The sequence below is a fragment of the Okeania sp. SIO2B3 genome (assembly GCF_010672525.1).
Taxonomy (GTDB): Bacteria; Cyanobacteriota; Cyanobacteriia; order Cyanobacteriales; family Microcoleaceae; genus Okeania.
The window spans coordinates 1-48,754 of the sequence record NZ_JAAHGH010000049.1 but is presented as its reverse complement, the minus strand read 5'-3'; the positions used below and the strand labels follow the sequence as shown (position 1 = coordinate 48,754).

Here is a 48,754-nt window from a genome sequence, read left to right as displayed (position 1 = left end):
AATTAATAGACGAAGGTGGAAAGTCAATTTCATCTTTTGCGCTCAGACAGTTGCCAACACGCAGGTACGTTTTCTTTACAAAACTTTACAACGTTGCACCTGGTGACACGAACCTTCGATCTACGCCGTTCTGTAAGGATTGTAGCTATTGGAATATAAAAATGCTTGGAATTATTGCTCTGTCTAAGTTAGAGTGATTTTTTTCCTTTATTTAGCGACAACTCTATTAGAAATAGTTGATGAAAGGTATAGCACACTTTTCTAGCCAAAGGCTTTTAAGTCTTGCCAGAAAAGGGTTATAAAGTTAGTTGGCACTAAAGTAGCTTCTCTAGTTTTAAGCCTAAAACTAAGGAAGCTTATATGAACTTGCCAACTCGTATTTTAGTCCTTGTAGCGATATAACCTTGCTACCTGACAACACAGGGCAAACGCATCTTATTTTGAAGTTCTGACAGGGCAAGCGTGTTAGGCTTATAATTATTTATACTCATTGCATCTCTAAAGCTTAACAGTAGAAACTTCCAGAATTTAGATGCGTTTTCCCTGCCTGAGAACAGTCCCTATTGAACAATTAATCAAGATTGATTGCCGAGAACCTAATTAGTAATGCTGCGTAAGCCACGATTAATGAGATACTTAAACAAAAATAGGAGAAAAACAATGAATACTCTTTTAAAATTAGGATTAACAAGCATTAGTCTCACTTTTACTATGTTTCTACCTAACTTAAATGAAACATTAGCAGCCACAATTTATTCTGCTAATATTGATTTTGAAGGAGGAGGTAGAGCAACAGGTCAATTCTCCTTCAGTGAGTTAGGATATAAAAATATTTCAATTCTTATTGAAGATACTGGAATTCCTGATTACGATGGACAAATTTTTAGCACTTTATCTCCAGATTTACCCTCTGATGAAAATCAACTTTCAATCGTATCAATAGATGAAAATGATGGAAATGATATAATAAGACTTTTTTTTGAACAATCATTATCAACTAACCCTGAATTTGCAGAACCTATAGGTTTATCTACTTCATCATTTATTGCTAATTGTGATCCTAATACAATGTGTCTGGTTATAACTCCTCCTGAAATACCTGTTATAGATGCAGGACATGCAGGTTTTCCTATTGAACCTGTAAAAACACCAGAGTCAACAGCAGTTTTAGCATTATTAATGTTTGGAGGAGTAGGTCTATTAAAGCCGAGAAAAAATTTTAACTAATTACCCATTTAGGAGCCATGTAAGAATAAGTTGTACAAATTTTATCTAGGATAAATTGTGAAATATAACTTCCATTAAAAAAACTGTTCAAGTTATTTTTACACGACTACTTATGTTTAAACTTATAGTAATGTGCGCTGGCATATTTAGACATTATTTTTTGTACACCTGTTCTAGACTACATTTTGAACTGAACATTGTAAATACCTGAGTGCTCATTCCTATAGAGAAAACATTTTAAAGTTAACTCTGGTTAAAATTGCTTTTTTAATAAAAATCAAGCATAACCACGATCTCATCAACTCCAACTAGGCAAAATTAGCCAAGTGCAACTAAATTTTCAGAAGTTCGCAAAGCCTGCTCTCCTAAAGATTTAGTCTTAGTAGGAGTAAATAAAAAATTCTTACAATGAGTGATAACTACAGGCTGAATATCTTGATTCCTATAGGTTTTAGCCATTATCTCCCCTGTTTTTTTGTGATGATTATTTTACATAGTCATGGAATGAAAGAATAAGGGTTTCAGAGATTTTTATGACTCATTAACACTTCCGTTGCACTAACGTTATATTAATCCTTTGTTTAAATAACCAAAATTAATGCTAGATTTTCATAGTTTATTTAGAGCTAAAAATGTAAACAATATGTTATATAATAAATCCTTTTTTATAGGTTTTGGTCTAATTTTCTATAATTTTATTGCGTCATCTGCGTGTGCATACACACTCAATCACAATACGACTATCTCAGGTACTTTAAATGGATTTAGTTTCTCAGGTACTGATATTGCTACAACTAGCACTGATACTGGTATAGGAGCTAGAACAATAAATTTTGATTCTATAGTTCCGCCTGATATTTCAAATTCAAATTGGACTTCAATTCTTTTCACTAGAAAGAGTAATCAATCTCCTTTTCCTAGGCCTTCTAGGGTACGATTTGATTGTCCACATAATATTTTTGAAATCACTGGTGGTAATTATTCTCATAATAGAGTTTGGAATTTTAATGATACCAACAATTCTATTCTTAATATAGATGTTTTAGCATCTTCTCCTAGTATTCTTTTACAAGAAGGGCATACTATATTTACAGGTAGTGTTCCAACTGGAGCTGAGGCTATTGCTAATATATTGTTTTATGAACAACTTTTAATTCCTAATGGAGATGACAGTATTCTAGAAAAAGGTACTCTTATTTTAGACAATGGAATTTCAGCTACTTTTGAAGGTACATATAATTATGTTGGTTCTGGTATATCTTTTACTTTGTCCAATCAAATTACTGATTTTGAGCAATTCCAATCAAGTGCAAATGTTTTAGAACTGAATTATATTTCTACAAGTTCTAAATTAGTTCCTGAACCATCTACAAATTTTGCAACTTTTATTTTACTAAGTTTAGGATTAATCTCAGCGACAAAGCATCAACTAAAAAAAAAGACCAGTAAACTTTAAAAGCAGTAAAAAGTCGTATCATATCCGGTAGTATCGCTATTATATAGCTAAAGTAGTCAATAGGTAACAGGCTGGAAGACTTAAAAGCAAGAAAAACTTAAATTTCCTGTAGATATCCACGTTAGCTTTTACACAAACGATGCAAACGGACATGATATTACTTATCGTCGTTCTTCTAAAAATACTTTTTGAATGTGGACTAAATAATACAAGATGGAAAATCTATTAACTACAAGTTTTAAGAAAACCAGCATCTTATTATCAACTATAATTATGACTATTATTTACGAATGTGGCATGAGTATTAAGCCAGTTTATAGTTGTATACCCGTACCTGATATTGTTGGATTTAATCCACCTTCAGGAATATGGCTAAAGCCAATCGGAAACAACATTAATGTTACCAATGGATTAATAGCAATTGCTGTAGATTCTCCAGATCCATTACCTCTTCCTGATGTTAGCAGTCAATGTGCTACAGGAATTTCTTTTCCACAAAGTTTTCCTTCTTCATTACAAATTATTAATGCAAGAGTAGGAAGAGGAAATAGCGACAATATTATTAATACTTTTGTTGAGCTGGAAGACAATGGAGAAAAAGTTTTCAATTTTGAAGTAGATAACAACATTAAAGAAAGTTTAGTTAATGGGACTTTAAATCCAGATGGGATGACCAGTCCAATTTCTTCAAATCCTGTTAATTGGTTTACTTTTAGTGATCTAAGTGTGTCTGAGGCTAGTTTTGCTAACTCTCCTTTAACACCAGAACTTCCTAACTATTTTATCATCTATGATTTAGTAGTTAATACTTCTGATTTTTCCAGCTTAGTTGGCCTAGGTATTCAAATAGCATCAGGTACAATAGATGATGTTGTTCATCCAATGAAATATAGTGGATTAGGTATTATTCCAGCAGAATCCATACCTGAATCATCTACAAATTTTGCAACCTTGGTTTTACTAGGTTTGGGATTACATTTTTACTATAACCTAAAAAAACATATTTAGTTATCAAATGATGCCGGGCATTATAAATACAATATGACCTTTCGGACAAATCGCAATTTTTTGGTTCCAATCAATTTGAACATTAGAACTGTCAAATTTCGGATGATTTTTAGCTTGCTAAGACGGGTCATATCAAATCCGGTTAAATACCCTCACAATCAATAGCTTAAAACCCTGATTATTACCTTATTGGATCTATGTGCAATTAGGCGGATTTGATATCACTCCGAACCGGAACAATGATTTCAACTCTATGCTCTTCTTAAGAAGAAAGGGGTTTAAGTAGCAACTGTACAGAAAACCACGCTAAGGCTGAAATACTTACTATAAATGAGTTGGTAGTGCATCAGTTTTTGTTAGGTTTTGTATATGAATGGGTGTACCAGTTAAACTGTAGTTTATTTGGTACAGAAATTTAGAACCATAAATCAAGAATTTCAGACTTCTTTTCTCAGAGAGGTTTAATTGGTGCAGTAATCGCAAATACCTTAACGGGGTTTCAATTGCTACTCAACTCCCAGAAACTAGTAGTTGTGCGGTGATATAACCGAGATCCATAGCTGTTGGGCTAAAACTAGAGAAGCTGCATTTTAGTGCCAACTAATTCTATAATTCTTTTGTGCCAAGACTTTTAAGCTCTTACCTAAAAAAGTATGCTACACCTTTCATTAACTATTTTTAATAAGTAGTGAAGCCTGAAATCGCGTAAATTCGTTATCTAGTTTGTGATTGTAGAGAACTTGGCACTAAATATCAGCTTCCCTAGTTTTACGCCTATTTAAATAAATTTTTCTTTCTTCGTATTTGGTGGAGAAATTGAACCAGACCCATCCTATGATTTTCAAATGGGATAAATAATGTCAGAAACGAAGATAATTCCAGATTTAATTCGCTCTTTAAACCTTAATCAAAGTAGTGAGTGTAAATATTACGCTAACTACTTTTTTTGTCCAAAGTCCAAACCTAAAGAAGACAGCCTTTTTAATAAGTTAGTTTGATTCATAATTTATTTTCTCAATAAAACTACAAGATTCAAACTAATAGTCTCACAGTAATTCCACAGTGATTGTTCATTTTTCTGTTCACTTATCTGTTCACTTTTTTATTAAATTGTTCACTTTCTGTTCATTTTTCTATTCAAAATGTTCAGTTTAGAAAATAGAATATAATTAGTTGCCATCCCAAACACCAACCTTTTGTTCCCTAGCTAAATCCTCAGCCAATTTCAAAGCATCAGCATTAGGACAGGTATAGTAATCTTGGCTAAGTTTAGCTAGACCATTAAACAGTAACAATCCACTGGAAGATTCCTCATCATCTCCCATACCTACCCAAACATCGCCATACCAAACTCCTTCTTTATCCTTACCTGCAAATATCGTAGGGACAGTTTCAGGAGATTGTTCAACTTGCTCCTCTAAATAAGACTTAGCTTCTGAAGTCAAATCAGTTACACCGCATAGTTGAAGAGTACGTTGTCGAAATCCTTTTTTGATAGTTAAGCGATCGCCACTTTGGATAGATTCTATACCCCAATACTCAGTCTCAGGTATCCCACTATCTCGAAAAGCTGTGATAGTTTTACTGCTGCGGTTACATCCTACCAGGCTGAATATCATCATCACTCCAACCGCAGTCGGGACAAGTACAATTTTTTGAGAGAATTTGTTCTGTAAATACATAATTACATCTTGGGCAAACTCCAGTGAATAGGGGATGAGTATCTAATAGATAGAGCTTTTCCTCTTCAGTAAAACGTTGATGAGGCTGACTTATTCTCTCACCATCATAATATGAATCTTCAAATACTAATTCACCATTAACGTAACAAGTTCCTGGTGGAGACCAGTTTTCTTCAGGGTCAGGATGGTAAGGATTATTTATACTGCCATTGATTTCAACAGGCTCTCCAACAGCAAGAAAATCTCTAAAATTTTTCCCTTCTAATTCGGGGTCTGTTTTGAAGTCTGGGCAATTTTTATCATTAGGGCCTTTGGGGTGTAAGGCACAAACTATCAAATCATGCCAGGCATTATAAATACAATATTCACATTCTTTTATATTGACATTCTTCATATTAAGATAGTAGTTTTTCTTCCTAAATATATTAAATGAAACAGCTTAATCTCTTTAACTATAGTTCTGATTCTATCAATAAACAACCTACTCTAGAGATGAGTAAGGATAATTTAAAAAACTGGAAAAATCAAATATTTAAGCATCAACAACAAGTGATTACTGAGCAATCATCACAAGTACAACAACTATCTTTATTTGAAGTAGATATCTCTTCAAATCGTTTCGATGCAGACAAAATTAATCCCTTTTCTCTTAAACTATACAATTGTGAATTTTATGACCAGAAACCTCAACAGCACGATGATTCTAATTGTATATATTTTATAATTGATAACAATCTACCTTTACTACTATATATTGGGGAATCTCAACATTCCCCTAGAAAACGTTGGAAGGGAGTCCATGATTGTAAAAATTACATTTTTAATTATATTGAACTGCACAGAAAATATCAGATGCAAGTTGCTGTTGTATCGGCTTTTTATTTTGATGTTCCTGTTGAGAGAAAATTACGACAACAATTAGAATCTAAATTAATTGAAAAGTGGCGATCGCCTTTCAATAGAGAATCATGGAAATTTTGGGGACAGCCTTTTGGCAAACTATAGGAATTTCAACTTGATAATTAATAGGTCAAAGTTCAGATATTAAACCATATATCCCAACAAAACTGTTGTGATAGCCGAATGCCACCCCTGACTGCTAATCAATGTGCAAGAAAATGCACGTCCATCCACAATAAAAAGTGGCGTTGTGATAACTCATGCACATTTTCCCACTTCCCCAAAAACTAGGAGATGATAAAAATATAGAGTAAAACTTACGCAACTACACTAATTATAGTGGATTTATCAAGATAAATGCCAATTTATACGCTATATATAGCGTTAATGCGTATTCAACTAAACTAAGGAATTTTCTCAAATGACTGTATCAACAATGACTGTATCAACAATGCCAGTATTAAAAGAAGGAGATAGTGGAGATAGTGTTCGGTTTCTTGAACAATTATTATCTTCAATCTATTGGTTTGGTCTGCAACAAGGTAGACCAGCTCTTATTACCGATAATGTAATATTTGATGCCCAATATGATAATCAAACCAAACAAATAGTAACTGAGTTTCAAAAAAATTATAACGCTACTTTTCCTTTTCCATCGCCTGATATTGCAGTAGATGGAGTGGTAGGTCCTGAAACATGGAAAGCATTAGGTGATGCTATCTTCAAATATACTTATTAAAACTATCACTCTGACAGAAGGTATAAGAAGTCCTCATCTAAAAGTGTTTCATTTTAGATGGGGGAGCCTCAACTATAACGAAGTTTAGTTGAGGTACTTCACTCCTTGCTTAGAGCATACTATTCGACCGTGGCAACCAGAGGAGCTGGATAACGCCGAAGTTGCCAGGAGCGAAGCAGGAATAGAACAGATTATCAGCAAGAAAATCATAGATTTATATAGATAATCGTAGGTTTTTAAGAACAATAGATTCAGCTGGAGGGTAAAACCTCATGAACATGAAATGGAAAAAATTAATATTAATCTTGTTTATTTGGCTCGCCACTGAATTCTTTCTGAATTTCACAGGATTGGATGAGGTAGCTAATTACAGTGAATATATTCTACAAATCAATCATCAACATATTGAAGCGCTCGACTCATCAATCATTTGATATCTGCATTTGAACATTTTAGTAACTTTTGGTATTGAGTATGTCAGGCATTTTTCTCAATCTTTTTTGATTAAGCTACTTTTGTTTGTCAGCTTCCATTAGAACTTACAGATTTACAGAAAAACTTATTTAAAGATTTCTGTGAAAAGGCGTAAATGTGAAAAGTATATACGGATTCTTACAGCAGCTCAAGTGGTCTTAGCATACGTTTCCGTAACGAAACTACGGATTGCCCTAGTCAGACTTTTCATATAATTCATTCCAAGGCCCTAGTATTCCTGAGACTTGATTTCCATCCCATATTACCGTAGCAGTAGTATGACCGTCATCAAAGTACGGACAATCTTTACCAACTTTAAGTATTTCTCTATTTTTTGTTGTCTGAAGTGTCCAGGTTCTACCAGCTCGATTTCTCCACTGAAGCGTGGTATCATCAATTCGACTAATAGTTACATAATGCCAATCGTTTTTTCCTCCAGAGTCATACTGATGATTTTCATAGTTGCCCACAATTGAATCAACAATTGAATTTCCTTTTTCATCTCCATCAAATACTTTTTCTATTAATTGGTCTGCTGTTGTTTCCCAGCTAAATTGGACGTTAACTTTGCAGCCTGATAATACTAATAAGGCCAAACTTACATTTAATAAAATCAGACTTTTTATTCTCACGATAGAAAAATTATTCTTCATTTAGATTAGATTGACTATAAATTTACTGTTTGGTAGTTAACCACTCCTCATATTGTTCTTTCGTATCAAAAGAATCTTTTGATATTTGTCGTCCTGGCATGAGTTTAAGTTCTGAATTAATAGGATTATATCTACAATAACAAATCACTATTTGGTCAAATTTTGTGACGGGGATTTCAGGAGTATAAACCTCTACTCTTGTTACTTCCCAATTGCTTTGCCGATAGTGAGTGCTGTGGGCATGAATTTCGGGATTATAATCTTCTTTGACTTGCACATAATCAAGTGGTCTGTATCCTGGCTCTGGAATAGGTTTATCGCTATAATCCCATACTTCTTGCAGCATTCCAGTCAATGCTTGAGTATGTTGCAGCATTCTATCTTCCCAAAAAGGTTCATCTTCATCAGCTTGAAATATAATATATTTAGCCATTATTCCTCCTCTGTATAATGTTTAGGAAATTCAGTCTTACCCTTGAAAACACAGTCAACCTTTAAAATTGAATCATTTTCATTCTTCTCAATACGGTTCAATTCCCACCCATATTTCTTTGCCATTTCAGCACACTTTTTCGGGTGAGTTGCGCTGTGACGAGATACATTCTCATCTTCATCATACCTTGGTTTGTTGGACATATTTTACTTGATTTTAGATGCATTGACGATAGTTAGTCAACTTCAAATTATCGGTAATGATGCGGTCGCGCTTTACAACTACATCATCACCTACTTGGTAAACCCTATAATCATTAGTTTGAGCGATCGACTATGATAATCTCTAATTAGTCCACCTTATTTTCTGTTGGCATTCCCAATAGTAAGTCTCCCTCCTGGAATTGTCCTACTTCTTCATATTCGGGGTGATGTCCGTGTCGATATAAACTGTATTCATTCTGCCAATATTCAGCTTTTGCTTTGCTTTCCTCTAACCTATATTCAGAGATATCTAGACAATTCTGCAATTCTGCAATTTCATCCTTTAGTTTGACTTCACCTTGGGTTAACAATTTCTCAATAATATCAAAAACCCATACTTCAAAGTCAGGATTTAGCTATGCAGCCAGTTTGAGAGCTACCTTGCGGTGTATCCAGGTACCTTGCTCTTTTTGATTGTTACCGCCCTGAATTACCTGAACCAGCTCATCATCTGAATAATTATATTTTCTTTTTAGAGCTGACAAATAATCTTTTGTTTGTTGTGTTCTGAAAAAAATATTCACCCGTTTATTATACTTTTTCCACATAGCTGTAGCATCCCACATTCCATATTTATTTATTACGATTTTTTCGCCTTCAAACAAATTAATTATTTCACTCATTTTGTACTTCTTTAAAAACCCGCTACGCTTTGAAGAGTTACGGTAAAAATATTGATATATATACGTCTCACCGTTACGCTTTTTGGTAATTATGACATATTATCCTTCAATTATATCCCTCTGAATTGTGTTTTTTTTGTCTCATTCTACATGAAAAATAGGAATATTTCGTATTATAAGTTACCCGATTTTTTTTTGATCTTTACTAATAATTGATAGATTTTTATAACTCCATAAATCATTGATTTATATCAAAGCTATATATCAATCTATTTAAGGAACGCTAATTAGCGTTTCATAAATTTATATCAAAATTAGGTTAGAACAAATAGGTAGGTTGAAATTAAAAACTTACCTATTTATCCTAAAATTTTTACTAGAAAATACCCAGTACAAATTACTGAATTACTGAAATAATAGTTGGCATTTAAAAAGCTTGTAAGCTATAAAAACGCGGAACAACGCGAAGAGTCTTCGCGTTAGCGATCGCTTATTAGCCTAGCCTAGTATTGTAATGTCACGGTGCTTGAAAGCTTTCCTGACACAATAATCTTTTACTGCTGCCTCAACTTCTGGATGGTTACTCGGGTACATATTAGCAGGCACTTGTTTTTGAGAAGTTGTGCTGTAGCGGTTATTTTTGCCTATTAAAAGATATTCACATTTCTTTTTTACTGCCGTCCCTAAGCTACCTTCATAGTTGGAAGGAACAGAAAAACCCAGGCGGATTGCCACGTCAACTGCACCCTCATACTGTTCGACTACAGCAGCTTTGGTCGTAGTTGATGCTAGCAACTGTTGTTGCTCTGCTAACACTAGGTTACCAAGCCGTGATTTCAATAGTTGTGCCAATTGTAAATCACCAGAATCAGAAAACATTTGGATTGCTTGACTATGCACTTCTATCGTCCTGTCTGTTACTTCAGGTAGTTTAGGTGAAGCCTGGGCATTTTGCTGATTCTTGTTCGTACTCCATTCTACAAACCATCGGTTTACTTGTATCCGAAATGAAATTGAGACCCACTTAGCAACATCCACAGCTACTTCAGGATGACCCCATGTTGATTGCTCTCCACGGGCGTTAGTATAGACAATTAGCGCCTCACTTCCGTCGGTTGACGATATAGGAATTCCTATATCGCTGGATAGTACTTCTAGATAGGTTTTGACGGATTTCATTTGATTCCAGTTGGCTAATTTTTTACCACCAGCAGCACACAACTTAGTTAGGTTGATATAGCCATTATTTCTCTGTTGAGGTACTATATGGCCATTAAGTTCGTGGTTAATTATTGAAATTTGTATCGGCATAGTTTATAATTTGGATAAGTGGCCATCATTACTGTTACTTTGGCGAGTTCTGTAATGATGGCCGTCGTCATTACTAGAGAAAGCGATCGCAACGCTTCTCTAGTTATTTTTTAATATAGCAGATAAAGAATGCTTCCACAGATTAAAGTAGCTAAAATTTTATCAAATATGACTTTAAGTTACACAGAATCAATTTTTTACACAATAATGCACGGTCAAAAAAAATCTTCTAACCTATTGATTACAGTATATTTGAGTTGATTTGTTCAAAAAAAGATTAGTTTTATTATCTAGAGTTATTGTGTCTTTCCGGTAGCAAATGCTATCGAAAAACTTGATAAACAAAGGATATTGGAAAACAAAAATATAGACATCATCAAGAGTCTAGCGGTTTTTTACTTACACAAGTTTATCAAAAATCCACTGCTGATTTGCCTTTTCAACCTGCTGTTGATGTAAGCTCCTAGACTTTTTCCGATAGCAAATGCTATCGGAAAACTTGACAAACAAAGGATATTAGAAAACAAAAATATAGACACTATCAAGAGTATAGCGGTTCACAAGTTACACAGGTTTAGATTATCAAAATCCACTGCTGAGTTGCCCTTTTTACCTACGGTTGAGGTAAGCTCCTAAATATTTTCCGATAGCATACTCTATCGGAAAATCTCATGGTAAGATTTTTTTATTGATACACATATATGCAACCCAGCTTCCGAGCTGTAAATCCAATAAAGATTTTGATATATAAGAGCTGATTTATAAAGTAAATCTTAAATTAGCTAGTCGCTTGACCATGAGTTGGATTAATGAGCCATAAATCATTGCTTCACTTAGGAGCCGTGTAAAAATAACTTGAACAAATTACTCCCAAAGCTAAATAATAAAATTATCACGTTTATTGTTGGGTAATATGTCTGATAACTCTGTAGTCAAAACTATTCAAGACAAGTATGAATTGTTGTGGCCTTACTTAAACGAAAAAACACGACGTATATGGGCAGCCATTGAAGCTCAAAGCCTGGGTTGGGGAGGTATTACCTTGGTGGCCAAAGCAGCTGGACTATCCCGCACCACAATTCATGGGGGTATGGATAATCTCTGTAAATCAGATGGAACAACAAGATCGGACTACAGCGATCGAATTCGTGAATTTGGTGGTGGCCGTAAACTACTAGAAGAAAAAGACCCAACTCTGTTAACAGATTTGGAATTACTGATTGAACCCGCAACTTTAGGAGACCCAGAATCTCCTCTGAAATGGACCTCAAAAAGTGTAGCTAAATTAAGCAGGATTGAATCAAGAGGGACACAGAATCAGCCCTAAAAGTGTTTATAATTTACTGGAGTCTCTTGGTTACAGCCTACAATCAAATCGCAAGACTCGCGCTCGCAAGTCTCACCCAGATCGGGATGCTCAGTTTTTACATATTACTCAACAAGTTAAATATTTCCAATCTGAAAATCAACCAGTCATTTCGGTTGATACCAAGAAAAAAGAATTAATTGGAGATTTTAAGAACTCTGGTAGTGAATGCTGTGTTAATGGACAACCAGTAGAAGTACGAATGCACGACTTTGCTGACCCAAAATTAGGTAAAGCAATTCCCTATGGAATTTATGACAAAACTATTAATACTGGATGGGTCAATGTTGGTATCGACCATGACACAGCCTGCTTTGCAGTGGAGTCGATTCGCCATTGGTGGTACTCAATGGGTGAAGAACTTTATCCAGATAGTCAAAAGATAATGATTACAGCCGACTGTGGTGGTAGTAATAGTTATCGCTCCCGACTGTGGAAGTTAAAACTACAAGAACTTGCCGACGAGATTAATCGGACTATTCATGTGTCTCATTTTCCTCCCGGTACAAGTAAATGGAACAAAATTGAACATCGCTTGTTTTGCCAGATAACCCAAAACTGGCGTGGCAGACCTTTAACTAGCTTGCAAGTCGTGATTAATCTAATTAACAATACTACTACCACACAAGGATTAAATGTAGTTGCCCACCTAGACAAAAATTTTTACGAAACAGGAATTAAAGTAAGTCGCGAAGAATTTAATGCCATTAGAATTGAACCAGACTCTTTTCATGGTGAATGGAATTATGTGATTAAGCCGAGAACAATAACTTAAATTGTTCAAGTTATTTTTACACGGCTACTTACATCTGAATAGACTTCATAATCCTTACTTAAGCGCCTAAATCTATTTAGCCACCCAAAAGTGCGTTCCACAATCCATCGTTTAGGCAATTGCTCAAAACTCTCTGAGGTTCGTTTGATCACTTCCACTCTGACGCCATCGCCACAAACCTGCCTAACAGCATTGGCAAAGTTTTTACCAGAATAACCCTGATCTACCCAGATTACCTCGCTCTTTCGATAGCTTGTCCTTGGCCTCATTGAGTACAACTACTGCTCCTAAACGTTCTGAGGCATTTGCCTCACTCACCAGAACTCCAATTAATAATCCTTGAGAATCTACGACTATATGGCGCTTACGGCCTTTAACTTTCTTGCCACCATCGAAACCGTAGACAGATCCCTTTTTTCTGTCGTTTTGACTGATTGAGAATCAGCGATCGCAACTGTGGAGTTTTTATCCCTGTCTAGTTGTGTTCTTAATTTTTGGCGAACTTGGTCGTGAAGAAGTTGCCATAAACCACGATGCTGCCATTTCTGGAAGTACCTGTATACAGTTGTGTAGGGTGGTAAGTCATGGGGCATCATTTCCCATTGGCATCCTGTTCTTTGTACATAAAATATACCATTGAGAATTTCTCGGAAATCCACTTGAACAGGATGCCCAAAGCCTTTAGGTTTAGGTAGCAGAGGCTTGAGTATCTCCCATTGTGAATCACTCAGGTCGCTTGGGTATGGTTGACGTTTAGGGTTAGCGATCGCAGGCAGACGACTCATTGGTTATAATATGGCTCAACTATACTCAACAATAACACCTCATTTGACTAGGATAAACTTTCTTTAGATTCTCTTTATGAATCAGCTCTAAAACTTTCACAAATTAATATCTTGTCTCATCTAAAATCTATCTGTAACAACCAAATTTGAACACAATCCAGGCAAAACTTTTAGCGTTAGCGCCCCAACCGCCCCGCCTCACCAACAACTTTTGTTTTCTGCATTAATTTAACTAGGGGCGTGTTGGGGAAAAGTTTTAGCGGAGCGGCCTGGATTGTGTGTTCGCCGACTATAGAGGTTAATCAGAGCGCGTTAATAAATAACCTCTGACTCAATTTACTCAATTTCTGGAGAAGGCTCTACAATTTTTATTTCTTTCCAAAAAGCAGGAGGATAGTTGTATCTCTCGTCTCCACAATCCCAAACATATACATTGTAGTTATCTTTATCTTTGTAGACATAATAGGTGCCTATTTTATAAGTCCACCCTCCTTTTTTTCGATAAGCCAGCAGTAACAAATTACTACTCCTTTTATTATCTCTCCAAGGTCCTGTGGGGATATCATTAATTTCTGATTCGTCGTGCCATCTAGTTTCAATTTTACACATGGTTTCAAAGGATAAATTTATAAATTATGATGAGCTGCAATCGCGCCCATTTGATGGACAGCTAGCACGCTGAGTAGTTCGCGACCGCTTTGAGTTTAGAACAAATAGACTTCAATTAATTTTCTAACAAATCTAGAAAATCTACATATTTTTTGATAAATTTTGTCTGAACAAATGCTTGCTCCTTACTAATTTTGGTTATTTTTATTTTTTGATGATCGATACAAAATTTTACCTCATAACAATAATTATCAGTGTTAAACACATAAGTATGCCCTTTTTCTTCGGAGTAAATATCATCGAGGTAATGTGTGAATTCCCAGTCAAATTCATTCAAATATTGCCTAATTTGATTTTTGATTTTAATGAATTCTAAGTAATCAGTTATTGTGTTCATATTAATCAGCTATTATCATAAAGACTATTCGCGGGACAGCGCGAATAGCTGAAGGCTCTTGACTACCAGACGAAACCCCTAACGGACAGATGGATCTCCTAATCTGTGCATAATTAATTTCAATACTGCGACCTGAGCTGCATCAGGGCTAGCTTCAGGATTATCTTCATCCAAAGCTGTTGCCAAGTCCACAACTTTCGTGGATAAATTAGTATCTTCAATACAGCAGGCTAGATTATCCAGAATTTGATAAGCTGAAACCAACAATTCTTCAAAGTTCATCTGGGGAATCCATTCATCAAGTCGATCGAGTGTTTGTTGGTCTTGGTCTGAAGGCTTTTTACTTACAAAATAATTGACCGATTTCATTCTTCTTGCTCCTATTTGTGTAGAATTTGACATAGGTCAGATTTCTACGACTGCTTCTAACCAGTCGGTTATGTAGGTTTGAAAAATTCGTCTTGGTATGGTGATAATTGCATCGGGTGTCAGTATTGATATCTCATCACCTACCCCCACTGCTGCCTCTATGTACTCCGGGTAAACTATTCTACCTAGTTCCATAGAAGCAGCGATAGACTTCCAGTCCGCTTACGCGATCGCTACCTCTATGCTCGTCATTCCAAGCACCTAGAATTCGTCGAAATCATCGGGTGATGCAGAAGCCTTGAACTCTTCTACTTCCTGCCAGATTTGCTCTGGTGTCTTCACAGGAGTTGACCAGTCATAGCATCCCAAGTCTTCCTCATACTGTGGGAGTTTATATGCAGTTGTTTCTACCTCAGTGCAAATGTTGTAAGGAGCTTGACTATAGTCTGTATACAACCAGGCTTCATCAGTCCCGTCATATAGCCAGTTATCGTTAGTTTGAGATGTTTGTACTGGTGGTGCGACTAGCTTCAGTTGAGGTGGGGCTGGCCTTGTTGTCTGTATTTGTGTTAACATTGTAGTTCTCCTAATAAGGGGGCGGGACATCATTTCAACTTTGGTCGGTTAGGGTGATGTCCCTTTTGAGTTTTTGCAGAGGCTTTTCTTTTCCTCTATACTTAGATTATATCCTAGTTAACCTGGATATACAACTCTCTACAGATGAATATTATTATGGGTTAACTCGGATAACAATAAGCATAACTTATCTATCCTGGTTAACTGGGATATTTTGCCCGTACAATAAGAGAATACGGTATAGAGGAAAATAATCTTTTGTATGCCAAATCGTAATCCTAAACCTAAAGACTCAGCCTTCCATAAAAATAAAAATGTAGCTCAAACCAACAGACCCCTAAAACCTCTTGCAAAAAAGGTAATAGGTATAAAATTAGAGGTAGATATAGATACATATTTGCGATCACTTCCCGTAAAAGAAAGAACAATTCTCATTAGGGAAGCAATAACCAGTGCAGTGGTAGAGGATATGAAGAGAAAAAGGATACCTATTGCTGAGACGGTAAACAATTTACCAGAGGAGATTTAACCTACCTCTACTGCTCTTGGGTCGCTCTTTTTTTTGCACATCAAAGCTAGAACGTCCACATTTAGCTTGAGCGATCGCTCTGGGATGTCAATCCTTGACTTAACATTTCTTGATAAACATTTAGTTGGCCCATTTATAAATACTCGAAGTACTGCTAAGGGGCATTCCTCAATTCTCTCTTCATGTTTTGAACAACTCTAGATAACGATAGGAAGCTTGCCCACTCTAAGACTTAGACACTGGCCATAGTTTCGCGGGTTCTTTGTTTCTGAACATTTTGAATGAAAAAGTGAACAGAAAGTGAGCAGTTTTATAGAAAACTGAACAGAAAAGTGAACAATTGCATCGAAAAATGAGCAGATAGGTGAGCAGAAAAATGAGCGATCGCCGTGGAATTACTGTGAGATTATTTTAAGCACAGGGCTTACGCAAAGAAACCTGATTTCTACAAGAAATCGTTGGTTTGAACAATAGACATCAAAAAAGTTATCAAAAAGCTAAATAAAATGTAGAATAGCAAAATTTGTAAAAAAAAGAGATACAAATTATATGTTTAAATATATACTTTTTATGAAAACATCGATTTTAAAATTAACCACTGCTTCTATATTATCTGCTTATTCTTTAGTATTTTCTTCTATAGCTGAGGCATCTGATATAAATGTAGTAATAGAAAGACTCCCTAATATAGGAATACAAAAAATTACAATTAATAGTAATAAACCAAATCAAAACGTATTTTTTAATGGTCAAGATGCTGGACAAACTGATGGTGCAGGAATGTTTATGTGCCAAGGTTCAGATCCATTTTGTCCACTACCCGCTGATAGTATAAAAGGTTTGATGATAGGTGATGGGCCAAATAAAAAAAGATTTAAAGATTTTAGAAGTAGTGGAAGAATGTTTTCTATGGATAAAGAAGATGCATGGTCTAATTCAAATGGTGAAGGTGATATAGAAGGATCACCAGGTAATGAAACTGGTGGAATTTTTTCATTTAGCTTAGAAAATTTAGACTTTTATAATAAAAGCTTAATACTCAAAAATGATGCAGTGATAAATTTAGAAACAGTAAATTTTTCAGTTTCAGGTGAATTAATACCAATAACATCAGATTTTTTTGAAGTAGCAATAGAAAATTATGAGTTGGATGTAGTTGATTTTAACATACCATCTTTAGGATTATTTAATGTTGATAAGTTTACTCTTGATAAATCAATAGCATCTGTTCCGGGAACTTTTTCTGTAACATCAACTACTGGAGAATTATATACTTCCATAAATGTCAACTGGCTTAATACACAAGGAAAAATAGTAGCTAAAGGATATGAATTATTTGAGATAGGTTTAAATGAGAGTTCTTCGGGTGTAACTGATATAACAATTAGTTCACAAGACGGTTTTATTAAAACCACACCAGAACCTACAGCTATTTTAGGATTATTAGTATTTTCTGGTGTAGGATTGCTAAACTCGAAAAAAAACTAAACAATTTTTTTTTACTCCTGTTTTAAAAAGCCTGAATCAACGAGAAAATCGGCTTTTTCAAGTTAAGAAAGTCGTAAATATTTCAAAGTAGGGCGATCAGTAGTAATAGAACGAATTTGTACGCTAAGGCTGAAACTCTTACTGTAATTGAATTTTAGTCCCCAAAATTTTAGGTAAATTTTAGGTAAATTTTACAATCCATCAACTTCTGAGGTGCAGTGTTTACGAGTTAATCAGGGCTTTAAGGATTCTCACAACAGCTCGAATGGTCTTAGTGTACGTTTTCGTACCGTTACTACCGATCGCGCTATATTAACATAATTGAATGAGCATCGAACCAATTCAATTTTTCGCCGATTCATCGGGTCGCCAAATCTGCATATTATGACGTGAGGCTTATCGGTGATTCAGCTAACTTTACTGAGTCCATAGAAGCAGCGATAGACTTCCAGTCCGCTTACGCGATCGCTACCTCTATGCTCGTCATGGCGAGTACCTAGAATTCGTCGTAATCATCGGGTGATGCAGATGCTTTAAACTTTTCTACCTCTTGCCAGATTTGCTCTGGTGTCTTCGCAGGAGTTGAGTAATCATAACAACCCCAATCCTCCTCATAGTCTGGAAGCTTATATGCAGTAGTTTCTGCCTCAGTGCAAGTACAAATGTTGTAAGGAGCTTGACTATAGTCGGTATATAACCAAGCATCATCTGTACCTGCATAAAGCCAGTTGTTGTTGGGAGAAGCTGAAGGAACTGTAGAAGTAATTGTAGCTGTTGTGGGGATTTGTTGTGCTAACATAATTAATGTCTCCTAGTAGTTTAGGGGTGGGACATCACACAAGCTTTGGACGGTCTGAGTGGTGTCCCTTTTGGTTTTGTAGAGGCTCTTTCCTTTCCTCCACATTTATATAATACTCGGTGTCATACACCGAAGTCAACCCTTTTATGATTAGTGTTCCCTATAGATAGGCTTGCTTCCAACTAAACTTGCTTATACCGTGTATGACACGGTACACTAAATAAATAATGGGTTAAAGAGGAAAGTCTTATGAGCAAAAGGAAAACTGGTTTTGATGTTGTGGACAGAGGAGAAGAAGGGTTGTTTAAAAGTCCGTATTCAGAACCCAGGAATATCCGAGGCTCGTTTAGGCTGAATCAGAGTCTGGATGATTGGATGAAAGCAGAAACCTGCAGAACAGGGGAGAGCAAAAACGATCTCATTATATTAGCTTTGGAAATGTTGAAGCGATCGCGAACCACTCAGAGTGATTAGCCATGTAGCACTTATTTACTGGGAAGCTTTTTTTGCACATCAAAGCTAGAACGTCCACATTTAGTTTGAGCGATCGCTCTGGGATATCAATCCTTGACTTAACATTTCTCAATAAACATTTAGTTGGCCCATTTATAAATACCAAAAGTACTGCTAAGAGACATTCCTCGGTTCTCTCTTCATGTTTTGAACAACTCTAGATAACGATAGGAAGCTTACCCACTCTAAGATTTAGATGCTGGCCATAGTCTCGTAGATTCTTTGTTTCTGAACGTTCTGAATAAAAAAGTGAACAGAAAGTGAGCAGTTTTATAGAAAAGTGAACAGAAAAATGAACAGTTTAATAGAAAAATGAGCAGATAGGTGAGCAGAAAAATGAGCGATCGCTGTGGAATTACTGTGAGATTATCAACAGGTAGAATTTCAAATTGACTTAAACTGGTTTTTTATGAATATTTTAAAAAGTAAAGTACTTCTGTCTACTATTGCGACTCCTTTAGCATTTTTTTCTGTATTGACATTCACTAACAAAGCACTTGCAGATATTAAACTTACGACTGGCGAGCCTGAAAAAGCAGGCTTGATTAGAGCTAGAGTAACTTTTGGAGATGGTTCAATTACCGAAGTTGAAGTTAATGTTCCTGAAGGGACAACTTCTGTTGGAAAAGCTATTTTATTACAAAATGCTTTTCTAAATCCTCCTAATATTCCGAATCCGAATGGCCCTGGTCAGATAAAACAACGTGGTATTCAAACTCAAAGAATGGGAAATATGTTAACTTTTCCAGGAAATATTGATGTTTTTGAAAAAATTAGAGATACAACTGGTGAAACTACCAGACTTGAAGCTGTCAACAGACAAAAAGCTAAAGAAGGGCAAATTGATGGATCTTTTATAGAAATAGCATCTTCACTGTCGGGTTTAGATTCTAGTGGAAATGAATCTGAGTTTGTAGCTTCATTAGGTTTTGAAACACCTTCAGAAAATGTTTCTGTAAGCTCACAATTTTTATTCAGCGATTTGGGAGGTAATGATATTGATGATTGGTTATCAACTATTTTTATAGATATTCAACAACAGTTACCTACTATTTATCAGTCTGATCTTTCTTTAGACTTAATTAATGATGAAATTTCATTTGTTTTTCCAGAAAATATATTACTAGGATCTGGTTTTATAGCAAACGGAAGTAACGATCTTAATGTCTCTAGTTCTTTAGATATAGAAGTAGAGAAAATCCCCGAACCTACCTTCACTCTCAGCTTCCTTGCCTTGGGTACTCTAGGAGCAGCCTCAACCCTCAAGCGTAAACTGAAGTCATCCAAATCCTCAGAGAAAGAGCTAGAAAAAGTCTCATAAAAAAGTGAACAATTGCATCGAAAAATGAGCAGAAAAATGAGCGATTACCGTGGAATTATTGTGCGATTATTAATTTGAACCTTATTGGGAGGATAAATTATGAATCTAACTTACCCATCTGGACTTTAGAAAAAAATAAGTTAAAAATAAGGTCAAAACCTAATACAGCTTTTTTTGCATTAAATCAGTCGTTTTTTTTCGATTTATCTAGAATTCAGCTATTGTAAACCACCTAAATCCAAATATAAAAGGCTATCAAAAGTTTTCTAAGCCTTTAATAAAACACCACAATACTCCTTACTTCTTCATCAATTGGAGAGATTTGTCATTGCTTTATTTTCATGTTTAAGAATAAAGTTATCAAACACTTAGTATTACACTCCTAAAAGTATTTAATCATGCTAAAAAAGAAAAACTTTTCACTATTCATAATAATATCAAGCCTTAATATTTTTTCTCTTCCATCTTTAGCTCAATCTTGTGACACAGAACTACTTAGTGCTATAGATGGAACTTTTACTGCTACTTGCAAAGTGACTAATAATACAGGAAAAAATATTAATGATGTTCATATAACAGTTCTAGGAACTGGTGGCAATATAACTGATCCTTTTTTATTTGATCCTCCTGGTACTATAAAAAGTGGACAAGAAAATCCTATTCCTCCAGAAGAAAATCCTAATAACTTACCTACTGACATTGTGATAGACCTCAATGAGAATTTAAATAATGGTGGTATGGTTACATTTGAATTTATAGTAAAATCTAACCAAATTAAATTAGATACAACTATATTTACAAAAGATGGAGAACCTATAGAACCTCCACGTAAAAAAAGTGATCCTTTATCTCATTGGAGTGGAGATCAAAGTAATGATGCTCAAATATCATTTGATAATGAAAGTCAAACTTTATCTTTTGGAAACATGACTGTAACTCCAACTCTAAAACTTAATGATGGTTCTGACAGCATAGCTGATCCATTAGAAGGAGCTACAATAACGATTGGTACTTCAACTTTATTGGATGTTGATATAGAACAAGGATGGTTTTTGTCTAACAGTACAATTGAATATTTAGTTGGTGAAGTTCCCGTACTAACAGCAGATTTAGTAAATGGTTTTTTGTTTAGAGAAGGAGGAGAACCACAATTTGATAGTGAGTTTCAGTATGATCTTACTAATATTAGTGTGAATAACTTTATCGACTCCCCTTATCTCGATGGCTTGCAAACTTATACAGAGAACGGAAACTCAAGCTTTCTTTCTTTCAATAGTAATATTCTCGATTTATCTAATAATCTTACTATCTCAGCTATTTCAACAGGTGAAGTATCAGTTGATGGAAAAAAAATTCCTGAACCGACCTCAGTTCTATCTCTCCTAGCTATTGGTACGCTCGGTGCAGCATCAACCCTCAAACGCAAACTGAAGTCCTCCAAATCCGCAGAGAAAGATCTAGAAAAAGTCTCCTAAACTAATTCAGTGCAAAAATATCCCTCTTTTGTCACTCTCCGGTTTTTTCTATTATTTGAACTTTCTAGAAAGAAACTATAACAAGAAATACAAAGTTTGATCGTCTAATTTTGCTATCAACTACTTTAATAAAATTAGACTTGAAGTTCATTATCTAAATAATTTATGAGTTCCTTAAAACTTTACTCTAGTTTTACAGCTTGTTTACTAACACCTTCTTTTATAATTGCTGGTGTTGTTTTGCCTGTATCTGCACAAGATTCTCCTGTTAGTAATGGCTATTTTCTTAACGGCGGGATTTTTGAGACTATTAATTTTCTAGATGCAGATGAAACAATGATAAATGGAATTAACGATTCTGGAGAAATTATTGGACTTTGGGGTAATGATCCAACGTTTTTAGAAAACAGTTTTTTTCGGGATGCTGACGGTAATTTCTCAGAAATAAATTTTCCTACTGCTACAGCTACCAGAGTTGAGGATATTAATAATTTAGGACAAATTGTTGGAAGCTATTTAGATACTACAGGCTTATTTCACGGGTTTTTGTTAGATAACGGAATCTTTACTACAATTGATTTTCCTGGAGCTAGTGGAACTATTCTTACAGGTATAAATGATTTACAAGAGGTTGTTGGAATTTTTCCTGATGCTGATAGAAGTGTTAATAGTTTTTTCCGAAATAGTGCAGGGGACTTTACTAATATTGATTTTCCAGGTTCACAGGACACATTTGCAGGAGGAATTAATAATATAGGTAATATTGTTGGAGATTATTCTGATTCTACTGGACTATTTCATGGCTTTATTCTTGAAGAAGATAACTTTACTTCTATCAATTTTCCAACTATTGGAGAGACATTTATCAATGATATTAATGAGTTTGGCGATATTGTTGGAACTTTTGTTCCAGAGAGACCATCTAGTTTGAGTGCAAAGGGTTTTTTACTAACTGATGATATTTTTACAACGATTGATTTTCCTGGAGCTATATCTACATTTGCTAGAGGAATTAACAATTCAGGTGAGATTGTTGGAGCATATAAAAGAAGTCCTGAGCCGTCGATTATTTTAGGTATCTTGACAACCATAGGATTAGGCGTTTTCTTACTGAAGCCCTCCAAATCCGCAGAGAAAGAGCTAGAAAAAGTCTCATAAAACCAATTCGGGCAGGTCTTGCTGGCGGTGGAATACAAATCCCACCACCATTTTGCGAGTGTAAGTTTTAAAAACTAGAGCAAGTTTCTTGCTGTTCAACTTCAACAACATTAATATATTTGAGGGTGTTTTTTAGAGTTGCATTTATGTGAAACCGCTCTTATTGATTGGTTTTCGCGGACGACGCTCCCCTACGGGAGAACGCGGGTCTCCAACCAACGTTGAGATGAAAATTTAGTAGAGCGACAAAAATATTGTCCATCTTGAAAACCGAATGGATTTTCCTGGCTTTTTAAAGATTATGTAAAGACGAATCCCTCGTGTTTATGAAAATATACAATAAGTAAAACTTATTGCTTAAACGTTGCTACGTTATTACATGGTTGTAAAATATTTAATACTTAATAAAATGCAATATTATTCAGTCAATAATTTTATGACTATTGATAATTAAGATATTAAATTTAAAATCACTAAAAGTGTTATATATCGAGAATTGTGTTTATTTTACACTTAGTAATTTATAGAAAAATTTGTTTTTTTTAATAGAGTATTTATAACTATAAAAATCAATAATATTGTTACAAATATTAACTATGTAAATTTTTAGTAAAGATATTAAATTTACTATTGTTTTATTTTAGGAGTATGACTATTATTTACTCCATGCCATAAGTTTAGTATTATTCTTACTAACTAAGAATTATTGTTTTTGGGGATTTTTTTAAGACTAAAAGGCAGTAAGACGATGCAGCTATAATAATTTAGCTGAAAAATAAATAATAATTAAGTAATTCCAGCTTTTTATTTATAATACCTAAAATTTAATTCCTATTTTTTCCATCACCAGTCCCTAGCTAAAACATCTGCTAATTGACAACTCCAAACAACATTATTGACGAATATGATAGAAGAAAGCTACCCACTATCACCAATGCAAAATGGTATGCTGTTTCATAGTCTATATGAGCATTCATCTGGAGTTTACATTGAGCAAGTCATTTGTAGTTTGGATGAAAATCTTAATGTTTCAAATCTGATACAAAGTTGGCAACTGGTTGTCGAGCGCCACTCTATATTAAGAACTGGTTTTGACTGGGATGATTCACATAATCTTCAGCAGTCGGTATATAAGGAAGTTAAACTGCCAATAGAACAGCAGAATTGGCAAAATCTGTCTCTATCGGAGCAGTCAAGTCAGTTAAACTCTTATCTTCAAGGCGATCGCCAAAAAGGTTTTAAAATTGCAGAAGCTCCACTGATGCGTTTTGCACTTTTTCAGTTGCCTGAGAGAGATTACAAGCTAGTTTGGACGTTCCATCATGCTTTGTTGGATGGTCGTTCTATTGTTATTATTCTCAAAGAAGTTTTTTCTCTTTATGAAGCGTTTTGCCAAAATCAAGAACTTAAATTAGAACTAGCTCATCCTTATGGCAATTATATTAATTGGCTTGGGCAACAGTCATTAATAGAAGCAGAAAAATTCTGGAAGCAACAATTACAGGGTTTTGAATCACCGACTCAGTTGTTAATCGCTACTAAATCAAAAACTGAAAGTATATCATCTTATAACACCCAAAAAATTCGATTATCCCAAGAATGTACCTCAGCTTTGCAGGATTTAGCTCAGAAAAACCAGTTGACTCTCAATACCTTAGTTCAAGCAGCATGGGCTTTATTACTAAATCGTTATAGCGGGCAAGAGGATGTAGTTTTTGGAGCAACTAGAGCCTGTAGACGTTCAGCCCTCAAAGATATGGATTCTATGGTAGGACTTTTTATCAATACCCTACCAGTGCGGGTTCAGGTTGATTTTGATAAACCATTGTTGCAATGGCTGAAGGAATTGCGGGCACAATGGATTGCTCTGCGGGATTATGAACATACTCCTTTAGTAAAGATTCAGGAATGGAGTGAAGTTCCCAAAGGATTGTCTTTGTTTGAAAGCCTTTTAGTTTTTGAGAATTATGAATTGAATACTGCTCTGCGTAGGCATGGAAAAAATTGGGAATCCAGAGAATTTGAGCTTCTCGAACAGCCTAACTATCCTCTGACTCTAGCTGTGTATGCTGAATCAGAGTTAATTCTTAAAATTGATTATGACTCTAGTCAATTTAATGATGAGACGATTGCCCGCATTCTAGGACATTTAGATACTTTACTTAATGGTTTCATCGTTAATTCTCAACAATGTTTGAGTGAATTACCATTTTTAACAGCAGCAGAAAAACATCAGTTTTTAGTAGAGTGGAATGATACTCAGGCAGAATTTCCCAAAAATAAATGTATTCATCAGTTATTTGAGGAACAGGTGAAACGAACTCCCGAACGTGTGGCAGTCGTATTTGAAGGTCAACAGTTGACCTACCAAGAGTTGAATACTAGAGCAAATAAATTAGCACATTACTTGCAGAAATTAGGAGTAGGACCGGAAGTTTTAGTAGGGATTTGTATAGAGCGATCGCCGGAGATGCTAGTAAGTCTCTTAGGTATTCTCAAAGCTAGTGGAGCTTATGTACCGTTAGACCCAAACTATCCCACTGAGCGTCTAGCCCACTTACTGTCTGATTCAGGGATGCCAGTGTTGTTGACTCAGGAGAAGTTGGTAGCTAGGTTGCCTAAACATAAGCCTCGTCCAATCTGTTTAGATGCCGACTGGGAGGCAATTATTCAAGAGAGTAAAGAAAATCCGAAGAGTAACGTAAAAGGCAATAATTTGTCCTATGTTATCTACACTTCAGGTACAACAGGGCAGCCTAAAGGAGTAATGATTGAGCATAGCTCGGTGATTAATCTAGCAATGGCTCTTAATCAAATAATTTATACAGAACATAAAAAAGACCAACTTAAAGTTAGTTTAAATGGTTCTTTAGCTTTTGATACCTCTGTCAAACAAATCATTCAGCTCCTATCGGGTCACACCCTCGAAATTATCCCAGAGGATTTACGTTTTGATGGAACTGCTCTGTTATCTTATTTACAGCGTCGCCAGATAGATGTATTTGACTGCACACCATCTCAACTAGGATTGCTTATTTCCGCAGGTTTATTAGATAGTAATCTTGGCCCTGAGTGCATACTGGTTGGTGGCGAACCTATCAATCCATCAATGTGGTCAAGTTTGAACCAAGCTAAACATATCCAATTTTTCAATGTTTATGGCCCTACAGAATGTACTGTAGATAGTACGATTTGTGACATCAGAACATCTAATATCAAGTCAGTCATCGGACGACCAATTGCCAACATACAAGTTTACATCCTTAACTCTCAACTTCAACCTGTACCCATTGGAGTTGAAGGTGAGTTGCATATTGGGGGTACAGGTTTAGCACGAGGTTATCTAAATTGCCCAGAATTAACGGCTGAGAGATTTATCCCAAATTCGTTTAGCGATGAACAAAATGCCAAACTCTACAAAACAGGCGACTTAGCCCGCTATTTACCGGATGGAAACATAGAGTTTATTGGTCGGATTGACAATCAGGTAAAGATTCGTGGCTTTCGCATTGAACTCGGTGAAATCGAAACTATATTGGCACAACATCCAGCAGTAAGAGAGTGTGTGGTCATTATCAGGGAAGATAATGTTGAGAGTAAAAATTTAGTTGCTTATGTAGTTCTGAATCAAAGACACACCATTGCGATTGATGATTTGCGTCGCTTTCTTAAACAGAAGTTACCAAATTACATGATACCGTCAGGCTTTATGGTGCTAGACACACTGCCGTTAACTACCAATGGGAAAGTAGATCGAAGTGCCTTACCAACAATAAACTGGGCAGAAATTGACGATTCAGAGAATTTTGTTGCTCCTCGTACTCCAGTGGAGGAACTACTGGCAGGTATTTGGGCAGAGGTTTTGGGATTAGGGCAAGTCGGTATTAATGATGATTTCTTCGATATTGGTGGGCATTCCTTAAAAGCAACTCAGGTTATTTCTCGGGTGCGTGATGTGTTCTCCCTTGAACTGCCTATACGCTGTTTGTTTGAATTTTCGACAGTAGCGGATTTTACTAAGCACATAGAAAACATCCGCTCTCAGGAATCAAATATTTCTCCGACAATTACTCTTCAACCTATTCCTAGAAAAGAAAGACTTACTTTATCTTTTGCTCAACAAAGATTGTGGTTTCTCAATCAATTAGAGGAACAAAATACCACTTACAATATTTTATCTGGCTTCTATTTAACCGGAACACTGAATGAAGCTGTTTTACAACAATCAATCAATGAAATCGTGGAACGCCATGAGATTCTACGGACTACTTTTTCTGTGATCGATGGAGTGGCTATTCCAATAATTCATAATCAGGTAAATATTTCTATTTCTTCGGTAAATTTAGAAACTTTGCCTGAAATTGCACAAACAACTGAGATACAACGATTAGTTAGAGATGAGAGTCAAAATAGTTTTGACTTGACTCAGTTTCCTCTACTACGTCTGACGCTGTTGCGGTTGGGAAGGGAGTCTTATTTTCTGCTGTTAACAATCCATCATATTGTCTCTGATGGTTGGTCTATGGGCATTTTATTCCGAGAACTTTCCCTCCTTTATAAAGCTTTTTCATGTGGAGAATCTGCTTCTCTCCCCCATTTACCTATCCAATATGCTGATTTTGCGCACTGGCAGAGGCAGTGGTTACAAGACGAAGTGTTAGAAAGTCAGCTTAATTATTGGCAGCAGCAATTAGCTGATGTTCCTCCTCTGTTAGACTTGCCTACTGACCATCCTCGTCCTCCTGTTCAATCTTTCCGAGGTAGTAGCCAGACATTTCAATTAAATGGGGAGCTAACACAGCAACTTAAAAAACTCGGTCGCCAATCAGGAACAACTCTATTTATGACACTCTTAGCAGTGTTTATGACACTTCTAAGTCGCTACACTCATCAAGAAGATATTGTTGTGGGTACACCCATGGCTAACCGTAATCGTCAAGAAATTGAGTCTTTGATTGGCTTTTTCGTTAATATTTTAGTGTTACGAGTTGACCTTTCTGGTAATCCTAGCTTCCGAGAATTACTCAAACGGACGCAGCAGATTACTTTGGATGCTTATTGCTATCAGGATTTGCCGTTTGAGAAGTTAGTGGAGGAACTACAACCTGAACGAAATCTGAGTTACCATCCTCTGTTTCAGGTGATGTTTGTTTTACAGAATGCTGAGTCTGAAGATTGGGAGTTTCCAGGTTTAACTTTGACTCCTTTAGAGATAGAGAGTGTCACCGCTAAGTTTGATTTAACTTTAGCAATAGAAGAGAAGGAATCAGAGCTGAGAGGGGTCTTAGAATATAACAGCGATTTGTTTGATGAGACGACTATATCTCGGATGGTCGGACATTTTCAAACGCTGTTAGCGGGGATTGTCGCGAACCCAGATATACGAGTTTCTGAATTACCCCTACTGACACAAGCAGAGCTAAATCAATTGTTGGTGGAATGGAATGATACTGCTTTAGATTATCCAAAGCATAAGTGCATTCATCAATTGTTTGAAGAACAGGTGGAGAAAACACCGGATGCAATAGCTCTGGTTTTTGCTGACCAGCGATTGACTTATCGGGAATTGAATAGTAAAGCCAATCAGTTGGCCTATTATTTACAAAAGTTGGGTGTCAAACCAGAGACTTTGGTGGGAATTTGTGTAGAGCGATCGCCTTTAATGGTAATTGGACTTCTGGGAATTCTCAAAACAGGTGGGGCTTATCTGCCTTTAGACCCAAATTATCCCCAAGAGCGTTTGGCTTTTATGCTGGAAGATACTCAGGTATCCTTACTACTTACTCAACAGAAACTTATTGAGGGACTTCCCCAGTATTCCGCACAAGTAGTTGATTTAGACAATTATGACCTTTGGGTAGAAGAAGGTGTTGATAATTTAACAAGTAATATTCAGTTTGACAACTTAGCTTATGTCCTCTACACTTCAGGTTCGACAGGTAAGCCCAAAGGGGTTGCAGTTGGACATCGCAGTGTAGTTGCTCTTTTGAGTTGGGCAACAGAGGTGTTTACCACAGCACAGCTTGCTGGAGTTCTAGCATCAACGTCTTTTTGCTTCGATATTTCGGTTTTTGAGTTATTTGTACCTTTAAGCTGTGGTGGCAAGATTATTCTGGCGGAAAATATCCTGCATCTGCCTACTTTGCCTGCTGTTGAGGATGTGACGTTAATCAATACGGTTCCTTCGGCTATCGCTGAATTAGTAAGAGCTAAGGAAATTCCTGAAAACGTTCGCACAATTAACTTAGCTGGAGAAGCTTTACCTCAACGCCTGGTACAACTTATCTATCAACAGGATAGTATTGAGAAACTGTTTAATCTTTATGGTCCTTCTGAAGACACTGTTTATTCGACTTATGCGTTAGTGGAGCGGGATTGGGAAAAAGCTCCTCCCATTGGTCGTCCAATTCCTAATACACAAGTCTATATATTAGATGCCTATCAGCAACCTGTTCCTATCGGTGTAACAGGTGAGCTACATCTTGGAGGGGCTGGTTTAGCAAGGGGCTATCTAAATCGCTCTGATTTTACAATAGAGAAATTTATCCCCAATCCCTTTAGTGATGAATCAAATACAAAGCTATACAAAACAGGAGATTTGGTTCGTTATTTATCTGACGGCAATATTGAGTTTATTGGTCGGATTGACAATCAGGTTAAGATTCGGGGCTTTCGGATTGAACTAGGTGAAGTTGAAGCGGTTTTATCTCAACACCCGGATGTTCAGAAAACAGTGGTTATTGCCAGAGAGGATAGCCCCAGAGATAAACGTCTTGTTGCCTATATCATTCCCGTTGAACAAACTGTCGAGATTAGTGAGCTACGTTGCTTTCTTAAGCAAAAGTTGCCTGAATACATGATACCTTCAGTTTTTGTTAAGTTGGAAGCTATCCCCCTCACCCCTAATGGAAAAGTAGATAGAAAAGCATTACCAATTCCTGATTCCTCCCACCTCAGTCTCGAAACCAGTTTTGTTCCTCCTCGTACACCAACAGAGGAAGTATTAGCGAGTATTTGGAGCAATCTTCTGGAATTAGAACAAGTTGGCATTTACGATAACTTCTTTGAATTAGGGGGACATTCCCTTTTAGCAACCCAAGTTATCTCACGATTACGGGAGGCATTTTCAGTTGAGTTACCAGTACGTTGCTTATTTGAAGCACCTACCATCGCTGAGTTAGGTGAGTCGATTGAGGCTAGTCACAGTCAAAACCAAAGTCTGCTTACTCCAACGATTGTCCCAGTACCAAGAGAGGGCAAAATACCCCTTTCTTTTGCCCAACAGCGACTGTGGTTTATTGACCAGTTGGAAGGAGCGAGTGGAATTTATAATATTCCCCTAGCCCTACGCCTCATTGGTAAGCTGAATAGAGGGGCTTTAGAGAGAGCTATCCAAGAAATTATCAACCGTCATGAGGTGCTACGCACGACTTTCGACAGAGTTAATGGTTCTCCGGTTCAGGTAATTGGCGCAACCTGGACTGGAAAATTGTCAGTAGTTGACTTGCGAGGATTAGCAGAGGAGGAGCAGACTGGTGAAGTAAGACACTTAGGGAAAGAAGAAGCACTGCGACCGTTCGATTTAGTTAAGGGTCCGTTGCTGCGCGTTACCCTACTACAGTTAGGTGAGCAGTCTCATGTTCTGCTGCTCGCTATGCACCATATTGTCTCTGATGGTTGGTCGCTAGGAATTTTCCTGCAAGAGTTTTCCAGCCTTTATACAGCTTTCTCCCAAGGAGATGCTTCTCCTCTACCAAACCTGTCTATTCAATATGCCGATTTTGCTGATTGGCAGCGACAATGGTTACAAGGAGAGGTGCTGGAAAGTCAACTTAACTACTGGAAGCAACAACTGCAAGGGATTCCACCTTTGTTAGAACTGCCAACTGACCACCCTCGCCCTCCAGTACAGACTTTTCAAGGATGTAGCGAGTCTTTTGAGCTAAGTGCTGAACTAACTCAGCAGTTGAAAACCCTAACTCAGAAGTCAGAAGTAACTCTGTTTATGTCTTTATTAACTGCTTTTGTGGTCTTATTATACCGTTACAATGGGCAAGAAGATATTGTGGTTGGTTCTCCCCTTGCCAATCGCAATCGTCTGGAAACAGAGTCTTTGATTGGATTTTTCGTGAATACTTTAGTATTCCGCGCTAGTCTGGCGGGAGAGCCTACATTTCAAGAGCTGTTAGAACAGGTACGGCAGGTTGCTTTGTCGGCTTATGCTCACCAGGATGTGCCGTTTGAGCAAGTTGTAGAAGTTTTGCAACCGGAACGGTCTCTGAGCCACAGCCCTCTGTTTCAGGTAATGTTTGTACTACAGAATGCACCCAAGGAAAAGTTAGAGTTACCTGATTTGACCCTGATTCCTTTCGAGATAGAGAATACAGTAGCTAAGTTTGATTTAACCCTATTGATGGAAGAAACGGAGCAAGGGCTAAAAGGAGTATGGCAATACAACACAGACTTATTTGATGCAGCAACGATAGGTCGGATGAGTGGGCATTTTCAGACTTTACTGGAGGGGATTGTCACGAACCCTCAACAGCGAGTTTCGGATTTGCCCTTATTGACAGCACAAGAGCGACATCAGTTACTGGTGGAGTGGAATGATACTGAAGCCGAGTTTCCTCAAGATAAGTGTATACATCAGTTATTTGAGGAACAAGTGAAGAAAACTCCTGATGCAGTTGCTGTGGTGTTTGAAGAGCAACAGTTGACCTATAAGGAATTGAATTGTCGCGCTAATCAGTTAGCACACTATTTGCAAAAGCTGGGAGTGGGAGCAGAGGTACTGGTGGGGATTTGTGTGGAGCGATCGCCCTTGATGATTGTAGGCTTGTTAGGGATTCTCAAGGCAGGTGGGGCTTATGTGCCTTTAGATCCAAATTATCCCCAAGAGCGTCTGAAATTTATGCTCGAAGATGCTCAGGTATCGTTACTACTTACTCAACAGAAGCTTGTGGAGACATTGCCCGTACATAAGGCACAATTAGTTCGTTTAGATTCAGATTGGAAGGTTATTTCTCAAGAGAGCAATAACAACTTATGTAGCTGTGTCAAGTTAGAGAATTTAGTCTATGTTATTTATACTTCTGGCTCTACAGGAATGCCCAAGGGAGTGCTGATTCCTCATAGAGGATTATCAAATTTAGTTTTCTGGCATCAGCTTACTTTTGAACTTACTCCATTAGACAGAGCCACTCAAATAGCATCAACAGCATTTGATGCTTCAGTCTGGGAAATTTGGCCTTACTTGGCAAGTGGGGCAAGTCTTTTTATCATTAGCCCTGAAATTATTGGTTTAGCAGAAAAGCTTAAAAACTGGTTAATATCCCAAAAAATCACAATTTGTTTTTTGCCAACGCCTTTAGTAGAGCTTTTGTTATCTCTGGAATGGACTGAAAAGACTGATTTGCGGATTATCTTAACAGGAGGGGATAAGCTTCATGATTACCCATCAATATCTTTACCTTTCAGGTTGATTAATAACTATGGCCCCACGGAAAATACGGTTGTAACAACTTCTGGGGTTGTTGCTAAAACAGAAAATCAACAACATCTTCCTTCTATTGGTCATCCTATTAACAATACCAAAATCTATATTTTAAATTCTCAACTTCAACCTGTACCTATTGGTATTGCTGGTGAGTTGCATATTGGAGGTGCAGGTTTAACCCGAGGCTACCTGAATCGTCCTGAATTAACGACTGATAAATTTATCTCTAATCCCTTTAGCGACGAACCTAATGCAAAATTATACAAGACTGGGGATAAGGTTCGTTATTTACCTGATGGCAACATTGAGTTTCTCGGTCGGATTGATAATCAGGTTAAGATTCGTGGTTTTCGCATTGAACTGGGTGAAGTTGAAGCGGTTTTGTCTCAACACCAGGATGTTCAGAAAACAGTGGTTATTGCTAGAGAAGATAGCCTCGGAAATAAATGTCTTGTCGCCTATATCATTTCCGTTGAACAAGCTATTAATATCAGTAAACTACGTCGCTTTCTCAAGGAAAAATTACCAAATTATATGATGCCTTCAGCTTTTGTCATATTGGAGGCTATGCCCCTTACCCCGAATGGGAAAGTAGATAGAAGAGCATTACCGAGTCCCGATTCCTCGAACTTCAGCTCCGAAGCCATTTTTGTTGCTCCTCGTACACCTACAGAGGAAATATTGGCGACAATTTGGAGCAATCTTTTAGGGGTAGAGCAAGTTGGCATTCACGATAACTTCTTTGAATTGGGAGGGCATTCCCTTTTAGCTACTCAGCTACTGTTTCAAATTAGTGAAGCTTTTCATTATGAACTATCTTTGCGTAGTATCTTAGAAAGACCAACTATTAAGAAACTTGCAGATCATATTGAGAGGTTGGAGCAGGTTTTACAAAACTTCCCTATTTCTAGCCCTACTTTGCGGAGGAATAATTTTTCTCTCTCACTCAGCCAACAACGCCGATGGTCCCGTTGTATATCTAATCCTAACAGATTTGTTATTAATCCTTTTACAGTCATACGTTTAATAGGATCACTCGATGTAGTTGCTTTGGAGCAAGCATTTAACGAAGTGGTGCGTCGGCATGAAGCTTTACGAACTAACTTTACTGCTATAGCAGGACAACCAACTCAGAGTGTTCAATCAGAACTAATTCTATTTATACCAGTTTTTGATATAAGTCATCTTTCAGAAAACGCTCAAGAAGAATACGTCAATAAGCATACTATTAGAGAAATTCATAAGCCATTCGACATATCGCAATTTCCCCTCATGCGACTACAACTTTTTCGCATTCGTAAACAAGAAAATATTCTTCTATTTATAATTGATCACATGATATTTGATGGTTGGTCATTCGATATTTTTCTCAAGGAAATATCAATACTCTATAATGCTTTCTCCGTTCGTCAAACCTCTCCCTTGCCAAAACTTTCTACTCAATACTCAGATTTTGTTCTTTGGGAACAAAAACAGCTAGAAACTGAATATTTTAAGGAGCTTATTTCCAAAAGAAAAAAACATCTTTTAAAAGCCTCACCGCTATTTCAAGCATCTAAGATAAAGACAGAAATTCCTAATAGTAGATATGAAGTATTTACTTTATCTAATTCACTATATAAAGAACTAAAATTTCTTAGTCAGGCTCAAGGAGTTACACTATTTATTCTTTTTATGTCAGTTTTTCAACTCTTATTGTATAAATACACAGATAAAAAAGATATTGTTGTGGCATCTTCTTTTTCAAATCGTGTTAGGAAAGAATTTAGGGGAGTAATAGGTTATTTTTCTAATAGTCAATTAATACGAATCCGGTTCAGTAGCAATTTGACCTTCAAAGAGTTATTAGATAAAGTCTACAAGGCAGTTGTTGAGGCTCATTATTTTCAGTTTTTGCCTGGTTCGATTATGTCTTTACAACCGATCAGTTGGGACAATAACACATACTCTCTATTATCTCAGGTATTTTTTCAGCTTAACTATCAAAGTTCACAACCATTATCGATTACAAATGTAAAATCTAACTATATACCAATTGATGTTCGTTTTACAAACCGTACTTTGGGATTAGTCATTAATTTATGTCAGGGAAATGTATCTGGGTTTTTTAAATATAGAACTGACTTATTTGGTACTAACTTTATAAAGCAAATCACGAAAGATTTTATTCTCTTATTGCAAAGAATTACCCAGAATTATGAAATTAAATATTGATACTCTCTCAGAAAGTGACTAGCTACTGGCTACAACTTATACCATTTCACTTCAAGTATGTCACAGTTTGGACTAACTGTAGCAGTGCATTCTGGCATATTTACACATTATTATTTTTTGTAAACCTGTTCGCTTACTGCACTACCCTGTCACATAGCAACTGGGGTTTAGACTAATTAAGGCAGGCCGGAAACTTGCCGACGGAGAATAGTGAAATAGGCCAATAAGACTGAAACTATTTCGCATTGCAGCATTACAAACACTTTTTAGTCAATTAAGTAGGTCGGTGTTGAAAATTATCGTTATAAAAAGGCAAGAACAGGATAGCAGAAGGCAGAAGGGAAAAGAGTTTTTGGGAATTTACTTTTCGTTACATACTTCTGTTTTTTTCCACCATTCTACTTATCCATAGCCTGTGCTATAGGTTAATCGTGCCCTGGAAAGACTTTTTGAATAGTTTTTGAATAGTTTGAATAATGTCAGGTTCATCCTTGCCTCGCCAAAAAAGAAAAATGATCAACAGCATTGAAAACATCAGCACCCCTTATATTCTCCAAGGGGTCTGAGTTTCAAGTCTTCATTGCTTCTGAGCAAATTATCTGAAGACCCCAAAATTTAGTCTAAACTCCAGTAGCAAGAATAAGGCGATAAAATGAAAAAAAGAGACAAGAATCACCGTTCGATGTTATAATTAAATGTGTAGAGTACTTCGGACAATTTTTCAGCCACACCATCTAGCCCTAATTGCTAACAGTATAATCAGGGTTTCAGGGATAACAAGCGAAAACTGTCCGGACTATTAACTTATATTGTGCATAACGGAGACTTTTATGAAAGATCAAGAAATTATTCAAGAGTGTGTGGGAAAGGTTGAAGCCCCTCAAGAAGTGGCTCAAGAAGTGGCTCAAGAAGTAGCTCAAGAAATGCCTCAAGACAGTTTTGAAGTTGTCAATTTTGATAATTTTCCACCAGAAGTTATTAGTCCCGCAGCATTACAGGAAGATTAGCCTGCTCATTGACATGAGGTGTGTAAACTAATGTACTTAGCCTTGGTTATAGAACTATAGACATCTCAGGAAATCAAAATATAGCAGCCGCCATGACTCTTAGAACATTTTATTATTACCAAATACCCTGTAATAACTTAAGGCATAATTAGAGTGTCCTAAGCAATCTGGCGCTGCTATAAAAACCTCACATTGCCTAGCGGGTTACTTGCAACAACTATAGCCATCTGAAGCAGTCATGATTTTGATGCGTATTGGTAATTCCACAAACAATAAGAGTTCACCTGAGTTCGATATCACAAAACATCTGTAACATAAAACCATTAAGGCTTATAGGCAAAATCTGCTAAGACATTGATTATCAATTAACTCTAGTAGTTGAGAAATCCCTGCGGTGCTTTAAGCACGCAAAGCGAACGCAGACTTTTCAAGTTCTTTATTGATAATAGAGTTGTTGGGAATTAAGTAAAAAAAATGGCTCAAACCTTTATTAATCATAAGAGTTGTTGGGAAATAAAAGTTGAACAATGCTCAAAAGCTTACCATATAAGGCTTTTACGATTTAAGGCATAAAGAATGCTATAAACTTTGACTGATAAGGGTTTTAGCCATTTTTTTAGCTTAATTACCAACAACTCTATAGTTTATAGTGCTTTTTTCTTCCGGATATCCTGAAAAGCTTATTCTATAAGATTTTGAGCATTGTTTAATTTTTATTTCTTAACAACTCTAATATTGTCAATAATCAAAATAATTCGTTCAACTATAAATTTCCCTAAGCAAAGTTAGATAAAGATTTCAACCATTGTAGGGTGTTAATTTTTTCAAGAATGTCTATGGATAAAATTATTAGTAAAGTCCCCTTAGACTGGCAAACGGTCATTCCAAATTCAAAACTTAATTTTGAAATTAACAAGTCAGTAAGAGAAGTTGTTAAAACGAGTGTACTAATGCATCTAGATTGTCTGCAACATACAAATATTGACTGCAGCCACATAACTAGGGTTATTAAAGGGTTAGATGTGGAATTCCGCTGGCATCCTCTTATTTTTCTTGAGGCATATGAACTTCGTGAGGCCATGAAAACAAAAACAGTAACAGTTATCAAAGCTAGATTGGCGACAATGTACCAAAATTTTTCTGGGTTATACTTGCTATATCCTTGTAAATACACTATTACATCCATAGAAACTGAATCATGGGAATATCCTTACATAAAACATTTGCGTTCTTATGACCAAAAGAATATTCGTGGTGAAAGTGCAGATATCCTACCTATTGAGAATAATCAACTCACTGTACATCAAGAAAATATTCGTTCAGCAATTACATTAATTCAAGATGCGGAGCCTGAATTTTTCGCTGAATTCAAGGAGTTTGTTACCCATATTAAACTATTTAGAGGAAAAGTTCTTCGAGGTGATACTTCACCTCGAACCTTTGGAGCTATATGGCTAAGAGTACCCCACGAGCTAGAAGATCAAGTTGGATATTGGATTGAACATATTGTGCATGAGTTTTCACATTTGAGACTTGAAGCTTTGTTCTTTCATGACAAAATAGTCTTAAATCCATCTTCTCAGAAAGAATTTCGTGCCCCAATTCGCGACGATCTAAGACCAATGCGTGGAATATTTCATGCAACTTTTGTATTGAAGCGAATGGTTAGTATTTTTAAGAAGCTTTCTATGATGGGTATGGATATTCGCTTCCGAGATCGCTTGCAACTTTGCAAGCTACAACTAGAAATTGGATTGGATACTGTCTATTCTGAAAAGGCAAAATTAACTACAGTCGGTGAACGTATTAGAGACAGTTTCAATGATCTACTGTAAATATGGAGAAAGATTATTTAATAAAGGGACATTTTGATGGGATTCCAATTATTTCTACTTTCTATTCCCATCCTTTAGATCGGAATACATACTATGTTGATAGTTCAACTGTACTAATAGATCGACAAGGTATTCGTCATTTATTTTTTGGTCACAGTGGAAAAAAATGTTTTGATGAAGCTATATTGATCTCCAGAATTGAAATTCTCGAACGAGTTATGGCTAGTCCATTAGCAAATCTTTCAATGAAACCGCTCTTGTTCAGTAATTATTTAGATCCAACGGTTACACGCATAATGTTAGCAAAAGATTATTTGATACGCAACGGCAATCCATTAATTGGTACTACGGGACTTGGCGCACACTCAAAATCAAATCTAGCCGAACAACATGCTATTCTGGAGATGCTTGAAAGACATATACTTTGTGAAATTTGGTATAAGGACAGAAAGATCAGAAAAATTGGAAGTCGTGAAAATCTTCCTCTTGAATATTTCATAGACTATTATACAACTCTTCAAGCATCACCTTTCATTTTGGCAGTCTTGCAAAATAAAAATTTGCCAATTTTTTTATGTGGTTCTTCACTCAAGGAAAACCAATCTGATGCTCTTATGTCATCCAGAATTGAGGCGCTAATGTTGGCAGGAAACTTCCTGTGCAAAAGTAGCAGTGACACTAGCAACAATATTTTAAGCTTGAAACGAATGAGAAATCTTTGCACTTCTGCTGTTTTGAATAAACTTCGCTACTTTTTAATAAAAGTTTCTAACCTTCCGCCAACCAAAATCAACTATCAAAAATACGATATAATGGAAATTTGTAAAGCAATTCAATTTCCATTTGAAACTATCTATACTTGTCCTATAAAAAAAAGACAATCACTAATTTTATATAGAGCTTACAGCAGTTATGCACTGACCAAAGAAAAAAGCAGAATTCAGTACCCATACTTAGAGGAAGACCCATTTTGCTAAATAAAGATCTAATGTATGACATCATAGTTATTGGAGCTGGAAATGCTGGATTATGTGCAACTATATCTGGTATCCAAAGAGGCGCGAGGGTATTAGTTGTCGAAAAGTCACCCAAATATTTGAGAGGAGGAAACAGTTCTCTGACTATGAATTTCAGATTTCCTCATACATCCATAGAAGATATTCTTTTTTTGATCGACAAGGACGATTCGAGGCGAAGTGAATTACTGAAGGAGTATAAGTCATATAGTCCTGAACAGATGTATCAAGATATTATGCGAATCACTAAAAGACAAGCTTCACACGAAATTCTAACCTGTTTAGTTAGACATGGGTTTGAAACAATTCGGTGGCTTTATAGTTTGGGGCACAGGTGGGAGGTAAAGCCAAATATTTTGTCAGGAAGTCTTCCGATTCGGATAAAAGGTTCAGGCAGTAAGTTACAGGAAATTAACTTTTCTGTGGCAGAACGAATGGGGGCACATTTTCTGTATGATACCGAACTTCAAGATATTGCTTTTAACAAAGAGAAAATTGAGGTGGTTACGAGCAGAGGAGTTTTTTATTCTCGCAATCTTATCCTCGCATGTGGTAGTTTTCAGGCAAATAAGACACTGAGAAAACGGTTTTTGGGAGAGGAATGGAAAGATATTAACTTAAGAGGTGTTCCTTTTAATACGGGAAAAGGCATCGAGCTAGCTCTGAAGCATCAATTTAAACTTAGTGGTGATTATTCATCTTGTCATGCAACACCACAATGTTCAAAATTTAGTGAAATATTGCCTGGAGATAATGAAAAAAGTCAAAACAATTCACGTTATGCCTTCAATTTTGGGATTACAGTAAACAAAAAAGGCTTACGTTTTTTTGATGAGCATGCCGATCTTCCCAATTTTTTATATGCAAAGTTTGGCTCTGCAATTATTAAACAGCCAGATGCTATTGCATTTCAAATATTTGACAGTTGCTCTATACAGAAGGTATCTCATGGGTATTTTTTAACTAATAACCTTTTTAGAGCTGATTCATTGCGAGGTTTAGCTTATGCAGTAAAAATTCCGGTAGAAAATTTAGAGATGACTATCGCACAATTCAACCAAAATTTTAAGAATCACAGGATAAATCTTACACACTTCAAGTCTAAAGAGAAGCCATCTCCTATTGAAGTAAAGCCATTCTATATTGCACCTGTCAGAGCAGGTCTAACTTTCTGCTATGGAGGTATCAAGATTGATTCGAGTGCCAGAATTGTTTCAAAATCCGGCTATGTTTTCCGAAATATTTTTGCAGTAGGTGAGTTGGCTGGTGGACTTTATTATCATAATTATGCTGGTGGAACAGGACTACTATTTGGCTCTCATTTCGGACGAATTGCAGGACAGATGGCTGAATGGTAAAGACATACTCTTCGGCCCAATAATATCATGTCCGGTTGAACAGTTATAAATAAATGATGAAGGAGTCAGGAGTCAGGAGGGAAAAAAGAAGAAGAAAGAGAAAGTTTTTTTTATCACTAATCATCCGGACATGATATAAAATATTGTATGTACGGATTCTCTCGAATTTGTTCCACTGTCTCCCAGTCACTTATTCCCAATTTATATTGAATTATTAGACCTCTTGCATAAGTCAATCTTGGGGAAGAAATGGGAGATTGCTTCGGCTTTAATGCTTTTATCAGGTGAGTTAATGCTAAAATCATCGCCTCGCAATGACAATATTGGATTAAGAGGATAGAAAAATCGCTGATTTTTGTAACTTTTGCAAGAGATATATTAAGGCGACTTCAGATAATCAATTCTGATGATTCGGATACGCCCAGTAGTATAGCAATACCGACGGAGGTTAGGACAATTACAAAGTGCCAATAGCTTGAATTGGCAGAACTTGGACGCTCTTGCTGAAAGCTAACGGCTTACTGCTATAAAAATCAAAAAATGATGCAAAATCGACTTTGGAGTATCTCCAAAAATATCCGCAAGACACTCAACGTTTACTAGGGATTGATCGTGAAAAATTAAATCTTGTAATTTTTCTTTGTTTTCACCCTGCCTATTTTGATTTCCAGCGATAAGTCTGAAATCCAGGTTGAGACAGGTTAGGAAATTTTGGAGAAGTTTGTAAAAAATACTATGTATTATAGTTTGCTATACAATAGACTGTAACGTATGCATAATAAAGATACAAAAATACTTGGTAGCCGAAACAACCTGTGGAATATGGGTTTAAAGTATGTTGTGGAATTAAATTTGGAGAAACAACTTATTTTTATCCAATCAGAGGGAAGTAAAATTGTACAGACCTATTCCCAGATATGGAAACGTGCTCAAAAGATATTGACTGGATTACAAGCTTGTGGTTTACAACCTAGAAACACTATCATCTTTCAAATAGACACTAGCCAGGACTTTGCTCCTGCCCTCTGGAGTTGTATCATGGGTGGTTTTATCCCAGTCCCTGTACTGATTGCCCCCGACTACTCCCAACCAAACCAAGCTTTATTAAAACTACATAATATTTGGCAACAATTAGACTGTCCCACAATACTAACTAACGCAAAACTAGCATCACAAATTCATGCTGGCTTACAGCTATATGGAAAAAAAAATGTCAAGACTGCCATAATTGAAGAAATTGAAACCCATAGTTCAGATACAAGATTACACCTACTCCAGCCCGATGAACTAGCGTTACTGTTACCTAGTTCTGGGACCACGGGAAAGCCAAAATTAGTTGAAATAAGCAGTCAAACTTTTATTTATCGTTTTTTTAAAAAATCGATTAGTCAAAATAATGATTCCCCAATCCAAACCCTTTTGAGTTGGTTTCCCCTTGAAAGCATTAGTGGTCTAGTCACTATACTTCCAAACAGGTTTCAAAAAAATATATATTTGCCAGCAGAACTTATAATTTGCAATCCCTTATTGTGGCTTGATATCTTAAGTAAGTATCGAGTAACCCATGCCCAAACAACTAACTTTATCTTATCACTTATTGTTGAGCAACTAAAAACTAATCCTTCCAAAGATTGGGACTTTTCCTCTGTACAAAAAATAGGCATTGGAGCCGAACCTATTGTTGCTAAAACCGCCCGAAGTTTTTTAGATATATTGAGTAAATATAACCTCAGACCTAATGTTTTACGTCCAGCTTATGGCATGACTGAATGTGGACCAATTGCAGGTAGTCGAGAAGGTTTCTCCTTAACCAAAACACCTGATAACGATCGCTTTGTCGAAATCGGCAAGCCAACAAGAGGACATTCTATAAGGATAGTAGATCAACAGGGCAGTATCCTTGAAGAAGGTCAAATAGGTCGCATTCAGGTTACAGGTCCATCAATGACATCAGGCTATTATAAAGCTCCAGAGCTGACTCGCGAGCTATTTACTGAAGATGGTTGGATGAACACGGGGGATTTAGGCTTTCTGCAAGATGGAAAATTAACAATTACAGGACGTGAAAAAGAAACTATTATCATCAATGCTCGGAATTTTTCTTGCCACGAAATTGAGTTAGTAGCCGAAGAAGTTGAAGGTGTTGAACCTGCTTACACCATTGCCTGTGCTATCCGACAACAAGATAGCGAAACTGACGATTTAGCTATCTTTTTCCACACAATAATTACAGAAGATAGTCAGTTAGCAAAATTAGTTAAACAAATTAGAGGAAAAGTAGCTCAATCCTTGGGGGTAAATCCCACTTACATAATTCCCATTGAGAAGGAAGCAATTCCCAGAACAGCAACGGGCAAAATTCAACGTTTGCAACTTAAACAGCGTTTAGAAGCGGGTGAATTTGATGGTCTCATTAAACAAATTGATGAACTTATTCAGCAAGAAGCAGAACAAACTTTTGTTGCACCCCGTGATGAATTAGAACTCCAACTAGCCCACATTTGGGGAAAAACATTAGACATCCAACCTATTAGCATCGAAGATAATTTCTTTAACTTGGGCGGTCACTCCCTATTAGCCGTGCATTTGTTTAGCCAAATTGAGGAGGAATTGCACAACAAGATTCCACTAGCAACCCTTTTCCAAGCACCAACGATTGAACAACTAGCCAGCGTCATTCGTAAAAAAGGATGGTCAGCACAATGGCGATCGCTAGTGCCAATTCAACCACTTGGTTCTAAAACCCCTTTATTTTGTATCCACGCTCTTGGTGCGAGTGTGTTGTACTACCGAAGATTAGCACTTCAGTTAGGTTTAGAGCGACCATTCTATGGACTGCAAGCACAAGGTTTAGATGGAAAGCAACCCCCTCTAACTAAAATAGAAGATATGGCTGCTCACTACATCAAAGAAATACAAACTATCCAACCCGAAGGACCTTATATTGTGGGAGGCTCTTCCTTTGGAGGTATGGTAGCTTTGGAAGTAGCTCAACTACTAATCGCCCAAGGTCAAACGGTGGCTCTATTAGTTGTATTTGATACTCCAGCACCAGGATGTTTCACTCGAATACCACTAAATCAGCGACTTTCCGAGCATTTTGATAACTTTTGGAAACTTGGAGCAAACTATATCCTCAAGAAAATAACAGGGAGATTCCAGTGGTTCAAGCATAGAATTAAAGAGAGAAATCAAAGAAATTCCTTCAAGCTTTCCCATAAGTATACAAGTTCCTTAGACAATATCCATCCCAACCAAATTGTACAAAGAGCTAATAAACAAGCGGGTAGAAAATATGTTCCCCAAGTTTACCCAGGCAAAGTCGCTTTATTCCGAGCTATTCATAAGTCAACACCTGAAGGATGGCAAGTTGACCCTCAAATGGGTTGGGGTAAACTAGCTAGTGGAGAATTGGAGGTTTATGAAGTTCCTGGTGGTCACACTTCCATGTTTAGAGAACCTCATGTTCGGGCGCTGGCTGAAAAATTAAGAGTTTCCATAAATAATGCTTTGGAAGAAGATTAAGATCATTTTCAAATATTTGATGGTTTGCTTTAAGAATTTGGTCGGCACTCCAACCTTTCACCTCCAAGATTAGTAGTCCAAGTTCGGGACTAAGAATAATAAAATCGGGATAGGAGCCTTTAATATTTGGCTCGTAGTAGATGAAAAAATCATCTGGTAGTTCATCTCTAAGTATCTTGAATAGGCGCTTTTCGCCTCGGCTGGCTGAAGAAATTGTATCAGGAATAGTTAAGGCCATATTTGTCACATCTTTTTATTACTCTGTTTTTTCGATAGCAAATACTATCGAAAAATGTCGTACTTAAGCTCCGTCGCTTACTTGAAAGTTGTATAAAATTAAAAATCAAAATCCCAAATCTTTACGGTCTTATCAGCACTACCACTTATAAGGGTTTTGCCATCTGGAGTAACAGCTAGAGACTTCACTTTGTCGCTGTGATAGCCACTGAAGTTGGTCACAAGGTTTTTACTAGCTAAATCCCAAACTTGAACAGTACCATCAACTCGGCCTGCAAAAATTAGATCGGATATAACCGCTAGTGAATCAACTTTCCTGCTCTCTCCCATCATGGTAATTGGAGTATTGGAATTAAATCCACGCCTGCAACCATTCCATCTGATTACAACCTCACCCCATACATTAGCAATAGCCTTTAGCCATTCATAAGCATATTCAATCATCTCATTTGCTGCCGATCTATCTGGGGCAACTAGCACAATACAAGACTTACCCGGTAAATAATTCCAACCCTGAGTTTCAAGATTTTGCAGCATTACCATTCTCCTTTTTATGTGGGAAATTGCGATCGCATATTTGCTGAAGCTCATCTATATCTTTATCTAGAGATTCAGCTAGTTTATTTAATTCTGGTTCTGTTGGCTTTGCTCCTTTCGCCAAATTTAATAATTTATCCAATTTAATTCCCGAATCTTCTGCCAAGACTACCCAATTATCGTTTATTATTTGGGCAATTGTTAGTCCCGGCTCTGGCTTTGATATTGGTAAACTATCTTTACGATTTTTTACTTCTTTTTCTATTAAGCTCTCTAACCAATCCTGTTGTGACAAGCCATCGACAGCTTTGAGTATGTCGATGGCCTGCTTTAATTCAGGTTCAAGATAGAAACAAACTAATTTGCGTCCTTTAGCTGGCCTTGGCATTATTATCCATTATTTCCTTCATATATAAATTGTATTTAGTATTCGTACTACCCTAACTATATCTTTGCAAAAAATCTATGTACTATTCTTGACAAAAAATATAAAAGGATAGTACAATTTAGATAAATAACTAATGCCTGGGTAGACCTCGACATGGCAACTATATTTATTTGTCAAATATAGACAGGTCGAGATTCGTGCAGTATAAAAATGTCACTCGTTATGGACAAAACTACTCACAAAGAGTCAAACCACAAGACGTGGACGGACACTCATTACAGCCTAACCTCCGACGACGGGCTGTTTTCGACAAAAACGACGTTTAGAGAGGGTGAGGAGGGGGTAGCCTTAAACTGTCCCGGCTATACCCGGGATGGAAAAGGGTTTGTAATTCATTTCAAAGTGGAGCACCTAGAGGCTGTACACACCTTGTTGTCAGAATTACAACTCCTCAAAGCTGAACAAATTCGTTCTAGAAAATAGTTTTCTAAAAACAGCTTTTAGAAAATGAGTTGAGTTTTGTAGCGATCGCCAGATATGAGTCAAAGGTAACTATTGATTACCATAGATATAGATATAGTTCAAATTCACCCTAGACAATGCCTATAACAAAATGCCATGTAGAAAATAATTCATATATTAAAACTGGCATGAGTCCTGAAGAGTATTGTCAAATATGGGTCCCTGTACTTTACAACACTTTACCAGAACAGCGAGGGTACAAAGCTCGCTGTATCGAAGAGCTAGCAAAAGTCACAGGTTTTACCGAGCAATCTATAAAAAACTGGGGAGCTGATTTCAAAGGGCATCCAGACTATGTCAAGGTCATACTAAAACAGGCCAACATCATCAACGAATTCCGTCAGTTATTCAAAAAACATTTTGTTGATGGTACTTGACTGGATAGTAATACTTAGTTACCATAGAGCTAAATAAAAAGCTACAAGGAAGTTACAAACTTCCCTATAGCCAAAAAAGATCATTAAAAAACTTTTGAATTATGAGTATAGCACTTTTCGAGGAGACAAATCCAGTCTCCCTACTTTTGCAATTCCAGTGGCTATCCCAAGCGCAGCTAGCCGACACCTTGGGAGTCAATCCTTCATCTGTTTCAAAATGGCTATCTAAGGCCACAAGACCAAGCAAAACCATCCAACGGCTAGCCTCTGAGCTTTTACAAATCTACAAGAACTGGCCACTACCATTTCCTCCAAAAATCGAAACAGCAGAATTGGACCCGCTACAACTGCTCAAAAATTTCAATATTTCCAGAGATACATTAGCTGAGGCTCTAGGAGTTTCGGTTAGAGCCATTGGCCACTGGATTAATGGCCAGAACAAACCATCTCGAAAAGTACGCCGATTGGCCCATCAATTGCACAAAAAGTGGGTTGTATTAACCGGATAGGATGTAGCGATCGCTCCCCCGTGTAATCAAGTGCAACCAACTACACTTGAGCCGAGCATCACTCCATCCGTACCTCCGTTGCATCAAAGTGATATTGCATTCATGTTAAAAATCTTGAACTGCGATCGTTCGTTCAAAAAATACCAAACTATACTGTTGTATATAGCTGCAGTTGTGTTATTTTCGATCGCGAATCGTATATACAAGATTTTCAATTAACCCCCGCAACCCACCACGCCCTGATGTACACGGAATTCCCACTGTCTGCAACCAGGAAATTCTGTAAACGATATCAATAAAATTCATTATGATACATCTACAAAGCCAGCAAGAGCTGGTGCGTATTCTTCAAATCCAGCTACAGCAAGAACAAGAACGTCTAGAAGACATGAGTAATGCAGATACGAAAATTTCTGCATTAACAGGAGAATTAGCTCCAATACTCGCAAAGTATCCCGTATATCGATCCGAAGTTGCCGAACAACTCGGATTAATCTTACCAACATTACCGTCACCAACACTGCGAGTAATTGAAATAGTTGATGGCGATTATCGAAAAGACGAACAAAAAAATGTAGTCTCGGACACAAAACTCTCAAAATATGCCGAAAGTAATAATTGTCTAGATGATAATAGTATAGACAACCAAACAGAACGTTCGCGGAGCGGAACAGATTTTCTATCGCGTCAGGGGACTGAAAGTCTATCATCACCCACTGAAAACAATACCGAAAAAGACGTTGTTGTTACTTGGTACAACTCATCCAGTGGTGAAGTCATTATCAAAAACGAACACAGATTTTTTCACATCTTCTTTGACAACAAAAAAGATGAATATTACATCGGACTCAAAAAGTCAGAAACCGCCAAGAGATGGAGTAAAGATGTTAATCCCACCACTCAAAAATTCACTGATGCTGTGTGGAAAAATGCATTTGACAATCCATCAGTAAATGGTGGTATCGAACAAGAACTCCAGAATGCTGCTGCTGAAGTAGGAAGTAAATTCTGTAAATATCCCAGTGACAATTTTACCAGTTTGGGTTTCTTCTATATCGAAGACCAAAAAATTGCCGAAGTAGGTTATCAAAACAATAGCTGGTGGTTCATACGTCCCGGACATAAAAAAGTCTACTGTTCTGGCGACGTTCTTGCCTTTGCTGAAATCTTGAAAGGTTTGAAAGCAGATACATCATCCAGCACATCAGATACATCTGATGACGAGGATAATTTCGACGACGACGATGTAGATAATTCCTACTCTGAACAAAAACAAGAAAACATCCATGCTGTAAACCGTGCGATACAGAAAGTTCCTGTTCTGGAAAAGTTGGTAGACAGTCAAGTTATCGATATAAATAACGTAGTTCAAGTAGACAACATGGCAGGCGAAGAACTGGATATATTTGAAGCCATGCTAACTCAGTACATTAAATCACATCCAATTCCAGAAGATGAATATAAAGAACCTGCTTACCATCACGATCTTAATCACTTTGTCAAGGATTTACTGAAACCTATAGTAGGAAGCAAAAAACCTATTCTCCTTTGGTACGACAAAAATAATGGCGAAATCATCATAGGCCAAGAAAGAAGGTTTTTTCAAATCTTTTGGAACAGCAGAAAAAATGAATACCAAGTCGGACTCAAGAAAACATCATCAGCAAAGAGGTGGAGCAGAGACATTAATCCCATTACTCAACCCTTGATAGATGCAGTATTGCAAGAATTCAACCAAGGTGAACCCGAAGCTGAAGAGGCCAGAGTAGAGGAAACTACCGAAAAGAATACAGTTAAAAATTCCGACTGTTGGTACACACCACCAGAAATTGTTGAATTAGTAGAACTTGTATTAGGAAAAATAGACCTAGACCCCTGTTCCGACGATGGGAAGCACATACCAGCAAAACTACACTATACAGCAATAGAGGACGGACTCAACCAACAATGGCAGGGGAAAGTATTCATCAACCCACCCTATAGCTGTCCTGGTAAATGGATAGAGAAACTGATTTCAGAAGTTAATGACAGTAACGTCACAGAAGCGATCGCCCTCTTACCAGCATCAACAGACACAAAATGGTTCGCTCCACTATGGAATCAACCCATCTGTTTCTGGAAAGGACGCATCAAATTCTTAGATACGAACTACCAACCAAAACTACCCGCACGACAATCCCATTGCCTAGTTTATTGGGGAGAAAACGCAGACAAATTTAATGAAGTTTTTAGCAAATATGGAGAGGTAAAAACTTCAACAAATAGTCAGCACACAGAAGTTGAAACTACTTTACCACTAATCAAAAAAATCGAACCATTAATATCAGAAAATTGGGTATTAGAAGCTATTGATCATAGCCAAGTAATGCTCTATGAAACAGATGATAAAAATAGTAGTGACTGGGTAAAAATCACCGACAGAGATGAAAGTCTTGGTCTATTCTTCATAAGCCATGAAACAGCATTTTCAAACTATGCAAAAACTATAGAAGAAGCTGTAGAGAGAGCAGCATGGTGGTTCGATCAAGACATCATTGATAGTTTAGATGATTTTATTGATATCCTGAACGGGTATAATACCGACTTAATTGCCACCCGAAATAATTCTACTACAGCATATATACACCAAGACAAAGAATTATTTGGCACAGTATTTTTTAAAGATGATGAAAAATTAGAACTACCAGAACGGGAAAAACAACTACTCAGAGATACATATAGTATCGACATTGACAACTTAATAGAAGATATTCAATCTCAAGGAGAAATAAACCCTAATGATTACCTAATGGGTATAGGTAAAT

Annotated in this window: 42 protein-coding genes and 2 pseudogenes; 22 read left to right on the top strand and 22 right to left on the bottom strand. The window is 36.7% G+C overall.

The annotated features are described in order from the left end of the window. Positions 1 to 660 precede the first annotated feature (660 nt). The gene (locus F6K15_RS24370) at positions 661 to 1,227 is read left to right on the top strand and encodes a hypothetical protein (protein ID WP_293065496.1); all 567 of its coding nucleotides are present in this window, start codon (positions 661 to 663) and stop codon (positions 1,225 to 1,227) included. Positions 1,228 to 1,545: 318 nt separating this feature from the next. Here the strand turns inward: F6K15_RS24370 and F6K15_RS24365 are convergent, their stop codons facing one another. Next, positions 1,546 to 1,686 (bottom strand): hypothetical protein, encoded by a 141-nt coding sequence (locus tag F6K15_RS24365; protein ID WP_293065493.1) that lies wholly within the window; start codon positions 1,684 to 1,686, stop codon positions 1,546 to 1,548. Between the two features lie 139 nt (positions 1,687 to 1,825). Here F6K15_RS24365 and F6K15_RS24360 point away from each other — a divergent pair, with 139 nt between their 5' ends. Then, positions 1,826 to 2,683: a hypothetical protein gene (locus F6K15_RS24360; RefSeq protein ID WP_293065490.1), complete on the top strand. Its 858-nt coding sequence runs from the start codon at positions 1,826 to 1,828 to the stop codon at positions 2,681 to 2,683. A 273-nt stretch (positions 2,684 to 2,956) separates the two neighbouring features. Next, on the top strand, positions 2,957 to 3,691 hold the full coding sequence (locus tag F6K15_RS24355) for a hypothetical protein (RefSeq protein WP_293065488.1): 735 nt from the start codon (positions 2,957 to 2,959) through the stop codon (positions 3,689 to 3,691). Positions 3,692 to 4,860: 1,169 nt separating this feature from the next. Here F6K15_RS24355 and F6K15_RS24350 read toward each other — a convergent pair. Together F6K15_RS24350 and F6K15_RS24345 are read right to left on the bottom strand one after the other, a co-directional pair. Then, complete coding sequence (locus F6K15_RS24350) at positions 4,861 to 5,313, bottom strand: thermonuclease family protein (RefSeq protein WP_293065485.1); 453 nt, start codon at positions 5,311 to 5,313, stop codon at positions 4,861 to 4,863. After that, on the bottom strand, positions 5,285 to 5,767 hold the full coding sequence (locus tag F6K15_RS24345; RefSeq protein ID WP_293065482.1) for a hypothetical protein: 483 nt from the start codon (positions 5,765 to 5,767) through the stop codon (positions 5,285 to 5,287). The genes F6K15_RS24350 and F6K15_RS24345 overlap by 29 nt, the downstream gene beginning before the upstream one ends. Before the next feature lie 35 nt (positions 5,768 to 5,802). Here F6K15_RS24345 and F6K15_RS24340 point away from each other — a divergent pair, with 35 nt between their 5' ends. Continuing rightward, entirely contained in the window at positions 5,803 to 6,378 is a 576-nt protein-coding gene (locus F6K15_RS24340) for a hypothetical protein (RefSeq protein WP_293065479.1), read from the top strand. Between the two features lie 316 nt (positions 6,379 to 6,694). Next, a complete protein-coding gene (locus tag F6K15_RS24335; protein WP_293065476.1) occupies positions 6,695 to 7,012 on the top strand; it encodes a peptidoglycan-binding protein in 318 nt (105 codons plus the stop codon). A 668-nt stretch (positions 7,013 to 7,680) separates the two neighbouring features. Here the strand turns inward: F6K15_RS24335 and F6K15_RS24330 are convergent. The 6 genes from F6K15_RS24330 to F6K15_RS24305 form a co-directional block, all read right to left on the bottom strand. Continuing rightward, on the bottom strand, positions 7,681 to 8,139 hold the full coding sequence (locus F6K15_RS24330; protein ID WP_293065473.1) for a hypothetical protein: 459 nt from the start codon (positions 8,137 to 8,139) through the stop codon (positions 7,681 to 7,683). A gap of 22 nt (positions 8,140 to 8,161) precedes the next feature. Beyond that, positions 8,162 to 8,572 carry a hypothetical protein gene (locus F6K15_RS24325; RefSeq protein WP_293065470.1) on the bottom strand — a complete coding sequence of 137 codons (411 nt, stop codon included), beginning with the start codon at positions 8,570 to 8,572 and terminating at the stop codon, positions 8,162 to 8,164. Beyond that, on the bottom strand, positions 8,572 to 8,775 hold the full coding sequence (locus F6K15_RS24320; RefSeq protein WP_293065468.1) for a hypothetical protein: 204 nt from the start codon (positions 8,773 to 8,775) through the stop codon (positions 8,572 to 8,574). Before F6K15_RS24320 ends, F6K15_RS24325 begins: the two co-directional genes overlap by 1 nt. A gap of 146 nt (positions 8,776 to 8,921) precedes the next feature. Then, positions 8,922 to 9,146 carry a hypothetical protein gene (locus tag F6K15_RS24315; RefSeq protein ID WP_293065466.1) on the bottom strand — a complete coding sequence of 75 codons (225 nt, stop codon included), beginning with the start codon at positions 9,144 to 9,146 and terminating at the stop codon, positions 8,922 to 8,924. 45 nt (positions 9,147 to 9,191) lie between these two features. After that, entirely contained in the window at positions 9,192 to 9,458 is a 267-nt protein-coding gene (locus F6K15_RS24310) for a KilA-N domain-containing protein (RefSeq protein WP_293065463.1), read from the bottom strand. A 498-nt stretch (positions 9,459 to 9,956) separates the two neighbouring features. Further along, positions 9,957 to 10,769: a KilA-N domain-containing protein gene (locus F6K15_RS24305; RefSeq protein ID WP_293065460.1), complete on the bottom strand. Its 813-nt coding sequence runs from the start codon at positions 10,767 to 10,769 to the stop codon at positions 9,957 to 9,959. Between the two features lie 913 nt (positions 10,770 to 11,682). Between F6K15_RS24305 and F6K15_RS24300 the strand changes: the two genes are divergently transcribed. Then, a protein-coding gene (locus F6K15_RS24300) for an ISAzo13 family transposase (protein WP_293065457.1) occupies positions 11,683 to 12,910 on the top strand; the annotation gives its coding sequence in 2 pieces (ribosomal slippage) (positions 11,683 to 12,059 and positions 12,058 to 12,910; 1,230 coding nt in all). A 5-nt stretch (positions 12,911 to 12,915) separates the two neighbouring features. Here F6K15_RS24300 and F6K15_RS38560 read toward each other — a convergent pair. The 7 genes and pseudogenes from F6K15_RS38560 to F6K15_RS24260 all read right to left on the bottom strand — a co-directional run bounded on the left by F6K15_RS38560 (position 12,916) and on the right by F6K15_RS24260 (position 15,646). After that, positions 12,916 to 13,345: pseudogene (locus F6K15_RS38560) on the bottom strand (transposase). Further along, positions 13,264 to 13,695 carry an IS5 family transposase gene (locus F6K15_RS24285; protein ID WP_293065453.1) on the bottom strand — a complete coding sequence of 144 codons (432 nt, stop codon included), beginning with the start codon at positions 13,693 to 13,695 and terminating at the stop codon, positions 13,264 to 13,266. The pseudogene F6K15_RS38560 and the gene F6K15_RS24285 overlap by 82 nt, the downstream one beginning before the upstream one ends. Before the next feature lie 336 nt (positions 13,696 to 14,031). Beyond that, a complete protein-coding gene (locus F6K15_RS24280; protein WP_293065450.1) occupies positions 14,032 to 14,304 on the bottom strand; it encodes a hypothetical protein in 273 nt (90 codons plus the stop codon). Positions 14,305 to 14,419: 115 nt separating this feature from the next. Continuing rightward, positions 14,420 to 14,701 (bottom strand): hypothetical protein, encoded by a 282-nt coding sequence (locus F6K15_RS24275; RefSeq protein WP_202224298.1) that lies wholly within the window; start codon positions 14,699 to 14,701, stop codon positions 14,420 to 14,422. A gap of 78 nt (positions 14,702 to 14,779) precedes the next feature. Beyond that, positions 14,780 to 15,103 carry a hypothetical protein gene (locus tag F6K15_RS24270; protein ID WP_293065447.1) on the bottom strand — a complete coding sequence of 108 codons (324 nt, stop codon included), beginning with the start codon at positions 15,101 to 15,103 and terminating at the stop codon, positions 14,780 to 14,782. Between the two features lie 3 nt (positions 15,104 to 15,106). Continuing rightward, positions 15,107 to 15,265 (bottom strand): hypothetical protein, encoded by a 159-nt coding sequence (locus tag F6K15_RS24265; protein WP_293065444.1) that lies wholly within the window; start codon positions 15,263 to 15,265, stop codon positions 15,107 to 15,109. Positions 15,266 to 15,331: 66 nt separating this feature from the next. Beyond that, positions 15,332 to 15,646 carry a hypothetical protein gene (locus F6K15_RS24260; protein WP_293065441.1) on the bottom strand — a complete coding sequence of 105 codons (315 nt, stop codon included), beginning with the start codon at positions 15,644 to 15,646 and terminating at the stop codon, positions 15,332 to 15,334. 262 nt (positions 15,647 to 15,908) lie between these two features. Here F6K15_RS24260 and F6K15_RS24255 point away from each other — a divergent pair, with 262 nt between their 5' ends. Both F6K15_RS24255 and F6K15_RS24250 read left to right on the top strand, forming a co-directional pair. Further along, positions 15,909 to 16,175 (top strand): hypothetical protein, encoded by a 267-nt coding sequence (locus tag F6K15_RS24255; protein WP_293065438.1) that lies wholly within the window; start codon positions 15,909 to 15,911, stop codon positions 16,173 to 16,175. Between the two features lie 570 nt (positions 16,176 to 16,745). Continuing rightward, entirely contained in the window at positions 16,746 to 17,663 is a 918-nt protein-coding gene (locus tag F6K15_RS24250) for a hypothetical protein (protein ID WP_293065435.1), read from the top strand. Between the two features lie 496 nt (positions 17,664 to 18,159). On the opposite strand, the gene F6K15_RS24245 is transcribed toward F6K15_RS24250, so the two are convergent. Beyond that, the gene (locus F6K15_RS24245; protein WP_293065432.1) at positions 18,160 to 18,462 is read right to left on the bottom strand and encodes a hypothetical protein; all 303 of its coding nucleotides are present in this window, start codon (positions 18,460 to 18,462) and stop codon (positions 18,160 to 18,162) included. Between the two features lie 249 nt (positions 18,463 to 18,711). Between F6K15_RS24245 and F6K15_RS24240 the strand changes: the two genes are divergently transcribed. The 9 genes from F6K15_RS24240 to F6K15_RS24200 all read left to right on the top strand — a co-directional run bounded on the left by F6K15_RS24240 (position 18,712) and on the right by F6K15_RS24200 (position 39,855). After that, positions 18,712 to 18,936 carry a hypothetical protein gene (locus F6K15_RS24240; protein ID WP_293065429.1) on the top strand — a complete coding sequence of 75 codons (225 nt, stop codon included), beginning with the start codon at positions 18,712 to 18,714 and terminating at the stop codon, positions 18,934 to 18,936. A 448-nt stretch (positions 18,937 to 19,384) separates the two neighbouring features. Further along, positions 19,385 to 20,296 (top strand): hypothetical protein, encoded by a 912-nt coding sequence (locus F6K15_RS24235; protein WP_293065427.1) that lies wholly within the window; start codon positions 19,385 to 19,387, stop codon positions 20,294 to 20,296. A 398-nt stretch (positions 20,297 to 20,694) separates the two neighbouring features. Then, positions 20,695 to 21,771: a PEP-CTERM sorting domain-containing protein gene (locus tag F6K15_RS24230; RefSeq protein ID WP_293065424.1), complete on the top strand. Its 1,077-nt coding sequence runs from the start codon at positions 20,695 to 20,697 to the stop codon at positions 21,769 to 21,771. A gap of 165 nt (positions 21,772 to 21,936) precedes the next feature. Continuing rightward, entirely contained in the window at positions 21,937 to 22,929 is a 993-nt protein-coding gene (locus tag F6K15_RS24225) for a hypothetical protein (protein WP_293065421.1), read from the top strand. A gap of 904 nt (positions 22,930 to 23,833) precedes the next feature. Next, complete coding sequence (locus tag F6K15_RS24220; RefSeq protein ID WP_293065418.1) at positions 23,834 to 34,639, top strand: non-ribosomal peptide synthetase; 10,806 nt, start codon at positions 23,834 to 23,836, stop codon at positions 34,637 to 34,639. A gap of 830 nt (positions 34,640 to 35,469) precedes the next feature. Then, complete coding sequence (locus F6K15_RS24215) at positions 35,470 to 35,646, top strand: hypothetical protein (RefSeq protein WP_293065415.1); 177 nt, start codon at positions 35,470 to 35,472, stop codon at positions 35,644 to 35,646. 1,079 nt (positions 35,647 to 36,725) lie between these two features. Further along, positions 36,726 to 37,481, top strand: a complete 756-nt coding sequence (locus tag F6K15_RS24210; RefSeq protein ID WP_293065413.1) for an HEXXH motif-containing putative peptide modification protein — start codon at positions 36,726 to 36,728, stop codon at positions 37,479 to 37,481. 2 nt (positions 37,482 to 37,483) lie between these two features. Beyond that, positions 37,484 to 38,458, top strand: a complete 975-nt coding sequence (locus F6K15_RS24205; protein ID WP_293065410.1) for a hypothetical protein — start codon at positions 37,484 to 37,486, stop codon at positions 38,456 to 38,458. Continuing rightward, positions 38,452 to 39,855 (top strand): FAD-binding protein, encoded by a 1,404-nt coding sequence (locus F6K15_RS24200; RefSeq protein ID WP_293065408.1) that lies wholly within the window; start codon positions 38,452 to 38,454, stop codon positions 39,853 to 39,855. The genes F6K15_RS24205 and F6K15_RS24200 overlap by 7 nt, the downstream gene beginning before the upstream one ends. A 134-nt stretch (positions 39,856 to 39,989) precedes the next feature. On the opposite strand, the pseudogene F6K15_RS39115 reads toward F6K15_RS24200, so the two are convergent. Beyond that, a pseudogene (locus tag F6K15_RS39115) lies at positions 39,990 to 40,160 on the bottom strand (transposase); the annotation flags it as partial. 466 nt (positions 40,161 to 40,626) lie between these two features. Here F6K15_RS39115 and F6K15_RS24190 point away from each other — a divergent pair. Then, positions 40,627 to 43,380, top strand: coding sequence for a non-ribosomal peptide synthetase (locus F6K15_RS24190; RefSeq protein WP_293065406.1), 2,754 nt, complete (start codon positions 40,627 to 40,629; stop codon positions 43,378 to 43,380). On the opposite strand, the gene F6K15_RS24185 is transcribed toward F6K15_RS24190, so the two are convergent. The 3 genes from F6K15_RS24185 to F6K15_RS24175 form a co-directional block, all read right to left on the bottom strand. After that, on the bottom strand, positions 43,307 to 43,618 hold the full coding sequence (locus F6K15_RS24185) for a nuclease-related domain-containing protein (protein WP_293065403.1): 312 nt from the start codon (positions 43,616 to 43,618) through the stop codon (positions 43,307 to 43,309). The genes F6K15_RS24190 and F6K15_RS24185 overlap by 74 nt on opposite strands. A 98-nt stretch (positions 43,619 to 43,716) precedes the next feature. Continuing rightward, positions 43,717 to 44,154, bottom strand: a complete 438-nt coding sequence (locus F6K15_RS24180; RefSeq protein ID WP_293065400.1) for a WD40 repeat domain-containing protein — start codon at positions 44,152 to 44,154, stop codon at positions 43,717 to 43,719. Further along, entirely contained in the window at positions 44,138 to 44,542 is a 405-nt protein-coding gene (locus F6K15_RS24175; RefSeq protein ID WP_293065398.1) for a hypothetical protein, read from the bottom strand. Before F6K15_RS24175 ends, F6K15_RS24180 begins: the two co-directional genes overlap by 17 nt. Positions 44,543 to 44,739: 197 nt before the next feature. Between F6K15_RS24175 and F6K15_RS24170 the strand changes: the two genes are divergently transcribed. The 3 genes from F6K15_RS24170 to F6K15_RS24160 all read left to right on the top strand — a co-directional run bounded on the left by F6K15_RS24170 (position 44,740) and on the right by F6K15_RS24160 (position 45,950). Next, positions 44,740 to 44,868: a hypothetical protein gene (locus F6K15_RS24170; protein WP_293065395.1), complete on the top strand. Its 129-nt coding sequence runs from the start codon at positions 44,740 to 44,742 to the stop codon at positions 44,866 to 44,868. A gap of 273 nt (positions 44,869 to 45,141) precedes the next feature. After that, the gene (locus F6K15_RS24165; protein WP_293065392.1) at positions 45,142 to 45,441 is read left to right on the top strand and encodes a hypothetical protein; all 300 of its coding nucleotides are present in this window, start codon (positions 45,142 to 45,144) and stop codon (positions 45,439 to 45,441) included. Between the two features lie 101 nt (positions 45,442 to 45,542). After that, positions 45,543 to 45,950 (top strand): helix-turn-helix transcriptional regulator, encoded by a 408-nt coding sequence (locus tag F6K15_RS24160; protein WP_293065389.1) that lies wholly within the window; start codon positions 45,543 to 45,545, stop codon positions 45,948 to 45,950. A 177-nt stretch (positions 45,951 to 46,127) separates the two neighbouring features. On the opposite strand, the gene F6K15_RS24155 is transcribed toward F6K15_RS24160, so the two are convergent. Further along, on the bottom strand, positions 46,128 to 46,256 hold the full coding sequence (locus tag F6K15_RS24155) for a hypothetical protein (protein WP_293065387.1): 129 nt from the start codon (positions 46,254 to 46,256) through the stop codon (positions 46,128 to 46,130). 1 nt (position 46,257) lies between these two features. On the opposite strand from F6K15_RS24155, the gene F6K15_RS24150 reads away from it, so the two are divergent. Beyond that, on the top strand, positions 46,258 to 48,754 hold a 2,497-nt coding region (locus tag F6K15_RS24150; RefSeq protein ID WP_293065384.1), incomplete at its 3' end, for a DNA N-6-adenine-methyltransferase.

What these genes read in the sequence shown, in the direction of transcription:
- F6K15_RS24370 (WP_293065496.1), top strand. Translation starts at nt 661, where the DNA reads ATGAATACTCTTTTAAAATTAGGATTAACAAGCATTAGTCTCACTTTT.
- F6K15_RS24365 (WP_293065493.1), bottom strand. Translation starts at nt 1,686, where the DNA reads ATGGCTAAAACCTATAGGAATCAAGATATTCAGCCTGTAGTTATCACT.
- F6K15_RS24360 (WP_293065490.1), top strand. Translation starts at nt 1,826, where the DNA reads ATGCTAGATTTTCATAGTTTATTTAGAGCTAAAAATGTAAACAATATG.
- F6K15_RS24355 (WP_293065488.1), top strand. Translation starts at nt 2,957, where the DNA reads ATGACTATTATTTACGAATGTGGCATGAGTATTAAGCCAGTTTATAGT.
- F6K15_RS24350 (WP_293065485.1), bottom strand. Translation starts at nt 5,313, where the DNA reads ATGATGATATTCAGCCTGGTAGGATGTAACCGCAGCAGTAAAACTATC.
- F6K15_RS24345 (WP_293065482.1), bottom strand. Translation starts at nt 5,767, where the DNA reads ATGAAGAATGTCAATATAAAAGAATGTGAATATTGTATTTATAATGCC.
- F6K15_RS24340 (WP_293065479.1), top strand. Translation starts at nt 5,803, where the DNA reads ATGAAACAGCTTAATCTCTTTAACTATAGTTCTGATTCTATCAATAAA.
- F6K15_RS24335 (WP_293065476.1), top strand. Translation starts at nt 6,695, where the DNA reads ATGACTGTATCAACAATGACTGTATCAACAATGCCAGTATTAAAAGAA.
- F6K15_RS24330 (WP_293065473.1), bottom strand. Translation starts at nt 8,139, where the DNA reads ATGAAGAATAATTTTTCTATCGTGAGAATAAAAAGTCTGATTTTATTA.
- F6K15_RS24325 (WP_293065470.1), bottom strand. Translation starts at nt 8,572, where the DNA reads ATGGCTAAATATATTATATTTCAAGCTGATGAAGATGAACCTTTTTGG.
- F6K15_RS24320 (WP_293065468.1), bottom strand. Translation starts at nt 8,775, where the DNA reads ATGTCCAACAAACCAAGGTATGATGAAGATGAGAATGTATCTCGTCAC.
- F6K15_RS24310 (WP_293065463.1), bottom strand. Translation starts at nt 9,458, where the DNA reads ATGAGTGAAATAATTAATTTGTTTGAAGGCGAAAAAATCGTAATAAAT.
- F6K15_RS24305 (WP_293065460.1), bottom strand. Translation starts at nt 10,769, where the DNA reads ATGCCGATACAAATTTCAATAATTAACCACGAACTTAATGGCCATATA.
- F6K15_RS24285 (WP_293065453.1), bottom strand. Translation starts at nt 13,695, where the DNA reads ATGAGTCGTCTGCCTGCGATCGCTAACCCTAAACGTCAACCATACCCA.
- F6K15_RS24280 (WP_293065450.1), bottom strand. Translation starts at nt 14,304, where the DNA reads ATGTGTAAAATTGAAACTAGATGGCACGACGAATCAGAAATTAATGAT.
- F6K15_RS24275 (WP_202224298.1), bottom strand. Translation starts at nt 14,701, where the DNA reads ATGAACACAATAACTGATTACTTAGAATTCATTAAAATCAAAAATCAA.
- F6K15_RS24270 (WP_293065447.1), bottom strand. Translation starts at nt 15,103, where the DNA reads ATGTCAAATTCTACACAAATAGGAGCAAGAAGAATGAAATCGGTCAAT.
- F6K15_RS24265 (WP_293065444.1), bottom strand. Translation starts at nt 15,265, where the DNA reads ATGGAACTAGGTAGAATAGTTTACCCGGAGTACATAGAGGCAGCAGTG.
- F6K15_RS24260 (WP_293065441.1), bottom strand. Translation starts at nt 15,646, where the DNA reads ATGTTAACACAAATACAGACAACAAGGCCAGCCCCACCTCAACTGAAG.
- F6K15_RS24255 (WP_293065438.1), top strand. Translation starts at nt 15,909, where the DNA reads ATGCCAAATCGTAATCCTAAACCTAAAGACTCAGCCTTCCATAAAAAT.
- F6K15_RS24250 (WP_293065435.1), top strand. Translation starts at nt 16,746, where the DNA reads ATGAAAACATCGATTTTAAAATTAACCACTGCTTCTATATTATCTGCT.
- F6K15_RS24245 (WP_293065432.1), bottom strand. Translation starts at nt 18,462, where the DNA reads ATGTTAGCACAACAAATCCCCACAACAGCTACAATTACTTCTACAGTT.
- F6K15_RS24240 (WP_293065429.1), top strand. Translation starts at nt 18,712, where the DNA reads ATGAGCAAAAGGAAAACTGGTTTTGATGTTGTGGACAGAGGAGAAGAA.
- F6K15_RS24235 (WP_293065427.1), top strand. Translation starts at nt 19,385, where the DNA reads ATGAATATTTTAAAAAGTAAAGTACTTCTGTCTACTATTGCGACTCCT.
- F6K15_RS24230 (WP_293065424.1), top strand. Translation starts at nt 20,695, where the DNA reads ATGCTAAAAAAGAAAAACTTTTCACTATTCATAATAATATCAAGCCTT.
- F6K15_RS24225 (WP_293065421.1), top strand. Translation starts at nt 21,937, where the DNA reads ATGAGTTCCTTAAAACTTTACTCTAGTTTTACAGCTTGTTTACTAACA.
- F6K15_RS24220 (WP_293065418.1), top strand. Translation starts at nt 23,834, where the DNA reads ATGATAGAAGAAAGCTACCCACTATCACCAATGCAAAATGGTATGCTG.
- F6K15_RS24215 (WP_293065415.1), top strand. Translation starts at nt 35,470, where the DNA reads ATGAAAGATCAAGAAATTATTCAAGAGTGTGTGGGAAAGGTTGAAGCC.
- F6K15_RS24210 (WP_293065413.1), top strand. Translation starts at nt 36,726, where the DNA reads ATGAAAACAAAAACAGTAACAGTTATCAAAGCTAGATTGGCGACAATG.
- F6K15_RS24205 (WP_293065410.1), top strand. Translation starts at nt 37,484, where the DNA reads ATGGAGAAAGATTATTTAATAAAGGGACATTTTGATGGGATTCCAATT.
- F6K15_RS24190 (WP_293065406.1), top strand. Translation starts at nt 40,627, where the DNA reads ATGCATAATAAAGATACAAAAATACTTGGTAGCCGAAACAACCTGTGG.
- F6K15_RS24185 (WP_293065403.1), bottom strand. Translation starts at nt 43,618, where the DNA reads ATGGCCTTAACTATTCCTGATACAATTTCTTCAGCCAGCCGAGGCGAA.
- F6K15_RS24180 (WP_293065400.1), bottom strand. Translation starts at nt 44,154, where the DNA reads ATGCTGCAAAATCTTGAAACTCAGGGTTGGAATTATTTACCGGGTAAG.
- F6K15_RS24175 (WP_293065398.1), bottom strand. Translation starts at nt 44,542, where the DNA reads ATGCCAAGGCCAGCTAAAGGACGCAAATTAGTTTGTTTCTATCTTGAA.
- F6K15_RS24165 (WP_293065392.1), top strand. Translation starts at nt 45,142, where the DNA reads ATGCCTATAACAAAATGCCATGTAGAAAATAATTCATATATTAAAACT.
- F6K15_RS24160 (WP_293065389.1), top strand. Translation starts at nt 45,543, where the DNA reads ATGAGTATAGCACTTTTCGAGGAGACAAATCCAGTCTCCCTACTTTTG.
- F6K15_RS24155 (WP_293065387.1), bottom strand. Translation starts at nt 46,256, where the DNA reads ATGAATTTTATTGATATCGTTTACAGAATTTCCTGGTTGCAGACAGTG.